This window comes from Paenibacillus chibensis (assembly GCF_004001045.1).
GTDB classification, from domain to species: domain Bacteria; phylum Bacillota; class Bacilli; order Paenibacillales; family Paenibacillaceae; genus Paenibacillus_AQ; species Paenibacillus_AQ chibensis.
This window is the reverse complement of sequence record NZ_BIMK01000033.1, coordinates 1-42,690: the sequence shown is the minus strand read 5'-3', so window position 1 is coordinate 42,690 and position 42,690 is coordinate 1. Positions and strand designations below refer to the sequence as shown.

Sequence of the window (42,690 nt, the reverse complement as noted above, 5' to 3'; positions counted from 1 at the left end):
AATGGAGTCAGACCGCGCTTAACTGTAGTTTTTCTTGCGAGATCAGGATGCGGAGGCTTCGAAACTTATACTTTCTGATCTCTTAACAAAAAAGCCGCTCCGAGAGCGGCTTCATTCCCATCATCCCATACGTATTGCATGACCTGTTCCCTTCCTACTTAAACCAGCCCCGCTTCAGGAACCACATCACCATTCCGCCGCCGAGCACGAACATCAGCAGGAGCACCGCCGGATAACCCCATGGCCAGGCAAGCTCCGGCATGCGGGCGAAGTTCATCCCGTAGATGCCTGCGATCAGCGTCAGCGGCATGAACACGGTCGTGATCACGGTGAGCGTCTTCATGATCGAATTCATCCGGTTGGAATTGAGCGAAATATAGCTGTCGCGCAGGTCCGCCGTCATTTCGCGGTCGGCCTCGATCATGTCGGTCAGCTTCAGCAGATGGTCGTAAATATCGCCAAAATATACCTTATGCTCATTATTGCTTTGGACATGCTGGGAGTTCACGATCCGATACATCAGGTCGCGCATCGGCACCACCGTGCGCCGCAGCTTTAGCAGGCGTCCCCGCAGGTCGAACACCTGGTTCATCAGGTCTTCGATGGATTCGGTGCTGCCGCGGTTCTCCAGCTCTGCCAGCTCGTCTTCGATGCTGAACACGCTCGGAAAATACTTATCTACCAGCTTATCCATGACGTTATAGGCGCAGGAGACCGGTCCGCGCGACCAGATTTTGCGGTCATGGGCATGCTGGATGATCTCCGCCCAGGCCTCGTCCACCTCCTGCAGCACGGAGCTGTGAAAGGACACGATCAGGTTCTGGCCAAGAAACAGATCGACCTCTTCGACCCGCAGCGTTTCCGGGTCCAGCGCATGCAGCACGAAAAACTGCAGGTCTTCGTAGTAGTCCAGCTTCGGACGCTGCAGCACATGCAGGCAGTCCTCCACCGCGAGCGGATGGAAATGAAAATATGTAGTCAAAAGCGCCGATTCCTGCGGCGTCGGTGCATTAAAGTCCACCCAGATCCAGGCATAATCCTCCGGCTGGAGCTTCTCCAGCGGAATTCCGGTCACGACCTCATGCGAGCGGGTAATAGCCAGCGTGCGTATCATTGATTATTGCGAACCCCTTTCAGCCCAAAAAAATGCTTTGAATCCTCCGGTGCTGCAGCGGCGGGACGCAAATGTGCCTATTTCGAACCGGTCCGCTGCCGCCATGCTACAGCCTATATTGTACAGTATCTGCTGCCCTTACAGGAAATGATGCGCTTACGGGCATACAAAAAAGCCAACCTCATCGATTGGCCCCCACTCTAATCCTATTGTTTTGTCTAAAATAATATTTTATAAATAATGCCTGCCAAGATGGCGGAGATCGGAATGGTAATGAACCATGTAATCACGATCCGTCCGGCCAGCGACCATTTCACTTCGGAGAAACGCTTCGCGCTGCCTACCCCGAGAATGGCGGATGTTACCGCATGGGTTGTGCTGACGGGCAGGTGCAGCAGAGTCGCGCCGAAAATGACGGAAGCGGAGGTAAAGTCGGCCGCAAACCCGTTGATCGGTTCGATTTTGAAAATTTTCGTGCCCATGGTCTTGATGATCTTCCAGCCGCCGATGGATGTGCCGAGCGCCATGGAGGTCGCTGCCGCAATTTTAACCCAAAGCGGTACTTCGAGATGATCCAAGTGTCCGGAGGTTACGAGGGCAAAAGTGATAATCCCCATCGCTTTTTGCGCATCGTTCGTGCCGTGCGTAAAAGACTGCGCCGCAGCGGTAAGGATCTGCATGGTGCGGAAGCCCTTATTCACGGTATGCGGACTCTTTTTCGCGAAAATCCACTTGAGAATCGTCATGATAATATAACCGATGACAAAGGCAATCAACGGAGATAAGAGAAGACCCTCGACGATTTCGATAAAGCCGCTCCATTTGATGTGGCTTGAACCGGCTCCAACAAAGACAGCACCCGCGAGTGCACCGATAAGCGCATGCGAGGAGGAAGAAGGAATGCCGAGCCACCAGGTTGCCAGGTTCCAGATGATCGCAGCCAGCAATGTGGCTATGACCACCTCTAGCCCGTTATCAAGCGTTGTCGGATCCGTTACGCTGCCGCCGATTTTCTTCGCAACCCCTGTAAAAAGGATCGCACCGACGAAGTTCATCACCGCTGCCAGGATGATCGCCGTACGCGGCTTCAGCGCGCGCGTCGATACCGAGGTTGCAATCGCGTTGGCCGTGTCATGAAACCCGTTAATAAAGTCAAACGCCAGCGCCAGGAAAATTACAATGCCTATAACGACTAATGATGATGATGTATCCATGTTTTGTAGGCCCCTTACGAGTTGCTCATAATGATCGATTCCAGCATATTGGCCACGTCTTCGCAAGCGTCGGTGGTAGTTTCCAGCCGTTCGTAAATCTCTTTGCGCTTGATCAGCTCAATCGGGTCCGTCACTTTCGCGAACAACTCTTTGATGCAGATGCGAAGCAGCTCGTCCCCTTGGTTCTCCAGATCGTTCAGACGGATCGTATACTCACGGATCGCAAGCAGTTTTTTCTGGGACAGCAAATGAATCGCCTTCTGAATCTCATAAGCCGACTGCCGCAAAATTTCCGCAAACTGTACGATATAATCGTCAGGGTCCGGCAGATGATACATATCAAAACGTGAAGCGCAAGCTTCCAGCCCGTCCATTACATCATCCAAAGTGGTTGTCAAATCCATAATGTCATCGCGTTCGATCGGCGTTATAAACGTTTTGTTGAGTTCCGTAATAATGGTGTGTGTATACTCGTCACACTGCGACTCAAACTTCTTCATTTCATTGGCAAAAAGAAGCACATCTTCGAGATTGGCTACACGCTGTGCGAAATAATCGGCAGCTTGTACAATCGTATCGGCCATATTCTCCAAGGTCTGGAAAAATACGTCCTTTTTCTTCAATTTCATACGATAACCCCTTTACTTAAAATTGCCGTGAACGCGCCAAAACAGAAAAGATGACAACCCTAACTATTTTATCAATCCGCGGCGCTGTTTGTAAAGATAACCGCCTTTGTATTTTAACGGAATGTAAAGGCCCGGACAGGGTTTCATACGATAAATTACCCATTCTTGCGCAAAATTATCCAAGGGCTGGAATAACGGATTCCAGGATTTTCAAATCGGACGAGACGTAAAGCCTTATGGCTGATGGAGTTGGATATGGCTGTCGAAGGTTGGCGCATTCGGAACGATATTGAAATATGTGGTACCCGGGTATAAAGGCACTTCCTTCCCGTCCTTCACGAAGCGGATCACATCCCCCTTGGCGCGTACCCAGCGGCCCTGAATTACCTTGCCCCGCTGAAGCAGAATCGCCTCTCCGCCCTTTTCGAGATCAACAGCCAGGCGGCCGACATCATCCAGCGTCTCATGGTCCGCTCCCAGCACCACCACATTCGTTGCCGTCAGCTGCTCTCCCGTATTCAAGTCGATATGCGGTTTGCCATTGATCGAACGCAGGTACATCTTGCCTGCCGCATTATACGCATACGTTACCTTGTAGCTTTTCAGAAGAAAGGTAATATCCACCCCGGATGCATCGTCGCCCTCTGGAAGGTCCTCCTCGGCCCGGAACGTGTACGCCGGGATATCCACTTCCTTTTTGTACCCGCGCTTGTCTGCGCCCTGCCGGAGCTTGTCTGCGTCCGAATAGAGGTTATGCGGAGCCTTGCGCGTTTTGTCTCTCCAAAAGTATGCCCCTGCGTTGCCGATTTCATCGAGATCTTCCTTATGCTGCTTTTGCAGGATCGCATACGCGTCATTGCTGCCGCCCGCATGCACGAGAACCCCGCCGTAGCTTTCGCCGATATCGATCAGGTACGGACGGATGCTGCGGATCGGGCCGATTTTCTCATCGGTTCCCCTGCTCTGAAAAATGCCGATCAAACGCGTGATGCCGCCCTCGGCCAGCACCTCATACACGATGTCCGCCTGGGTCAGCCCGGACTGCGGGCGCGCGGCCGGCGCGTTGTTGATCATGATGGACAGCGGACGCACCGCTGCAGCATGATCCATTGGCAGCCCCGTTAAGGGTGCCGTGAAAGCAGCCGTTTCCGGCTCGCCCGATGAAATCGGATCTTCTTGCGCCGGATCCTCCGAAGGCGTCTGTTCCTCCACGGCCGGGGCCTTGGGCGCATCCGCTTTCTGCTGACCGCAGGCAGCGAGCAGCGATCCGCATAGCAATAGACAAATCAAACCGCTTCCCAGCTTGTACCCCCTGTTTGCTCCAGTTACATCCTGTTTTCCCATATGACAAATGTCCCCCTTTGCTTCTCTCCCGGTTCGCTTCATAGCGATTCGTTGTCTTCTCCCGTCGTCCCTTCAGTCTTCCTTTTCCTCCCATTTAAGCATAAATAGCCGGTTTTGTCTTTGATAACCTAAGCGACATTCCCCGGATTGCGTTTATAGCTTCGATTTCGCTTATTTCATCCCAAAAAGAGACCTTCATAAATTAATTTTAAATTTTATTTAAAATTGTGATTTAAATCACATGATATGTGAAATTATTCACATATAATAAAGACATGAAAGAGATGATCATCTTCCAACAAAAACATAGAAGCGAAACACCAAGACAAACGACTCAGAAGCTTCTGTTCATACCATTAAAACAATTGAGGAGTGGATTGTAATGTTCAACAACTGGCTGAGAAACAACAAAGTGGCAATGTGGTTACTGACGGTGGTCCGGATCTACCTTGGATATACCTGGATCAAAGGCGGCATCGAGAAATTAACAGGCGGGTTCGATGCGGGAGGCTTCCTGCAGGGCGCCATCGCCAAAGCAAGTGGTGATCACCCCGCCGTGCAAGGCTGGTGGGCGGCCTTCCTGGAACATGGCGCACTGCCTGGAGTGAAATTGTTCAACGTCGTCATCCCGCTGGGTGAAACGCTGGTAGGCCTGGGACTTATCCTGGGTACCTTCACCACCTTCGCGGCACTGATGGCCATGGTGATGAACTTCGCGTTCCTCTTCTCGGGCACCGTAAGCACCAACGCACAAATGCTTCTGCTTGAAATCTTCATCGTGGTCGCTGCCGCTAACGCCGGACGCATCGGACTGGATCATTGGGTAATGCCTTACCTGCGGGGCCTCTTCCGCAACAAAGGTCATGTGCACGCTCCCGCTCCTGCTCCGCAAGGCGGAATGACGAAACACAAAGGCGCCGCTTAAACGAACCCATGATGCAAATCCACCACAAAGAGCCGGGCTGGAACTTCCAGCCCGGCTCGCTTACGTTCATGATCAGTGCCCTCTTACGAGCCGAACATCCAGCAGTTCAGGCTGAGGCTACCGTACTGGTAAGCCTGAAAGAGGCGCTCGGCCCGGCGGTCATCATCCGCTGCACCCATGGCGTAAAACAGGGGAACGAAATGCTCCGTACCGTAGGAAGGCACCGCCTGGCGGGCATACGGAGCTTTTTTGTCGTAATCGAACAACTCGTTTAACTTCCAGCTTCCCAGCTGGCCTGCGATCCATTCATCGAACTCCACCGCCCACGGGTCGGCTTCTTCCGACTGGCCGATCATGCGCAGATTATGCACAAGACCGCCGCTGCCGATCACCAGCACATTCTGCTGGCGCAGCTCCTTCAGCATGGCGCCGATCGTGTATTGCTCCGCAGGTGAACGTCTGGAGTCCACGGACAGCTCCACGACCGGAATATCGGCATTCGGATACATTTTTTGCAAAATGACCCATACCCCGTGATCCAGCCCCCGGCCAAGAACCGGCTGATACGGCAGATTGCCTGCGTCAAACAGCTGCCCAATCTGCTGGGTAAGCGATGCAGAGCCCGGAGCCGGATACCGCAGTTCATACATGGCTTCGGGAAACCCGTAAAAGTCATGCATCGTGCCGTGGGACTCATCCACGCTGACGGACTGGTCGGGACTATCCCAATGCGCCGAGAAAACGGCGATGGCTTCCGGCTTCGGAAGCTCTTGTCCCAGCTGCTCCAGAAAGCGTGTGTATCCGTTGTCTTCCAGGGCGAGCATAGGTGAACCGTGCGCTACAAATAAAGATGGTAATGTCATCGATGTCAACCTCCACACGCCAGTATAAGTTGCTACTTATATTTTACCGTGTATGAAGAGATAATTCCAATCTCTGTATCACTGCTGGCTTGAATGATTTCTTGTAATGTATAGAGTGTCTGCGGTTTTGCGTTAGATCATCCAGTGCTGCCAATCCTGCTGCAGGTTCTTCTGCTCGTTTAACCATTCCTTCGTCCGATGAATCAGCTGCCCGCAGTGGGCTCCCGAAGAATAGGTATGATTCCCCTGGAAAATAATTTCTTTATCGCAGCGGCCCTCCGGCCGCATCCAGAATACCTTTTGATACAGAAAAGCGTAATCCACCGGAATCGTGTCGTCCGACGTGCCGTGCACAACCAGCACATTGCCTGTGAACTTAATGGCCTCCTGAAACGGCTGGTAGGTGCCCAGCGAATCAAAAAAGGCGGGCGCGAATTCGAAGCCGAGATAATCGGAGCTGCCAGTCTTGACCGCATGGTCGTACACCTCCCGGCCGGTAATCTTCAAGATATCGCTGAGCGGATATCCGACCGCCGACCACAGCACCAGATGCTTCACCCTGCGGTCGCGCACCGCGGTCAGGATGGCTACCGCCCCGCCCAGGCTGTGTCCGATCAACGTCACCTGGGACGGATCGACATTGCCGCAATCCAGCGCATAATCCAGCACGCTCCGGGTCTGCGCGATCATCGACTCCAGCCCTTCCTTCCCGTAAGAGCCGCTGCTCTCGCCGCAGCCGGCATAATCGAAGCGCAGCACCATGTAGCCTTCCGCAGCCAGCTCCCGCGCGGTTTTCACGAATAAACGGTCCACGCCCACCCGGCTTCCGACGAAACCGTGGCAAATGACGACAAGCGGGGCCCGCTCCCCGCAGCGTCCGTTAGAGCCCTCAGGCTGCACCGGATAATGAAGGCTCGCGGTCAGCTCCTCCTGACCATGGCGAATAAGTATCTGTCTTTCCATGACGCTTCTCCTCCTCTAAATAAATCATTGAACGTTCGGCCGGCATATCTGCGTTCTGCCGATGTTCAAGCTTGTTTTTTATTTATATTTAATAATTCCGATAAGTTTAATAAGAATTAGGTTTGATGATCATATTATCACCGCCTTCTTGGCCTTGTCAATCGTTATCCGAAAGGGTTTTTTGTGAAATCCGTGCGGCTTGGTATGGAACGTGTCCGCATCGCGGAAACTACGGGGAGAACTGTCATTTGGGAAAGGGTTATGAACATGTGGCAACAATGGATCTCGCATATTCGCGAGCATCCCCTGTCCTGGGTGCTCGTTGCTTGTGTCATACTGGCCGTGATTTACGTGGCCCTGAATTACGAGAATCTTTTTTACCGGGAATAAGCCGGGCCAAGGATCCGAATGGAACGCATCCCCTTGTGTTCGGCAGTTTCTGTTCCTATACTTGTTGTATACGGAGGAACGGATATGACACCAAGACAAATGATTCAAGAGAACAACCGTCTGCGGGAGCAGATGACTCCGGATAACCGGGATTTTTATGAAACGATCGTGGTCTATGTGCGCGACAGCCGCGTAGACCGGCAGCAGGGCGAACAGCGGCTGCTGGAACTGGCGCGGGACGTGCTGGAAGCGCAGCGCAAAGGAACATCGGCTGCGGGACTCTTCGGCGGGGATGCGGAAGCTTACGCCCGCACGGTTGTCGAAACGCTGCCGGCGGTGAAGCCCGTCGAGGGAACCGCCTACTACATCATGATTGCCTGGATCGGGCTTACGGTCTTGTTTCTGGTGGAGGCCGTGATCGGCTTCGGGGCGCAGCTTGCCGGCTACAGCGGCAGTTCGCTGAACCGCCTCAGCCTGCTGGCGATCATTCTGGTTGCGGTCGGCTCCATCCTCGTCATGGAGGTTCTGACGAAGTCGCTCGCCAAAGAGCAGGAGAACCGCAAGCAGGGAATCAATCTGAAAGCCATCGGCGTCTATGTGATCATTGCGGTCGTCGTGATGGCGCTCGGCTTCTCGCTTGGCCGAATGCTGCCGGTATTCACCGTGCCGCCATGGCTCAGCCTTGTCCTGTGCGTCATCGGCTTCCTGGGCATCCGCTTCATTTTTATGCGCAAATCCAAATAGCATCGCCATAAAGAACAAAACATCTTTGCCTGTAACAGCTAGGGTTTCGCTGCAGGCAGAGATGTTTTTTGTGTTTTAAAGCAAATAAACCCGCATAAAGACAAAAATATCTCCAAGTTTCTTTCAAATGTTTACATCCTCGAAACAAGCGGACGCCATCCCGAAACAAGACGCGGGTAATATGAAGGTATGAAAGGTTAACGAAATTCATTTGGAGGTGCTTATTCATGAAATTCAATAAATCCGCAATCACAGCCGCTGCCCTGATCGCAGCCATTTCCCTGCAGGCAGGCGCCGGAGCGATTCACGCCGCCGGAACATCCGCCGCCACGAAAACCGTCACCGCTTCCGTTTCCGCTTCAGCCAAAGCGGCGCATCAGAACGCCATCTACAATCAGATGATGAAGCTGCTCAAATCCCCGTCCAAGCAGGCGGAGGCGCTCAGCTACATGGAGAAAAACATCTATCAGGTCACGCCTTGGCAAGCAAGTCTGATGGCACTGAAGCTCGAAAACGCCGAAAAAGCGAACCTGGATGCCTGGAACGACAAGTTCTTCAAGGAAGGTGTTCAGTCCAAACTGATGAAGCTCATGAAGTCCGGCGATGATTTGACATCGCTCATCAATAAGACCAGCGACAAGAACCTGAAAGCCTTGTTTAAAGGCGCACGCGACAGCGGCTACCGCCTGGAAACCTCGGAAGGCATGTTCTATCTGGTCGTGGATTATCCACGGTTCCAGAAGGTCCGCTCCTACGTGACCGCCGACATCAAGAGCTATATCGATATCATGACGGTGGAGACCAAGGCTCCGTTCGCCAATGATGCGGCCCTGTCCATCGGATGGACGGAAGTGACCAAGCGCGCGCTGGCGCAGGAAGCCTTCGTGAAGAGCTTCCCGCATTCGAACCGAACCGCCCAAGTGAAAAATTTGTATACCCAGTATTTGAGCATTTCGATGTCCGGACTCAATAACACGCCTCTATTCGACTACGATACCCACAAAGTGGACGCCAAGGCCAAAGCCGCCCTGCAGGCCGCGGTGAGCAAAGGCGATGTGACGAAGAGCGGTTATTTGAAAAAGATCAAAGGCTTCCTGGACGTGCTGGACAAAAACAACGATGTCCTGACGCCTGAAGTCGATAAGTATCGAAAAGCCGCAACCGGATTGAAATAACGGAATTCTGCGCTCAAGATCGGCAAAATTCCGAGCCTCGAAAAGGCTGGCTGTACGATGTATAGAATCAACAGAGTGAAAGAAAGAAGACTTCCGAGACGGGGGTCTTCTTTTTTTTAGTTCTTATTTCCCTCCATCGGAGTATATAAATCTATTATCACACTCCGTAAATAATTTTCTATATTTCCGGATATTAAGAAAATTATTTTCTAAAAGCGTTTACAAAGTAATTATATTTTGTTAGCCTAAAGGCATTAAAAGGAAATTCATTCTGGGAAAAGGAGTGAAGAAACATGCAGCAATACGACGTGATCGTGATGGGCGGAGGCATCTCCGGCTCCATGGCAGCCATGGCTGCGGCCACGACCGGGGCACGGACGCTGATCATTGAGTCCCATGGTTTTTTGGGAGGCACGCTTACAGCTAACGGGGTCGGTCCGATGATGACCTTCCATGCCGGCGACAAGCTCGCCATTCAGGGATTCACCAATCAATTGATCGAACGGCTGAAGAAGCTGGGGAAATCCCCGGGGCATATATTCGACACCGTGGGCTTTACATACTCGGTCACCCCGTTTGACGCCGAGGCGATGAAGCATGAGCTGGAGCTGATGGTAACCGAAGCCGGGGCCGACATCCTCTATCATACGATGCTGGCCGGAGTTCTTACGGAGAACGGCCGCATCACCGGCATTCAAGTATGCAACAAATCGGGCATCGGCGAGCTCCGGGCCGCCGTCTTCATCGATGCTACAGGCGACGGCGACCTGTCCGCAGGCGCAGGCGTCGAATACACGAAGGGGCGCGAGTCCGACGGGGCAACCCAGCCGATGACCCTGAAGATGAAAATGTACAATGTCGACATCTCCAAGGTCAAGGCGTATATTCACAGCCATCCGGAGGATTTTCCGTTATATAACGGAGATACCTCCATCATCGAGAAGGCTCCGCGCCTTTCGGTCGGCGGCTTTGACAGTCTCTTCCGCAAGGCGAAGGAACGCGGCGAGATTTCCATTCCGCGCGAGAACATTCTATTCTTCGAAACGAACAACCCGGGCGAGGTCATCTTGAACACCACCCGCATCCTCGGCCATGATGCCACCGACGCGCTCAGCCTGAGCCGGGCCGAAATGGAAGGCCGCAAGCAGTGCCGGGAGCTCGAGCTGTTCGTGCGCAAATACATTCCGGGCTTCGAGAACGCGGTCGTCGAGTCCACGGGACCGAACATCGGCGTCCGCGGCTCGCGTCAGATCAAAGGCGTGTACACGCTAACGGCGGACGATATTTTGGAGCAGCGCCTGTTCGACGATACCATCGCCCACTCCGGTTACCCGATCGATATCCACAGCCCGGACGGCGAAGGCACGAAGCATCAGAAGCTGGAATGGGGCGGCATGTACAGCATTCCCTTTTCCTGCATGATCACAGACTCCGTGAGAAACCTGATCGTCATCGGCCGCTGCATCTCGGCCACCTTCGAGGCGCAGGCCGCGATGAGAACGACGCCGACGACAGGCGCCATCGGACACGGCGGCGGGGTTGCGGCAGCGCTCGCGGCGCTGGAGGGACAGGATGTGCAGGACATTGACATCAAGAAGGTGCAGACGATTTTGAAGGAGCAAGGCGCTTATCTGGAAGTTTAGATTGGCATATCACCCATTGGAGAGGGGAAATTCTTGTGACAACGTCCATGTGGTTCCAAGCAATCGGCATTCTGCTCGTCTTTCTCGTATTCGTAGGACTTATGATGGCACGCAAGCTGCCTACCATTCTGGCCCTGCCCTGTATGGCGATCCTCTTCGCCATCATCGCCGGCGTACCTTGGATGTCAAACAATCCGGACGTGACCTCGATCGCCAAGACCATCCTGGCCGGCGGCTCCATGAAGCTGTCCGGCGCGATCGCGGGCCTCGTATTCGGCGCCTGGTTCGGCCAGATTCTGAACAAGGTCGGCATCACCAAATCCATCATCCGCAAGGCGGCCGAGCTGGCCGGGGACAAACCCGTACTTATCGCGATTCTTTTCTTCATTACCGCTTCCATTATCTTCTCTGCCGCCGGCGGACTGGGCATGGTCATCCTCGTCGGTACGATTGTCATTCCGATCATGTTGACGGCGGGCATCTCGCAATTCGTCGCCTCCATCGTCGTCCTGCTGGCCGTCGGGGTCGGCTCCCTCTTCAACGTGTCTAACTGGGCGGTATACGTGGATGTGCTGGGCCTCTCGGTCGATAAAATCGCCAACTACACGCTGGTGGTAGCCCTGCCTCTGATCCTCGTCTCGCTCATCATGATCGTTTTCTACATCAAAAAAGACGGCAAGGGCCGCAAAGCCTGGGCCATGCCTGCCGCTACGCCGGGCGATAACAAGAAGGTACCTGCGATTGCGCTGATCAGTCCGCTCGTGCCGGTCATACTCGTCTTCGTCTTCAAGATCGATATCGTGCCGGCCGTCATCATCGGCGCCATCGTCACGATCCTGCTCACCTGGCCGAAGCGTCCGATCCATATCCTTTCCAGCGCCATGATTGAGGGTATTCAGGACGTGGCCGGAGCCATGGCGCTGATGATCGGCATCGGCATCCTGCTGAGCTCCGTCATGTCGCCGCAGGTGTCGGCTGTCATCTCGCCGCTGATTGAATCGGTGCTGCCGGGCAACCCGGTAATGTACATCCTGTTCTTCACGATCCTGTCGCCGCTTGCAATCTACCGCGGGCCGCTGAACGTATGGGGCCTTGGAAGCGGCATCGCCGCCCTCTTCGTCTCCGCCGGCATGACGCCGGTTGCGGCCATGCTCGCCCTGCGCGCGGTCAGCAACGTGCAGTCCGTCTCCGACCCGACCAACTCGCATAACGTCTGGGTAGCGGATTTCACGAAAAGCGACATTAACGAGATCCTGAAAAAGACGCTGCCGTGGACGATGGCATCCGTGCTGATCTCGTTGATTTTCGGAGCGTTCATGGTGTTTTAAAGTAGGCAGAGAAGGGTCTGGATCGAGATAGGAATTTAGGTTAAAGATTAGGGTTCGAGGTTAGATTCGTGGTTAGGTTCGAGGTTAGGTTCGAGGTTAGGTTCAAGGTTGTTCAATGGGTACAGAGATGAGATATTGAAAATGTGCTTTGGTGATATGAATTTGGGTTTTTGGATGTTTGGTTTTTGGATGTTTGGTTTTTGGATGTTTGATTTTAGGCCCTTTTTTGGATATTGTTTTGGTTTTGCATTATTGCTTCAGCGGAGGAGACGGAATTGTTCTGTAGAAGCGCAGCGTTCGCCTTTGCCCCCGAATTCCAACTCTGTATACACTTATTCAAGGAATTCGGGGGCAACAGCGATCAGAAGAATAATCCGTATCCGGAGCGATGCATGAGCGTCCAATGAGTATCCGGAGCGATGCCTCAGCGTCCAATGAATATCCGAAGCGATGCTCAACGATATAAGAACACAAACCGGGCGAAGCACCCTCACCGGTCCTTTGCCCGTCATCTCAGGAGGACACTATGGGGAGACAAAAGGTAAGAGTGGGCATCGACGTCGGCGGCACGTTTACCGACGCGGCCCTCATCGATAACGAAACATTTGAAGTCATCGAGAAAATGAAAATTCCGACCACTCACCATGATCCGGACGGCGTGGCGAAGGGGATCGTTCAAATTTTGAATCAAATCCTAAGCAGCAAAGGCGTCCGGCCGGAGGACGTTACCTTCATCGCCCACGGCACCACGCAGGCAACCAATGCCCTGCTGGAGGGCGATGTCGCCAAGGTAGGCATCATCGGCATGGGCTCCGGTCTCGATGGGCTGAGCGCCCGCTCCGAATCCAATCCGGGCGACATCGAGCTTGCTCCAGGCAAATATCTTCACACCTATCATACGTATCTGGACTCGAAGAATCTGACGGATGAGCAGATCGAGGCCGCGATCGATGAGCTGGCTGGACAAGGCGCCGAGGTTATCGTCGCCTCCGAGGCTTACAGCGTCGATGATCCCGCCAACGAGCTGCGCGTGGTGGAGCTTGCGAACCGCAAAGGCATCTACGCCACCGGCGGCCATGAGATCAGCCAGCTCTATGGGCTGAAGACACGGACGCGGACGGCGGTCGTCAACGCCTCCCTCATTCCGAAAATGATGGAAACGGCAAACATGACCGAGAAATCCGTCAAAAACGCGAGCATCCAGTCGCAGCTCATGATTATGCGCTGCGACGGCGGCGTCATGAGCATCGACGAGGTGCGCAAGCGGCCGATCCTGACGATGCTGTCGGGCCTGGCTGCAGGCGTCGCCGGGGCGCTGATGTACGAGAAAATATCCGACGGCATTTTCTTTGAAGTCGGCGGCACCAGCGTCGACATTTCCGTCATTAAGAACGGCAAGGTCATGATCAAAAATGCCGAGGTCGGCGGTCACCGCACCTACCTGCAGTCGCTCGACGTGCGCACGCTCGGCATCGCCGGCGGCAGCATGATCAAGGTCGCCGGCGGACGCATCACGGATGTCGGCCCGAGGAGCGCGCATATTGCCGGCAAGGAGTACGAAGCCTTTACGAAGTCGGAAAATATTACCAACCCGAAAGTGAAATTCGTCAGTCCCCGCGAGGGCGACCCGGCCGAATACGCGATCCTCGAATGCGAAGACGGACGGGAATATTCCTACACCCTCGCCGGCGCGGCGAACATTCTGGGCTACGTGCCGGAAGGCGACTATGCCAAGGGCAACCAGGAAGCGGCTCTTAAGGCCTGGAAAGCGCTGGCTGATCATGTCGGCGTCAGCGTGGAAGAGGCCGCGAGACAAGTCATGAACATCGCGATCGACAAGACGATGAAGACCGTGAACGAAATGATCGACGATTACGAGCTGGACCGCTCCTTCGTTACGCTCGTGGGCGGCGGCGGCAGCGGTGCCGTGCTCGTGCCTGCGATGGCGGAGCGCGAAGGCTTCAAATCCCAAATCGCCAATAACGCGCCGTACGTGTCCACCATCGGCGTCGCGCTGGCGATGGTCAAGGAGCAGTTGGAGCGCACTGTCGTCAACCCGACCGACGAGGATATCAAGCGCATCCGTGCCGATATCGTGGAGCGGATCGTCAAGTCCGGCGCTTCCGAGGATACCGTGGAAGTGACGATCGAGATCGACAATCAGAAGAACATCCTCCGCGCGGTCGCCACCGGCTCCACGGAGCTGCGTTCGAAGGATTTGGCCCAGGAGGCGATGTCGGCCCAAGACATGCAGGCGATCGCCGCCAGCTCGATCGATTTGCCGGTGGAGAACACGATGCTGGCTGCGCAAACCGGACGCTGGAGCCTGTTTGCCGGCGAAAGCGTGAAAAAATCATTTTTCGGGCTGCTGAAAAAGAAATCCAGCAGCGTCAGCGTGCTCGACCGCGAAGGCGTCGTCCGCTTCAAGAAGAGCAACGTGCATTACGCCAAGCTGAGCAAAGCTGCGACCGATGCGCTGAGCGATTTTCTCGACGACAACACGATCTACTCCGACGCGAATGCGACGCTGCCGAAGGTATTCGTCTTTTACAAGGAGAAAATGCTTGACTTAACGGGCATGCAGACCAAAGAGCAGCTGCTGTCCATTCTCGACATCGAGACCGAGATGCTGTCCGCCCAGGACGAAATGCTGGTCGTCGCTTATCAGTAAGCCGCGCGATTCCATTCGCGTTCGTCAATCATCCCATAAGGAGGCGCTGCAGATGCCGGTTCCGTACCCGTCCCCCTCTCTTCTGCCTGCGATATCCGATGAACTTTTGGCATGCATGGAGCTGAGGCAGGATCCGCTTTTTCATAAAATTCCGAAAGCCAGAATCCCGTATTACGTCCAGGAATCGCTTCGTGCGGGACGACAGGCCGCGGTACCGTATAAAGGCAGCAGCATCCGCCGGATGTGCGAAGACGCCGGCCTTCATTATGAGGTGACGCAAGCTTCCGGCGACTATCGCAGCGTTTCTTTCCGCGCGCAGATCGATTTTGCCAAGAAACCGCCGCAGATCATCCTGTACGCGTCTTCCCTGAAGGGAATGCAGAAAGTGTGCCGGGATCTCCTCGGAGAGCTGCCCGGGGGTCAAGAAGCGGACATGAAGCTGCTGATCGATATTCATTTGGCGCATGAATTCTACCACTGGCTCGAGTACCGGGATAACGCTTTTACGAATGAGCAGCTCGAACGGATCGATGTTTTCCGGCTGGGACCGTATACGAAAAGATCAAGCGTGGTGCAGTGCAGCGAGATTGCCGCACATGCTTTTTGCCGGGAAGTGACGGGTCTGCCCTGCCTGCCGAATCTGCTGGACTATGCTTATCTGATCGGCGAGAAACAGATGCAGGCCGAAGCGTTCGAGCAGCAGCTCGCCGCTTGCAAATGTTGGATATGATGCACTCTTAATACCTCACTCGGTATGATATAATGGGGAAATCTAGCGGAGATTATCGGATTCGTATTTCCAGCGTTAGATCAGGAGGAGGTAGCATGTCTTCACAGGTTCCGGCTGTCATCGCCAAAATCGTATCGCAAACCCAAAAATTGACTTATGGTGAAAACCAGATCGCCAATTTTGTCATACACAATCCGGACTTCATCACGCGCAACACGATCACGTCCATTGCCAATGAAATCGGCGTATCGGAAACGAGCATTAACCGGTTTTGCAAAAAAGTGGGCTTCAAGGGCTTTAACGATTTTAAAATCGCTTTTGCCCAAGATGCCTTTTACCGGGATATGCAGGCCAAGAAAAAAGAACGCCGGGAGATCAACCCGATCGATGCGCTTGCGCTCGATTACAATGAACTGATCGTTAATACGTCGGCGCTCGTCACCGAGGAGCAGCTCCACCGCGTGGTGGACATTCTGAAGGGCGCACGACGGATCTATGTCATCGGCCTGTTCGATTCCTATCTCGCGGCCATCGCCCTGAAGAATCGCCTGTCGATCATCGGCATTATGGCCGAAGCGCTGAATGACAGCCGGGCCATGAAAATCGCCGCCGCGCAGTGCGGCAAGGAAGACGTCGTTGTGGCCTTCTCCCGCTCCGGCTCGACGAAGGAGATCGTCGATACCGTCGCGATCGCGCAGGTCCATCAGGCCAAGACGATTGCGATCACATGTTATGATTCTTCGCCGATCACGGAAAATGCGGACGTGAACATCATCGTGCCGGACAAAATATCAGTGAACAACAGTGCGCTGATGTCGAATCATATCACCTTCCTGTTCGTCGTGGATCTGATTATGAGCATCTTCATTTCCTCGGACAAAGCTTATTTGAAAAAGAAGCTCGACAGTGAAGCCGTCCTGGCAAGCGACCAGGCGATGACGAATTATTATTTATAATGCGAAAACGTAAAGCGCCCTTCCGGAAACGGAGGGGCGCTTCTTGTTATGCTGCCTGGGGTGTGTTTAGGCATGACTCTCATCAAATCAAGATGTTATACAGATTCGAATCCTTGTTCAGCTCGGTGTACTGCAAGCCCTTGCGGTTCATGCGCTCGATCAGCGGAAGGTAATCCTCTTTGCTGTTCAGCTCAATGCCGACCAGCGCCGGGCCGTTCTCCTTGTTATGCTTCTTCGTATATTCGAAGTTCGTGATATCGTCGCCGGGGCCGAGCACGTCCTGCAGAAATTCGCGCAATGCGCCGGAGCGCTGCGGGAAGTTGATCATGAAGTAATGCTTGATGCCCTCGTACATCAGGGAGCGCTCCTTGATCTCCTGCATCCGGTCGATGTCGTTGTTGCCGCCGCTGATGATGCAGACGACGTTTTTGCCCTGAATCTGCTCGCTGTACAGATCCAGCGCAGCGACTGGCAGTGCGCCCGCCGGCTCGACTACGATCGCATTTTCGTTGTACAGGTCGAGAATCGTTGTGCAGGCTTTGCCCTCCGGCACCTTCACGATGTCGTCAAGCTTGCTGGAACAGATGGAATACGGCATGTCCCCGACTCTTTTCACGGCGGCGCCGTCCACGAATTTATCGATCTCCTGCAGCGTAACGACTTGTTTGCGCAGCAGCGCCTCGCTCATGGATGCCGCCCCCAGAGGCTCAACGCCGATTACCTGGGTGGAAGGACTCACGGTTTTGATATACGTGCTCACGCCTGCCGCCAGACCGCCGCCGCCGATCGTCACGAATACGTAATCCGCGGGCGCGTTCAGGCTCTCCATGACTTCCATCGCGATCGTACCGTTGCCCGCGATGATTTTCGGGGCATCGAACGGATGGATAAAGGTCATGCCCTGCTCCTTGCAGGCCTTCATCGCTTCCTCGGATGCATCGTCGAACGTATCGCCGATCAGGACGACCTCCACATTGCTGCCTCCAAAACGCTTTACCTGCTTTACTTTCTGGTTAGGCGTCGTGCTTGGCATGTAGATTTTGCCCAGAATGCCGAGCGCGTTGCAGGAAAAAGCTACACCTTGGGCATGGTTGCCGGCGCTGGCGCAGACGATGCCGTTAGCCAGCTCTTCGGCAGACAAGCTGCGGATCATGTTATACGCACCCCGGATTTTAAAAGAGCGCACCACCTGCAGATCTTCCCTTTTCAAATAGACGTTGCATTTATACTTTGCGGACAACACCGCATCATGCTGAAGCGGCGTGCGTACGATGACCTCGCGCAGCACATGATGCGCACGCACGATATCCTCCATGGACACCACGTGATCCACGTTCTCATTTGCCGTTACAGCCGTATTCGGGGCAGTCGTTTCATTCAAATGATCCTTCATGTTTTCTCCTCACTCCATCAACCCTCTATCTGTTGTTCAGGGCTTTATTCAATACTTCACTGAAATATATATTACAGAGTACCGTACCTTTTTTGCGCAGGTTTTTCAAGGGTTTATCCCATATTCCCCGGCTTTCTTCCCAAAAAAGCATGCATCCGGAACCCCCGGCAGACAAGAAAACAACTTTCAACGTGCTTTCATCGAAGACAGGCGCTTATAGAAGCTGCTGTTCCTAACGACTTCAGGACTCTTTTGCTTCGGAGTTCATCTTTTCTGATATCCAAAAAACCTCCCGCCCCGATAAAGGGCAGGAGGTCTGGAGTAAACTTGTCAATTAAAAACGGTTGTCGAGCCAATCGGAAGCGGCATACATCTCTCTTTTGCTCAGCTGATGCCCTTGATTGTCCCAATGCAGCGTCACTTCGGCACCGGCCCCTTCAAGCAGGGACTGCAGCTCTTCCGTTTCGGATACCGTGCAGAGCGGATCGTTCTTGCCTGCGCCGATGAAGACCGGAACGCCGGTCAACTCCGGCAGCGCCTTGCCGCGCAGAGGTACCATCGGGTGGAACAAGGCAGCGCCCCACAGCGCATGCTCGTAATGGAACAGGAGGCTTGCCGCGATATTCGCGCCGTTCGAGAAACCGACGGCGATCATGCGATCACGCTGGAGACCATACTCCCGTGCGGCTTCATCCAGAAAATCATTCAGCTCCTTCGTGCGCAGCACGAGGTCCTCTTCATCAAATACGCCTTCCGCCAGCCGGCGGAAAAAGCGCGGCATGCCGTTTTCCAACACGTTGCCGCGAACCCCCAGCACCGAGGATTCCGGCGACAGCATATCGACAAGCGGCAGCAGGTCATGCTCATTGCCGCCTGTGCCATGCAGCAAGACCAGTACCGGTGCGGCCGGATCGGATCCCTGTTTAAAAATATGCTTCATGCTTAAGTTGCTCATTTAATTTCCCTCCACTTCACGTACTTCAATCTTCGGCAGGACCTGCTCGATCAATTCCCGCTGCGGTTCGTACCATTCCGGCAGCATCAGATGCGTGCCCAGCTCGCCCTCGGCCTCATCGCGCGCAAAGCCCGGAGGATCGGTCGCGATTTCGAACAGGATTCCGCCCGGTTCACGGAAGTATATCGCATTGAAATACTGGCGGTCAATAACCGGGGTCGGATGAAAGCCGGCTTCTGCCAGCAGCTCGCGCCACTGTTCATGCTCCTCGTAATCTTTGGCGCGCCACGCAATATGGTGCACCGTACCCGCGCCCGGATTGCCCCAGGAAGCATCCGCGGCGTTCACGTCGATGATTTGGCCGATATCGCCGAAGCCCCGGAAGCGAACGAGTCCGTCCTCTTCGCCGGCACGCTGCAGTCCAAGCACCTTTTCGAGTACGATCATCGTATTCGCCGAAGATACGCTGCTCAGCATCGCGCCGCCGAAGCCCTTGATCGCATGCTCCACCGGGACGCCGTTAAACGACCAGCGGCTTGGCGTTCCCTCTTCGCGTTCGACAAGCTCGATCTGCAGCCCGGACGGATCATGGAATTTCAAGAAGGTTTCTCCGAAACGCGACGTAGTTTCATGACCGATGCCGAAGGCATCCAGCCGGCTCACCCAAAACTCCATACTGCCCTTCGGAATCGCGTATACGGTAATGCTGACCTGTCCGCCGCCGATCACGCCCGTTCTGGCTTGTTCCTGCGGGAAAAAAGTAATGATCGTGCCCGGGCTGCCACTTTCGTTGCCGAAATACAGATGGTACACTTCCGGCGCATCAAAGTTAATCGTTTTTTTGACCAGGCGCAGTCCCAAAACACCGGCGTGAAAATCGACGTTTTGCTGGGCATCGTTAACGAATGCGGTAATATGGTGAATGCCTGCTGTTTTTAGCATATCCATCTTGCCTCCTTGAACAATAATTATCTCCAATTCAAGATTATTAATTATATAATAGTTCAATTGAAGATAAATTGCAAGCAGCTTACGAATAGAAAGTGAAAAGTCGATCCACTTACTTTCAAAGAAGTGGACGGTTCAAGCCTAAAAAGCCCCGCAGCTTCCAACCATCTTGGAAGCACGGGGCTTAATATCAGTCTGGAAGGTTAGACGAGGGCTTTAGCAGCAATATCCGTACGGTTTTGCTTCCCGCTGAACGTAATGCCCTCCGCCTGTTCATAGGCTTTGGTTCTGGCTTCCGCAATGTCCGCTCCCAAGCCTACAACGCCGAGCACGCGGCCGCCGTTCGTCACGAATTCCCCGTCGCTGCTTAGGGCCGTGCCGGCATGGAACACGATGGCATCCTTTTCGCTCGCGGCCTGCTCCAGACCTGCGATCGGCAGACCTTTCGGGTAAGAAGCAGGATAGCCTCCGGAAGCAAGCACCACGCAAACGGCGGCTTCAGGGCTCCACTCGATGTCCACTTCTCCCAAGGTTCCATTCACCGCCGCGAGGAAAATATCCAATAGATCGCTCTTCAGTCGCGGCAGCACCACCTGCGTTTCGGGATCGCCGAAGCGGGCGTTGAATTCGATCGTCGTCGGCGTGCCGTCCGGCTGGATCATGAGGCCCGCAAACAGCACGCCGCGGAACGGACGGCCTTCGGCTACCATCGCCTTGGCGGTCGGCTTAATAATGTGCTCAATCGCATGCTCGATAATCGCCGGATCGATATGCGGCAGCGGGGAGTACGTCCCCATCCCGCCCGTGTTCGGGCCGCGGTCGCCGTCGAATACCTGCTTATGGTCCTGGGCGGCCGGCATGGCGCGAACCGTCTCCCCGTCGACAAAGGAGAGGATCGACATTTCCTGCCCTTCCAAAAACTGCTCGATTACGACTTGTGCACCCGATTCTCCGAACACCTTGGTGACCATGATATCCTTCAGCGCCTGACGTGCTTCTTCCATCGAATGCGCCACAGTCACGCCTTTTCCTGCCGCAAGCCCGTCCGCCTTAATGACAATCGGGGCGGACTGCGTGTTCAGGTAAGCCAGAGCCGCTTCATAGCTGTCGAACTTCTCGTACGCTGCCGTCGGAATGTTGTATTTGCGGAGCAGGTCCTTCATGAAGGTTTTGCTGCCTTCGATTTCCGCCGCATTCTTCCGCGGACCGAACACTGGAATCTCCTTCGCCTCGAATGCGTCGACAATTCCGTCCGCGAGCGGATCATCCGGACCTACAACGACCAAGCCGACTTTTTTCTCGGCCGCAAAAGCCGTCAGCTTGTCGAATTCGTTCACGGCAATCGGCACGCATTCCGCGATCTGTCCGATGCCGGCATTTCCCGGCGCGCAGTAAATGCGGCCTGCCTTCTTGCTTTTATTCAGCGCCCACACGATGGCGTGCTCGCGGCCTCCGCCGCCAATGACCAAAATATCCATGTCCGCCTCCTCTTCCAATCCCTATTAACGTTCAGGCTCCACCCGGCTGCTTCAAGCCGCAGCAGGCGGAGCCTGATCTTCAATTTCATATGTCTTATCTGGTAAGCCGTTCCCGGCTTCTATCTCTATTTATTCCTTTGCATCCAGCAAGCTCTTGATGATAAATGGCCGATGATTCGTTTTAGTGTTTGAAATGTCTCACACCGGTGAATACCATCGCAATACCGTACTCATTCGCAACCTTGATGGATTCTTCGTCCTTGATGGAGCCGCCTGGCTGAATCACTGCCGTGATGCCTGCTTTGGCCGCCAGCTCCAGCGTATCGCCCATCGGGAAGAAGGCATCGGATGCCAGCACGGCACCTTTGGCTTTCTCTCCGGCTTGTTCAATGGCAATCTTGGCGGAACCGACACGGTTCATTTGCCCGGCGCCAACGCCGACGGTCATATTGTCCGCCGCCAGCACGATCGCATTGGATTTCACATGCTTAACGACTTTCCATCCGAACAGAAGCTGCTTAAGTTCCTCCGGTGTCGGTTGACGGTCGGTCACAACCTTCAGATCCGCCTCATCCACGGCATGCACGTCGCTTTCCTGTACCACCATGCCGCCGTCGATGGATGTTACGACAAAACTGCTCTTGCGCTCTTTGGAGGAGCCGAACTCGCCCATTTTGAGCAAACGGATATTTTTCTTTTTCGTCAGGATGCCGAGCGCTTCCTCCGTAAAGTCCGGAGCCAATACGATTTCCAGGAAAATCTCGCTCAGCAGCTTCGCGGTGTCGCTGTCGATGATGCGGTTCGCAGCCACGATCCCGCCGAAAATGGAGGTTGGGTCCGCGCTGTAGGCTTTTTCGTAAGCTTCAAGGATACTTTCACCAACACCTACGCCGCAAGGATTCATATGCTTCACAGCCACGCAGGCCGGTTCGTCAAACTCTTTCACGATTTGCAGCGCCGCATTGGCATCATTGATGTTGTTGTACGACAATTCCTTGCCGTGAAGCTGCTCGGCTGTCGTCAGGGTTCCCGCCGGAGCCAGCGGTTTGCGGTAAAATGCCGCTTTTTGATGCGGGTTTTCCCCGTAGCGGAGATCCTGAATTTTTTCGTAGGTCACGGTGTAGCGCTCCGGAAGGGGCTCGCCGGTTACGTTCGACAAATAATCGGAGATCAGGGCGTCGTATGCGCCGGTATGGCGGAAGACTTTGGCTGCAAGCTGTTTGCGCGTTTCGAGGGTGGTGTCCCCTTCAGCGCGGATTTGCTCGATCACGGTACCGTAATCATCGGAATCCACGACCACGGTCACAAATGCATGGTTTTTGGCAGCCGAGCGGAGCATGGTCGGACCGCCGATGTCGATATTTTCGATGGCGTCCTCATACGTTACATCCGCCTTGGCGATCGTTTCCTGGAACGGATACAGGTTCACGACCACGAGGTCGATGTAATCCAGGCCCAGTTCCTTCATCTGCTGCTGATGCTCTTCGCTGTCGCGAACCGCAAGCAGGCCGCTGTGTACCGCGGGATGAAGCGTTTTGACGCGTCCGTCCAAAATTTCCGGAAACCCCGTCACGTCGGAAATGCCGATGACAGGCACGCCTTCCTTCGCCAGCAGGCTTTTCGTTCCGCCTGTCGAAATAATTTCCACGCCAAGTGCAGACAGCTCACGGCAAAAATCTACGATGCCCTTCTTATCCGAAACGCTCACAAGCGCTCTTTTAATACCCACAATATGCTCCTCCTTTGTAGTTGAAGATGGGAAGACACTTCAAATCCACTTACGAACCCCCAGATTTAGATCGCTATGTAATGCGAAGGTGAATATATGGGGACGGATGAGAATGATGACGTGTTCCTCCCTGTTCCTCGCGCAAAAACGCTAACTTTCGATGAACCCTTATTATTTCCCGAGAAATATCGAATGCACGTACCCATTTTGAAACCGCTCGGTGACAAAATATTAAAATAATGATTCAAGAATGCGCCGAACTTGTCGTCTGCGTCCTCATTTTTGCCCGTGTGCGCCCGCAACGGTCACGTGACGGCCATCCAAAGTCACCCAGCCGCGGGCAAACCAGGAAACCACCTCAGGATACAGCTCTCTTTCGACTTCATGGACAGCGTTCGCGAATGATTCAGCGTTCGCTCCCGAGGTTACTTCCAGCGCTCGCTGAGCAATGATCGGCCCCGTATCCATGCCTTCATCGACAAAATGAACCGTAACGCCGCTGAGCTTCACCCCATATGCCAGCGCCTGTCCGATCGCGTCTTTCCCCGGAAACGCAGGCAGCAGCGACGGGTGAATATTGATCAGGCGGCCTGCGTACTGCTGAACAATAACCGGAGTCAGCAGCCGCATATAACCCGCGAGCACGATCAGATCCACTTGAAGCTCCTCGAGGCGCCGGACGATCTCGCGCTCATAAGCCTCGCGGGACTCATAATCCTTCGGCTTGAATATAAAAGCAGGGATGCCGAGCCGTTCCGCCCGTTGAACGACAGGCGCGGCAGGCTTATCGCAGACGAGCAGGGCGATTTCCGCCCCGCCCAGCGTACCTGCAGTCGCGGCTTCCGCCAAGGCCTGAAAATTGCTGCCTTCGCCTGAAGCAAACACGGCAATACGGTATGCGCTCATTAAACGTCAGCTCCCGTAAAAGTGACCACCGACTCGCCAGGGGTTACTTTTCCGATCCGATAAGCCTCTTCGCCCTGTTCCTTTAACAGTGCCAGCGCTTTGTCCGCATCTTCAGAAGCGACCACGAGCACGAGACCGATCCCCATATTGAAGGTCGTGAACATATCGCGGTTCATAATCGAGCCTTTGCGCTGCATCAGCTCGAAGATCGGCAAGATTGGCCAAGAGCCGTAATCGATGTCGACATTCACGTCGTCAGGAAGCATCCGCGGAATGTTTTCGATGAATCCGCCCCCGGTAATATGGGCCATGCCTTTGACCTGCAGCTTCTCCAGCAGCGCGAGCAGCGGTTTGACGTAGATTTTGGTCGGCTCAAGGAGCGTATCTCCCAGGGTGCCTCCAAGCTCTGGAACCGAATCCTGCAGCTGCAAGCCTGCCTGCTCCAGCAGAAGCTTGCGCACGAGCGAAAAGCCGTTGCTGTGCACGCCGCTGGAAGCCAGTCCAATGACGGTGTCGCCGGGAGCGATGGTGGAGCCGTTGATGATTTTGCTCTTATCGACAACGCCAACAGTAAAGCCGGCAATGTCGTATTCGCCTTCGGCATACATGCCGGGCATTTCCGCCGTTTCGCCGCCGATCAACGCGCAGCCGGATTGATGGCAGCCTTCTGCGATCCCAGCCACGATGGCCTCGATCTTTTCAGGCACAACCTTGTCACAGGCCAGATAATCCAGGAAAAATAGCGGCTCTGCGCCTTGCACGACAATATCATTCACGCACATCGCAACCGCATCGATCCCGATGGTATCATGGCGATCCATGGCGAAGGCAATTTTCAGCTTCGTGCCAACCCCGTCCGTTCCGGACACGAGCACCGGTTCCTCATATTTATCCTTGTTCAGTCCGAACAGCGCGCCGAAGCCGCCAAGATCGGTCATGACTTCGGGACGGAACGTCCGTTTTACGTGCTTCTTCATGCGTTCTACCGCTTCATTCCCGGCCGCGATATCGACACCGGCATTTTTGTAGGCCTCAGACACTTCCCACGACACTTCCCTTCAGCATTGTTTTCATTTGCCCTTGCGCAGCATATCTGCAACCTGATAAATCATTCATCTGTTTAAATAAAACAGCTTACCGTCTTACCTGTTTAGCAGCTGCAGCCGAATTTCTCTTCACCGTTAAAATCCAGCCGCGTCGGATAATCATTATCGAAGCAGGCCAGGCACAGGCCGCCTTTGTAATCCTCCGCATGATCCCCTGCAATGGACGCGATCAAGCCTTCCGGACTTAAGAATGCCAGCGAATCCGCGTTGATCTCCTTGCAGATTTCCTCGATGGATCGCGACGAAGCAATCAGCTCGCGCCGGTCCGGCGTATCGATGCCATAAAAGCATGGATTTTTGAACGGAGGCGAAGTAATCCGCACATGCACCTCGGTCGCTCCCGCTTCGCGAAGCAAATTGACGATCCGGCGCGAGGTCGTTCCGCGAACGATGGAATCATCGATCATGACCACGCGCTGGCCTTCCACCACGCGCCGCACGGCGCTCAGCTTCATCTTGACACCCTGCTCGCGCAGCTCCTGGCTTGGCTGGATAAAGGTCCGGCCGGTGTATTTATTCTTGATGAGCCCGAGCTCATAAGGAATGCCGGTCTGTTCGGCATAACCGATCGCCGCGGAAATACTGGAATCCGGGACGCCGGTGACGATATCCGCATCGATAAACGATTCAAGTGCCATCCGGCTGCCCATCCGCTTGCGCGCGGCATGCTGATTGGAGCCGTTCATGTCGCTGTCCGGACGGGCAAAATAAATATACTCCATCGCGCACAGCGCTTTGCGGTGCTTCTTCTCTTCGAAACGATCCTCACGCAGACCGTCACGGTCCAGCACCAACAGCTCACCCGGCTCGATATCACGCACATGCTCGGCGCCAATCGTTTCGAACGCGCAGGTTTCGGAAGCAAAAATATAAGCGTCTCCGAGCCTTGCCATGCTGAGCGGACGCAGACCATGCGGATCAGATGCTACCAGCAGCTTGTCGTTGGTCATGATCAGGAACGCATATCCGCCGACGATGCGGTTGAACGCATCTTTCGCCGCCTCGATCAAATCTTTGGAGGAGCGGGCGATCAGATGCGCGATGACTTCGGTATCGCTTGTCGTCTGAAAAATCGAGCCGCTCTCCTCCAGCTCGCGCCGGATTTGCGGCGCGTTCACGATATTCCCGTTGGTGGCAACCGCAAGGTCACCGGCACGGTACTTGAACACCAGCGGCTGGGCATTGGTCAGCTTGCTGTCCCCGCTCGTGGAATAACGCACATGGCCGATGGAGATCGAGCCGCTAAGAGACGACAGCATATCCTTGTCGAATACTTCCTTCACCAGCCCCATGCCGCGGTGGTAATGGAACTCGTCCCCGTCGCTCACGCAGATGCCTGCGCTCTCTTCCCCGCGGTGCTGTAAGGCATGCAGCCCGTAGTAAGAGAGGGACGAAGCATCCGGATGTCCGTACACGCCGAATACGCCGCATTCTTCCTTCAATTTGTCGAAGAGGCCCTCCTTGCCGGCCCCTTCGTTATAATAGTCTCCGGTCCACAGCGTTTGAGGTGCTATTTCATGAGACATGGAATCGCATCCTCCCACACCTGACGCAGTCCTTCGACCGATTCGTTCAAAGCCGGCGCGTCGTTAATCTCGACCACCAGGCTTTCTCCGCCCACAGAGCCGATCCGGGTAACCGGAACGCCCTGCTCGGTCAGATAAGCTTGCAGCCGATCCGCTTGTTCCTTCGCCGCGGAGAGCAGAATGCGCGATTGCGATTCACTGAAGAGCGCCAGATCATGGCGGAGCTCCGAGCTGAGCGTAACATGGGCGCCCAGCGAGCCGCTGATGCAGGACTCGGCCAAGGCCACCGCCAGGCCGCCTTCCGACAGGTCATGCGCGGATTGTACCAAGCCGCTTTGGATGGCGCCAAGAACGCCTGCAAGCAGCTTTTTCTCGGTATCCAAATCCAGCTGTGGCGGACGTCCTTCCGTTACGCCATGAACGGCATATTGGAACTCGCTGCCGCCAAGCTCGGCTTTCGTGTGTCCGAGCAGGAAGATCGCGTCGCCTTCCTGTTTGAAGCCTTGCGTCGTAATGTGGTCCGTATCATGCAGCAGGCCGACCATGCCGACAACCGGTGTCGGATAGATCGCACCGCTCGCATTTTCATTGTACAAGCTGACATTGCCGCCGATGACCGGCGTATCCAGCTCACGGCAAGCTTCCGCCATGCCGTCCACAGCCCGTTCCATCTGCCAGAAAATATCCGGCTTCTCCGGACTGCCGAAGTTCAGGTTGTCCGTAATCGCCAGCGGCTCGGCGCCGGTGCACACGATGTTACGCGCCGCTTCGCTGACAGCGATCTTGCCGCCAACCTCCGGATCGAGATATACATAACGTCCGTTGCAGTCCGTCGTCATCGCAAGGCCTTTGCGCGTGCCGTGAATGGTGATCACGGCCGCGTCCGAACCCGGACGTACCGCCGTACTGGTGCGGACCATATGGTCGTATTGATTGTACACCCATGCTTTGCTTGCCACGGTAGGGGAAGCGAGCACTGTTTTCAAAGCGCCACCCAAATCCTTCACTTCTTCGTAGCGCTCGGTGTCCACGTTTTCGTTCTCCACGTAATAAGCCGGAACGCTCGAAGGCTTCTCGTACACAGGGCATTCGTCCACAAGCGCCTGTACCGGCATGTCGCCAACCAGATCGCCATGATGGAACAGCTTCAGGCGGCCATCGTCGGTTACTTTGCCGACTTTGGCGCAGATGACGCCCCAGCGTTCGAAGATTTCCATCGCCTGGGCTTCATCCTTCGGCTCCACGACGAACAGCATGCGCTCCTGCGATTCGGACAGCATCATTTCATATGGCGTCATGCCTTCTTCACGCTGCGGAACCTGGTCGAGGTACAACTCGAGGCCGTTGCCTGCTTTGCTTGCCATCTCGGCGCTGGAGCAGGTCAGACCCGCTGCGCCCATGTCCTGAATGCCCAGCACGATGCCGGAATCGATCAGCTCGAGGCAGGATTCCATGACGAGCTTCTCCATGAACGGATCGCCGACCTGCACGGCGGTCTTCTTCGCTTCGGACTCTTCGCTCAGCTCGACGGATGCAAAGGTCGCGCCGTGAATGCCGTCGCGTCCGGTCGGAGGACCGACGTAGAATACCGGATTGCCGACGCCTTTCGCGACGCCGCGCTGGATTTTATCATGATCGATGAGGCCGACGCACATGGCATTTACCAGCGGATTGCCGTCATAGCTGTTGTCGAACATCACTTCACCCGCGACGGTCGGAATGCCGATGCAGTTGCCGTAACCCGCAATCCCCGATACGACATGCTCGAACAGATATTTCACGCGGTCGCTCTCCAGCTTGCCGAAGCGAAGCGAGTTGAGCAGGGCTACCGGTCTTGCGCCCATGGAGAAAATATCGCGGATAATGCCGCCGACCCCAGTCGCGGCGCCTTGATAAGGCTCGACCGCCGAAGGGTGGTTATGGCTCTCGATTTTGAACACGACGGCCTGATTGTCGCCGATATCGACGATACCCGCGCCTTCGCCGGGACCCATCAGAACGCGCGGTCCGCTGGTCGGGAAGCGGCGCAGCAGCGGCTTCGAGTTTTTGTACGCGCAGTGCTCGGACCACATCACGCTGAAGACGCCGATTTCTGTATAGTTAGGCTGACGTCCCAAGAATGAACAGATCAGCTCATATTCGCTATCGGACACACCAAACTGCTGATAAATTTTCTGCTCCGCAATCTGCTCTGCGGTCGGTTCCTTAGCGGACACTTGCTGTGCCATGGGTATCCCTCCAAGCCTTCAGGATTGATGTAAACATGCGTTTTCCGTCTGCCGAGCCCAGGAGCTCGCTGACAGCCCGCTCCGGATGCGGCATCATGCCGACGACATTGCCCTGTTCATTCGAGATCCCGGCAATATCGGCCAGCGATCCGTTCGGGTTGTCCTTGTATGTGAAAATAATCTGATTGTTCTGCTGAAGCTGCTTCAGCGTTGCTTCGTCACAGTAGTAGTTGCCTTCGCCATGCGCGATCGGAATGATGATTTCTTCGTTCTCGGCAAAATCATGGGTGAACGGTGTTTGGTTATTCACGACGTTAAGCACTGTATCATGGCAGCGGAACTTCATGGACGTATTGCGCAAGAGCGCTCCGGGCAGCAGGCCCGCTTCCGTCAAAATCTGAAATCCGTTGCAGATGCCGAGGATGTACTTGCCTTGCTCCGCGGCCTTGGCCACTTCGTTCATGACTGGCGCAAACCGGGAAATCGCCCCGCAGCGCAAATAGTCGCCGTATGAAAATCCGCCTGGAACCAGAATGCAGTCATATGCGGAAAGATCGGTAGCGGTATGCCACACGTAATCGACAGGCTCTCCAACTTCTTCCACCGCTTTGTAGCAGTCGATATCACAGTTGGAGCCGGGAAAGACGAGAACTGCAAATTTCATGGATGTTAGCCCTCCAATTCGTAACGGTAATCCTCAACCACCGTGTTTGCCAAAAGCTTTTCGCACATCGCTTTGAGCTGGCGCTCGGCCTCTTCACGGTTATCCGTGTTTAGGCTCAGCTCCATGTATTTCCCGATGCGGACACTTTCCACTTCCTGAAAACCCATCGAATGCAGTGCCCCCTGCACCGCAACGCCTTGCGGATCGAGAACGCCTTGCTTGATTGTGACATAGACCGTAGCTTTCAACATATTCCTCTGGTTCCTCCTCAGGTTAGATAGAATGAGCATAAAATATAGTTTGGATAAGTTCTAAAACACATGCTATGAGGACGTAGCTATAAAAAAGATTTTGTGAGCCTGTCATCACTGCGCATGCGGATTATTCTTACGATCGCTGTTGTCCTCGAATCTCTTTTAATTTTATCCTCAAAGGTTGAGATCCGATGACAAAGGCGAACGCTACGCTTCTTCAGAATAAATCCGCCTGCTCCGTTGAAGTAGATTACTTCTACAGTTCATTTCTGCTTAACCTGTTCTTTCTTTATAGCTTTTTTAGTTTCAGTCCCCTATGCTGCTTTTGACACTTACTAGGCACATTGGAATATTCCATTCTGAATCGCTGAAACTGATTTACAAATCTCAGTAACCTTACGACATCCCTTAAGCCTGCTCGGTCAATCGGCGATAAATATCCATGTACCGCCGGGTCGTTTCCTCCACCACTTCATCGGGCAGCGGATCCGGCTGGCTGTTCTTGTCCCAGGTCGTGGAGGCCAGGTACGTGCGTACCGGCTCCTTATCCATGCTGTCGATCTCGATGTCCAGCGCGTAATTCTCCTTGGCCCAGAACCGGGAAGCGTCCGGCGTGAAGATTTCATCAATGAGAATCACTTTGCCGTCCAGGATGCCGAATTCGAACTTGCAATCTGCCAGTATGATGCCGCGCTCCGCACAGTAATCACGGGCGAAGCCGTACAGCTTCAGGCTCTTTTCCTGCAGCTCCAGCGCGAGCTCCCCGCCGATCAGCTGCATCATCCGCTCCATCGAAATGTCTTCGTCATGTCCGACGTCGTTTTTCGCGGCGGGCGTGAAGATCGGCTCCGGAAATGCCTCGTTCTTGCGCATGCCCTCCGGAAGCTTGATCCCGTTGATCTCGCCGGAGGCCTGATACTGCCTCCAGCCGCCACCGGTGATATAACCCCGGACCACGCATTCCATGTCGATGCGCTCGGCTTTGCGGACGACCATGATCCGGTCTTTGAGCAGCGCTTTATCCTTCGCGATATCCCCGAGTAGCTCCACATCGGTGTGAACGACGTGGTTGGCCATCAGGTCCGCTGTTTGTTCAAACCAGAACGCGCTGAGCCGGTTCAGCACATTCCCTTTTTCCGGAACGGCCGGGTCCAGCACATAATCAAAAGCAGAAATCCGGTCTGTGACAACGACCAGCATATGTTCTCCCAAATCATACAGCTCACGTACCTTGCCTTTGTAAAGCAGCGGCGCGGCAACAAGTTCCACAGCAGTGGATACGGCCGGTGATGTCATGTGAATCCTCCCCATTTTTCTTCGTCCTCAGTCCCAAATCACTCTATCCATCCGAAAGCGATCCTTAGTTAGATCAGGCCCAGCTTTTTGAAAATGGTATCGACATGCTTCAGGTGCCAGGTTGGATTGAAGGCATCTTCAATGTCTTCCGCGCTGAGCACGCTCGTAATTTCCGGCGTCGATTCCACGATATCGCGGAATTGGCGCTGTTCTTCCCAAGCCTGCATCGCGCGCGGCTGCACGGTATCATACGCTTGCTCGCGGCTGAAGCCCTTGTCGATCAGTTTGGTCAACAAACGTCCGGAGAACGGTACGCCGTAAGTGCGGCTCATGTTGCGTTTCATGTTTTCCGGGAAAACGGTCAGGTTTTTGACGATGTTGCCGAAACGGTTCAGCATGTAGTTCAGCAGCATGGTCGCATCCGGCAGAATAATCCGTTCCACGGAGGAATGCGAGATGTCGCGTTCATGCCAGAGCGCCACGTCCTCATATGCGGTTACCATATGTCCGCGGATCACGCGCGAAAGACCGGAGATGTTCTCGCAGCCGATCGGATTGCGTTTATGCGGCATCGCCGACGAGCCCTTCTGACCCTTGGCAAAAGCTTCTTCCACCTCGCGCACTTCGCTCTTTTGCAGGGCGCGGATTTCCGTCGCGAATTTGTCGAGGGAGGTCGCGATCAGCGCAAGCGTCGCCATATACTCGGCATGGCGGTCACGCTGCAGCGTTTGCGTCGAGATCGGCGCCGGGCTGGTGCCGAGCTTTTTGCATACGAATTCCTCCACGAACGGATCGATATTCGCATAGGTACCGACGGCACCGGAGATTTTACCGAATTCCACGCCTTTGGCCGCGTGGCGGAAACGCTCCAGATTCCGCTTCATTTCCTCATACCACAAAGCCATTTTGAGTCCGAACGTCGTCGGCTCGGCATGCACGCCATGCGTGCGGCCCATCATTGGCGTATCTTTGTAAGCAATCGCCTTGTCCTTCAAAATATCAATGAAACGGATCAAATCCGCTTCAATAATTTCATTGGCTTGACGAAGCAGGTATCCAAGAGCCGTGTCCACGACGTCAGTTGAAGTCAGGCCGTAATGCACCCATTTGCGCTCCGCCCCCAAGCTTTCGGATACGGTGCGCGTAAAGGCGATGACGTCATGACGCGTTTCCTGCTCGATTTCATAGATGCGGTCAATGTTGAATGTAGCGTTCTCACGAAGCAGCTTGGTGTCTTCCTTCGGAATGACTCCCAGCTCCGCCCATGCCTCGCATGCGCAAAGTTCCACTTCTAGCCAAGCCTTAAACTTGTTTTCCTCGGTCCAGATGGCCCGCATTTCCGGTCTGCTGTAACGTTCGATCATGGGTTATCCTTGCCTCCAAATTTGAGTTTGTTCGATCCAGTCCAGCGCATGCTGAACATCCTTGCATAACAGATTGATATGGCCCATTTTGCGGCCGGTCTTGCTTTCATTCTTTCCATATAAATGGAGCTTAGGCACAATGCCGTATTCATCAAGGGCGTGATCCCTCATGCCCGTACGCTTCACAACTTCTTCCAAATGCTGTCCCAGCACGTTCACCATCACAACGGGACTCAGCAGCGTCGTATCCCCGAGCGGAAGATTGCAAATCGCCCGCAGATGCTGTTCAAACTGCGACGTTGCGCAGGCCTCCATCGTGTAATGTCCGGAATTATGCGGCCGTGGAGCCACTTCGTTAACGTACAGCTCTCCGTTCTTAGCCACGAACATTTCCACGGCCAGCAGGCCGGCCACATCCAGGCTTTCCGCCAGCTTTTCCGCCAGCTTCCGCGCTTCACGCTGTATACGATCATCTATTCTTGCCGGCACGATCGACAAATGAAGAATCCCGTCCACATGGACGTTTTCCGACACGTGGAAGCTCTTCACTTCCCCTTGGGGACTGCGCGCGGCAATCACGGAAACTTCGGCTGCAAAAGCAATGAACTTCTCGAGCACCAGCTCTCTACCGGAAGCGGCAAGCTCCTGATAGGCCTTCTCCAGCTCATCCGCTGAACGAATAACCGCTTGTCCTTTGCCGTCATAACCGCCGGTTGCCGTCTTCAGCACGCACGGAAGGCCGAGCTCCTCAGCCGCTTGCAGCAGGCTGTGTAAATCCGTGATTTCGCGGTATGGAGCTACCGGCACCCCGGCGGCTTCAATCGCCCGCTTCTCCCGCAGTCGATGCTGCGTCGTGTAGAGCAGCGCGCTTCCCTGCGGCACGTACGATTCCGCTTCGAGCAGAGCGGCTACGCCCGCGTCTACATTTTCGAATTCATACGTAATGACATCCGAGGCCAGCGCCAGATTCCGTGCCGCGGCTTCGTCGCCGTAAGAGGCTTCGATCTGCGGAGCAACCTGTCCGCACGGCGCCGATGGCGTCGGGTCCAGCGTAATGAAGCGGTAACCCATGGCCGTTCCGGAGAGCGCCATCATCCGTCCGAGCTGTCCTCCGCCCAATACGCCGATTGTTGAGCCCGGAAGGAGTGTTTTCACCTGGTTTTGCTGTCTGCTTGCCTGTTCCTTCATCATAATGTCTCACTGCTTTCCAACACTTCATTGCGGATATGATCCCGCCGTGCCTGGACCCGGTTTTGAATGACCGAATCCGTCGCCCCGAGAATTTGTGCGGCCAGCAGGCCCGCGTTCGTGGCTCCCGCCTGGCCGATGGCCACCGTAGCCACAGGAATGCCGCCCGGCATCTGCACGATCGAAAGCAGGGAATCCAGCCCGTTCAGCGCCTTCGTCTGCACCGGCACGCCGATCACCGGCAGCACCGTCTTGGCGGCCACCATTCCCGGCAAATGCGCGGCTCCACCCGCACCCGCGATGATGACTTTAATGCCCCGCTCTGCCGCTTCTTCCGCAAAGGTAAACATCAAATCCGGCGTGCGATGCGCGGAGACGACCTTTTTCTCGTATGGAATATTCAGTTCATCGAGCACCTTGCAAGCGTGCTGCATCGTTTCCCAATCCGATTTGCTGCCCATGATGACAGCGACCGATGCTGACATGTTCTCTACCTGCTTTCCTGTTGGTTTTTTAAGAGCTATTTTTCTATTCAAGCCGAAAATAAGACCAAAAAGCCCGGTCCCAAGAAACTAAATTCAGGATACCGGACCATGTCAGGAATACATTTGACGCGCCACTCGAGCGATAAAGGCAGACGCCAAGGCGAAAGAGGCAGCTTGGCCTCCCTTGCGGCATTCCCTCGTAGTCCGGAAATTTACGGTCTCCGGGTAGAAACTTCCGGGCCTTATCCCCGGCATTATACGAGCCATTTTCAATTATAAAATAATGTCGATCGGCGTTCTCTCAAAGAAGTCAGACCGCTCAACGATGTTGATGATCAGGGTCTTCCCGTCTGAAGGCCTCACATCTACCAGTTTAACAATCCCCTACATCACATGTCAACTCAAACACGAACATTTAACACACCTATAATATTAATGTTCGTTTTTTAAGCTTATCCAGCCTAAAAAGCAAGCCAGTATACCTGGAAACCCCGGCACACTGGCTTACATTTTTAATTTTAGATTACTTAATCACAAGAACAGGAATGCGGGAATGCTGCACTACGTTGTGGCTGACACTGCCGAGAACGAATTCACGGATTCCACCGAGGCCGCGGCTGCCGATCACGATAACATCCGAGCCGTTATCCTTGGCGTATTTCAAAATAGTTTCCGCAGGCGCTCCCTGGATCATTTCGACGTTAAAGTTCACACCTTCATCCGCGAGACGCTTCTTCGCTTCGTCCACTGTCTGTTCCGCCAGATCATAAAAATCCTTGTTCACCGAAGCCGGAATCGGAGCCAGTCCTTCACCGATAAAAACACGCGGAAAGTCAAACGCATGCAGAACCTGAATGGACGAACCCGGAGTCGCTTTGGACAACTCGATCGCGCGGTCAAGAGCTTTGTTGGAAGCTTTGGAACCATCATAAGCCAGAAGAATTTTGGAGAATAACATGTGAACCCACCTCTTCTTTCTCTGTTTTGTTGAATTGCCTTGTATGAGACGATTTAACCTTGAATCTGCCCCATCAAACAACCGGCGATGGGACCGCTTTAAGATGTATAATCGATAAAGCCTGCTCTAAAGCCAAACTAGCTTAAAAAATAGGCATACAGAACGGCATTCACAAACAACAGCAGAGGGATGCCTATCCGAAAGCTCAAATGCCGCGTCTTGTGGCGCTTGCGGTACATTGCAATCCACACGCCCAGCGAACCGCCCAGCGCCGCCAGCAAAAACAGCGTCTTCTCAGGAACGCGCTCGCGCCTGTTCCTTGCCCTCTTCTTATCCTCCGACATCACCAGGTAGCCCACTGCATTGATGAAAATAAACCATACCCAAAGGGCTGTTCTCACCGGGGAACCACCTCCGTTCTTACTGCCTACCTTCATTATAAGTCCGCATACTTCCGGAAACAATGTCAAAACTCAGAATATTTCAGTTTCTAAGTCAATAGGCGATATCTGTTCATTCCCGCTCTAATTTCCGTTCTTTTGTTCCATCGCGGCCTTCAGCAGCTCTCCGAGATTGGAAACCGCCGTGGATTCATCGCTGGAATACTGCTGAACCAGCTTGCGCGCTTCTTTCTTGTTCACATGCTTGCTGTCCTTGTTCAGCGTTTCGGTAATGCCGCATGGCAGGCACTGCACATACATGCCGGCTTTGCCTTCCTTAATCTCCATCTTTTTATGGCATTGCGGACAGCGGCGGTTTGACAGCCTCTTCTCGTCCGACCGGCGGTAGCCGCAATCGTCGCTTGGGCATATGAGCATTTTGCCGCGCTTGCCCTTCTTCTCGAGCAGCTTGGTGCCGCACTGCGGACAATGGCTGTTCGACACGTTATGAGGCTTGTAGTCCGCTGCACTGTTCTTCACCCCGGCTACCAGGTCCTTGGACATGCCGCGTATGCCTTGCAAAAACGGCTCAGGCTTGCCCTGCCCTCGGGCGATTTTCTCAAGCTCTGCCTCCCAGCGGGCGGTGAGCTCCGGCGTGCGCAGCTCCGGCGCCACCAGCTCGATCAGCTGCTTGCCTTTTCCCGTCGGATGCAAAAGATTCCCTTGCCGTTCAATGGTATCGGAATTGATCAGCTTCTCAATGATATCCGCGCGGGTGGCAGGCGTTCCGAGTCCATGCTTTTCCATCTGCGAAAGGAGGCTGGCCTCGGTGTAACGTTTCGGCGGCAGCGTTCTTCCGCTTTGAGCATGCACCCGCTGCACTTTGACGGAGTCGCCCTCGTGTAGCTCTGGCAGCAGGGACGAGCTGTCGTCTGTGTCTCCCTCGTTATCTTCGTCAGATAAATCATCCACGTCGGCACCGTACACTTCCCGCCAGCCTGCATCCTTGATCGTGGTCCCCTTGACATGCAGCTGCTCGCCCTCCACCTGAACGATGACGCTCACGTTGTCATAACGAGCCGGAGGATAGAACAAGCTAATGAAGCGGCGGACGATCAAGTCATAAAGCTTGCGCTCTTCCGTATTCAGCTGGTTCAGCAGCACCGTTTCTTCCGTCGGAATGATCGCATGGTGGTCGCTGACCTTCGAATCGTCAACAATACGCTTGGAGACGGGAAGATTTTTGCGCAGCAGCGGCCGCGCAAGGGTTGCGTATGGTCCGATAGCCACACTCTCCAGACGCTCTTTGAGCGTATGCACCATATCCGAGGTGAGGTAACGGCTGTCCGTACGCGGATAGGTCACCAGCTTGTACTGCTCATACAGACGCTGCAGCACATTGGAGGTCTGCTTCGCGGAAAAGCCGTATTTCCGGTTCGCATCCCGCTGAAGCTCAGTCAGATCATATGCCAGCGGATGCGGCTCAACCTTCTCCGATTTTTTGACCTGGCTGACTTTACCGTACTGGCCCTCCAGCTTTTTCTTCAGCGACTCGGCCGTCTGCCGCTCGAATATGCGCGCATCTCCGTTTTTCCCGCGCCAAGTGGCCGAGAAGTTCCCCAAATCCGCTTTGAGCGTGTCATATTCCTGCGAGCGGAAATTCACGATTTCGTTCTCCCGGTCCATGATCATTCCAAGCGTCGGCGTTTGTACGCGTCCTGCGGACAGCTGTGCTCCGAATTTAACGGTCAGCGCCCGCGTCACGTTCAGACCGATCATCCAGTCCGCTTCGGCCCGGCAGCGAGCAGATTCATACAGACGGTCGAACTGATTGCCCGGACGGAGCGACGCGAAGCCTTCCTTGATCGCTTTATCGGTCTGGGACGAAATCCACAGGCGCTGGAACGGCTTGTTCCAGTGGGCCATTTTCATGATCCAGCGGGCCAAAAGCTCGCCTTCCCGCGCCGCATCGGTGGCAATGATCAGCTTGTTGACGTCTTGGCGTTTGGACAGCGAATGCACGACTCTGAACTGCTGCCCGGTTTCCCGGAGCATCTTCAGCTTCATCGTTTGCGGCAAAATCGGCAGATCCTCCAAATTCCATGTCGCGTACTTATGATCGTAATCCTCCGGCTCGGCCAGGCCGACCAAATGTCCCAGTGCCCAGGTCACAATATATTGAGGGCCTTCAAAATATCCCTTATGCTTTTCCCTGCTTCCCATAACCCGCGCAATTTCGCGAGCCACGGATGGTTTTTCGGCTAATACGAGTGATTTCATAACGCTCCCCTTTCTATTGCCTCTATTATACCATCCCAAGACCTGAGGCATGAAATGTTCCGGCTGAGTTCATGAAAAATCCCCCATGCCGCGCGGATCGTACTCATACGGGGCAAGAGGGAATGTTTGAACGGAAACGCTTATGCTTGTGTTGGCTTACCGATGCGCACCTTATAATGAGGAATCCGTGGTTACTGCTCCTGTTTCGGAATTTCGTTCAGGCTGGGCGGCCGTTTGGAAGCCTTCTCCGGATGCACCGTCGTGATTTCTTCTTTTCTGCTGGCAAGGTTTTGCTGGTTGTTAATCTTCAGCGGTTTATGATGCGGCATGGTTATCCCTCCTTTTTTGTTATAAATCCCCTAATCAGAGACTTCTTATCCATTTGATAGTTCTTAATTCCTAATTAATGTTTAATTATGTAATCTATCTTTTAAATATGTGCAAAACAATAGATTATTTTGTCTATTTTTGCTAAATTAAAACTGAAGAACCCACGAATGCTCCTTGGGAAATGTCATAAATTGTAACTTTAGAACCAGTCGATTTGAGTAATTTCGTTGTCATCCCATACATAACAGTAGGCATTTCGTCGCATTTCTTCATCAGATCAGTCATAGGAGGCAAGGTTATGAAAAAAGCAACAAAGGAACGGCATTTCTCTTTGAAGTACAAAATGGCTTTATTCCTGATCCCGATCGTTATCGTCATTTTCATGGCGATTCTCCAGTTGAATATCACGACATTGAAAACGGGCTTGTCCCGCGATCTGGAGCATGAAATGGAAGGTGTCGGCAATATGACGGTCATGCAGCTGGATCTCGGGAAAATCACTTCCCTGGTGAATCAGCCGGGCAAAGATAGCCCCGAATTCGAGCAAGTCCAAGAACAATTGGATTTCATTAAAAAGGTGCAGGGAACTTTGGATTCCGCCTACATCTGGAGAATGAAGGACGGAAAGCCCTACTCCGTTGTTTATACCTCGGATCTGAATCATGCGGAAGTGGATTTCAGCAAGCCCGTAGACGGGCTATCGCCGGTCAATGTCAATGCGGGGCTTAAAGCTTATGAATCCGGCACTCGGCAAATCACTCCGATGTATAAGGACACTCTCGGTCAATGGCGAACGATTATGCTGCCAATCCGCAGTGAGGGGAAAGTGATCGCGGTACTCGGTATCGACTATTCCTACGAGTATATTACCGATGTGATCAATGCATCCCGAACGAAGCAAATTATCATCACGTTGGTCGGAATTGCGATTACAGGCATGATCATTTACCTGACGGTCCATCGTCTTCTGCTTCCGCTGCGCAGAGTGGTAAGCATGGCGAATTCGATCGCGGACGGCGATCTGAGAACCCAGGATTTCACGGCAACATCAAAGGATGAGATCGGGCAGCTGTACAACGCGATCAGCAAAATGAACGGTAATCTCCGCAGCCTTATCCACAATATCCAGGAACAATCGAAGCTCATGATAAGCTCCTCGGAGCAGCTGAGCATCGGCGCGTCGGAAACGGAAAGCTACTCGCTGTCTGTCACGAAGGATATTAACGAGGTCGCCGGTCAGACGGCCACCACGTCCAAAATCGCGGATGACACGGTCATCGTCCTGGAAGAAACGGCGCTTGGCATTCAGCGGATCGCCGAATCTACCTCGACAGCATCGGAAGAATCGAACCAAATGTCTGAGGACGCGGAATCCGGCCATCATGTGCTTTTGCAATTGACGAGCCAGATGGAAGCCATTAACCAATCGGTGGGCAACATCTCCGAGGTGCTGCAAAATCTGAATCTTCGCATCTCGGAAATCGGCAATTTCACCGATCTGATCACGGAAGTGTCACAGCAAACGAACCTGCTCTCGCTCAATGCGTCGATCGAGGCAGCACGCGCTGGCGAGCATGGGACCGGCTTCGCCGTAGTCGCGAGCGAAATCCGCAAGCTGGCGGAGAGCACCGGCAAATCCGCTGCAGGCATCAGCGAGCTGGTGGCACGCATCCAAAGCAGTACCCAAGATAGTGTTGCAGCAGCCGAGCATGGACAGCAGGAAGCCACTCGCGGCATGTCCTTGGCAGCCGAAGCCGGACAAGCATTCTCCCGCATTCTGGGCTCTACCAGCAACGTGGCGATGCAGATGCAGGAAATTTCCGCTTCCCTGCAGCAGATTTCCGCCTCCTCCGAAGAGGCTACCGCCTCCGTAACGGAGTTGAAATACGCGGCTGGAAGCATCGCCTCCACCTCCGGCCAAGTTTCCGATGCCGCAGGCAAGCAGCTGGATTTTATTCAGGAAATCAGCAAGTCCACGCAAGCTTTGAGTTCGGTGAGCCACAAGCTGCAGGAATTGATTATGGTGTTTAAAGTGTGACCGGAATTGCATAAGCAACAAAAAAAGCGTCGGAGCGGTAAGCTCCGGCGCTTTTTTACTGAACATGATGAACGTCTTGCGCTAAACCTGCACTGCCGCTTCCCCCGTCACGAGACTTGCTTCAAAATACACGCCGCCATCCGGCGCTTGGCCTTTGAAATAAATCATTCCATCTCGGATATCCGAACGATAGATCTCCATTTCTTGGCCGGCTAGCGCCTCATGCTGATACGTAATTTTAAATGACTCAATCTGAAGCTCGTCGAGCTCATCCCTAAGGAGCGCATCCATACATAGATCGGCATAGCGGGAATTGTTGAGATGACCGTTCGCGTCGATGCCGCTGTAGCGGACAACGGTATGGTACGCCGGATGCAATTGCACATCTTCGGGGATTCTGATTTTGTCCGGCGCTTCTCCCGCAGAGTCGTCGGCTTTGATGGGTACCTCAAACGTAAATGCGGAAGGACGCAGCACCTTTCTTTTCTGGATATCCACAAGCGCCCAAATGCTGCAGGCTTCCGCAACGATCTCGCCGCGCTTGTCCGTCATCCGGAAATCGCGCTGCCACAAGGCACCTTTCGGTCCTTTGTTCCAGGTAGTCATCGAGATATTCTCCAGTGCTTTCGGGATCCGCTTGAAACGAATCTCCATCGTAATCAGCATCCATCCCATGTTCAAAGCAATCATCTGGTCTCTTGTCGCACCAAGGCGCTCCAGATCGGCATCTGCCGTGCGCTGCATCAGAGCCAGCAGGACCGAGAGCCGCGCTTCCGATTTATAATCAATGTCGTTGGAATGAATGAGATAGTTTTCTGTCCATTTGATTTCCATATGTGCGTTCACTCTCCTGTAACTAAATCATACCCTTCCCGAGCATCAAATGCCAGATCATGCCTTGAAGCGGAGTACATATACAATAATCGGCTTAACCCTACATCCATTAGTGAAAACGCTATCAAATTATGGTAATCTGAATCCAATCTTTATAATCTAATAAGCCTCGAAAGGTGAAGAAAACATGAATCTATGGCCTCTTCAAAAAGCATGGTACCGATCATTCCAGTCCGCGCGAAGGATATACATCAAAACCCTGCATTTCCCCGCGCCGGAAATCCTCTCCGGCGAAAGCAGCATCGGCCGATTGCCGCAGCTGCTCAAAAAGTATCAGGTGCATCACGTGCTGATCGTAACCGATCAAGGCATAAGCAGGCTCGGTCTGATGGACGATCTATTGTGCGCGCTGAAAGAGCAAGGTATTCATTATTCGGTGTATGATCAGGTTCTTCCCAATCCGACGGTAGAAAATATCGAAGAGGCTCTACAGCTTTATGGTCAACAGCGATGCGAAGGCGTTATCGGCTTTGGCGGCGGTTCACCGATGGATTGCGCTAAACTGGTCGCCGCACGTGCAGCAAATCCGAGCCAATCGATTAAACATATGCGCGGCGAACTTAGAATCAAAAACAAACCGGCTCCGATTTTTGCTGTCCCGACCACCGCAGGCACTGGCTCCGAAGTCACTATCGCCGCAGTCGTAAAGGATGCCGCAACCCATGAAAAATATGCAATTACCGATTTAAAGCTCATGCCGCTCGGAGCGGTACTCGATCCGGCTCTTTCGTCGGGGTTACCTGCCCATATTACAGCAGCTACGGGTATGGACGCACTGACGCATGCCGTGGAGGCTTATATCGGGCGAAACGGAACGGAATTTACCAATGAAAAAGCACGGAGAGCAGTCCGGCTAATTTTCGAACATCTGCCAACCGCTTATTGTAACGGATCTAATATGCAAGCAAGGACGAACATGCTGCAGGCAGCCAATGACGCAGGAGCCGCTTTTACCAGAGCCTATGTCGGTTATGTCCATGCCATCGCCCATCAACTGGGCGGAGTGTATGATGTTCCGCACGGTTTGGCTAACGCGATATTGCTGCCCTATGTACTTGAATATTACGGAAATGCTGCGGTACCCAAGCTTGCCGAGCTGGCCATTGCAGGAGGAATCGGAACAGCCAAGGAACCCAATGCTGCACTCGCAGCCCATTTTATCGAACATGTCAGACATTTGAACAAAAATATGAATATACCCAGCAAAGTAAAGGAACTTCGTGAGCAAGATATTCCTCTCATCGCACAGCGTGCCATGCAGGAAGGCAATCCGGTATATCCGGTGCCGAAAATCATGAGCATCCATGAATGCAAAAACCTACTAAAGAAGCTTCTTCAATAAGTTATCCTCATGTTTATAACTGACTCGGGCACGGTCCGGTCAGTTATTTTTGTAATAAAACTGTGTATGATGGGGATGAATTTGTGAATTTGTGGAGAACTTTTTGTAAGATCCTCTAAAATTACAATTTTCGATTGATTTCTCTGTGCACAAGTCCTTTTTTTCGAAGAGACAAGAGACGAGGTTGTGGATGAAATAATATAAGGACAAATCTATCCACAGAAGGGAATAAAAAAACCACCATCGATTATTCATCAAT

General features: G+C 53.9%; 37 protein-coding genes and 1 riboswitch. Of the genes, 11 read left to right on the top strand and 26 right to left on the bottom strand.

All coding sequences use genetic code 11. The annotated features are described in order from the left end of the window. Positions 1–154: 154 nt before the first annotated feature. The 4 genes from corA to PCH05_RS21640 all read right to left on the bottom strand — a co-directional run bounded on the left by corA (position 155) and on the right by PCH05_RS21640 (position 4,301). Entirely contained in the window at positions 155–1,114 is a 960-nt protein-coding gene (corA, locus tag PCH05_RS21655; protein ID WP_127605796.1) for a magnesium/cobalt transporter CorA, read from the bottom strand. Between the two features lie 218 nt (positions 1,115–1,332). Next, positions 1,333–2,328 (bottom strand): inorganic phosphate transporter, encoded by a 996-nt coding sequence (locus tag PCH05_RS21650; RefSeq protein WP_127605794.1) that lies wholly within the window; start codon positions 2,326–2,328, stop codon positions 1,333–1,335. Between the two features lie 14 nt (positions 2,329–2,342). After that, entirely contained in the window at positions 2,343–2,957 is a 615-nt protein-coding gene (locus PCH05_RS21645) for a DUF47 domain-containing protein (RefSeq protein ID WP_127605792.1), read from the bottom strand. A 234-nt stretch (positions 2,958–3,191) separates the two neighbouring features. Then, entirely contained in the window at positions 3,192–4,301 is a 1,110-nt protein-coding gene (locus PCH05_RS21640; RefSeq protein ID WP_127605790.1) for a DUF3048 domain-containing protein, read from the bottom strand. Between the two features lie 382 nt (positions 4,302–4,683). Here PCH05_RS21640 and PCH05_RS21635 point away from each other — a divergent pair, with 382 nt between their 5' ends. Then, positions 4,684–5,226, top strand: a complete 543-nt coding sequence (locus tag PCH05_RS21635) for a DoxX family protein (RefSeq protein ID WP_127605788.1) — start codon at positions 4,684–4,686, stop codon at positions 5,224–5,226. 83 nt (positions 5,227–5,309) lie between these two features. Here PCH05_RS21635 and PCH05_RS21630 read toward each other — a convergent pair whose 3' ends face one another. Both PCH05_RS21630 and PCH05_RS21625 read right to left on the bottom strand, forming a co-directional pair. Beyond that, complete coding sequence (locus PCH05_RS21630) at positions 5,310–6,089, bottom strand: DODA-type extradiol aromatic ring-opening family dioxygenase (RefSeq protein WP_127605785.1); 780 nt, start codon at positions 6,087–6,089, stop codon at positions 5,310–5,312. A gap of 132 nt (positions 6,090–6,221) precedes the next feature. Beyond that, positions 6,222–7,052: an alpha/beta hydrolase family protein gene (locus PCH05_RS21625; protein ID WP_127605783.1), complete on the bottom strand. Its 831-nt coding sequence runs from the start codon at positions 7,050–7,052 to the stop codon at positions 6,222–6,224. 267 nt (positions 7,053–7,319) lie between these two features. Here PCH05_RS21625 and PCH05_RS27950 point away from each other — a divergent pair, with 267 nt between their 5' ends. From PCH05_RS27950 to PCH05_RS21590, 8 genes are all read left to right on the top strand, one after another. Next, the gene (locus PCH05_RS27950) at positions 7,320–7,442 is read left to right on the top strand and encodes a hypothetical protein (RefSeq protein WP_281278788.1); all 123 of its coding nucleotides are present in this window, start codon (positions 7,320–7,322) and stop codon (positions 7,440–7,442) included. Between the two features lie 84 nt (positions 7,443–7,526). Then, positions 7,527–8,186 (top strand): DUF1129 family protein, encoded by a 660-nt coding sequence (locus tag PCH05_RS21620; RefSeq protein WP_164766750.1) that lies wholly within the window; start codon positions 7,527–7,529, stop codon positions 8,184–8,186. 227 nt (positions 8,187–8,413) lie between these two features. After that, positions 8,414–9,361: a hypothetical protein gene (locus PCH05_RS21615; RefSeq protein ID WP_127605779.1), complete on the top strand. Its 948-nt coding sequence runs from the start codon at positions 8,414–8,416 to the stop codon at positions 9,359–9,361. A gap of 293 nt (positions 9,362–9,654) precedes the next feature. Next, on the top strand, positions 9,655–11,004 hold the full coding sequence (locus PCH05_RS21610; protein ID WP_127605777.1) for an FAD-dependent oxidoreductase: 1,350 nt from the start codon (positions 9,655–9,657) through the stop codon (positions 11,002–11,004). Between the two features lie 35 nt (positions 11,005–11,039). Next, positions 11,040–12,332 (top strand): citrate transporter, encoded by a 1,293-nt coding sequence (locus PCH05_RS21605; RefSeq protein WP_218030542.1) that lies wholly within the window; start codon positions 11,040–11,042, stop codon positions 12,330–12,332. Between the two features lie 526 nt (positions 12,333–12,858). Beyond that, positions 12,859–15,003 carry a hydantoinase/oxoprolinase family protein gene (locus PCH05_RS21600; RefSeq protein WP_127605775.1) on the top strand — a complete coding sequence of 715 codons (2,145 nt, stop codon included), beginning with the start codon at positions 12,859–12,861 and terminating at the stop codon, positions 15,001–15,003. 52 nt (positions 15,004–15,055) lie between these two features. Then, on the top strand, positions 15,056–15,733 hold the full coding sequence (locus tag PCH05_RS21595; RefSeq protein ID WP_127605773.1) for a hypothetical protein: 678 nt from the start codon (positions 15,056–15,058) through the stop codon (positions 15,731–15,733). Between the two features lie 95 nt (positions 15,734–15,828). Continuing rightward, positions 15,829–16,689, top strand: a complete 861-nt coding sequence (locus PCH05_RS21590) for a MurR/RpiR family transcriptional regulator (protein ID WP_127605771.1) — start codon at positions 15,829–15,831, stop codon at positions 16,687–16,689. Between the two features lie 82 nt (positions 16,690–16,771). On the opposite strand, the gene ilvA is transcribed toward PCH05_RS21590, so the two are convergent. The 19 genes from ilvA to PCH05_RS27410 all read right to left on the bottom strand — a co-directional run bounded on the left by ilvA (position 16,772) and on the right by PCH05_RS27410 (position 38,156). After that, positions 16,772–18,082, bottom strand: a complete 1,311-nt coding sequence (ilvA, locus tag PCH05_RS21585; RefSeq protein WP_174806290.1) for a threonine ammonia-lyase IlvA — start codon at positions 18,080–18,082, stop codon at positions 16,772–16,774. A 334-nt stretch (positions 18,083–18,416) separates the two neighbouring features. Then, on the bottom strand, positions 18,417–19,022 hold the full coding sequence (locus PCH05_RS21580) for an alpha/beta hydrolase (protein ID WP_127605800.1): 606 nt from the start codon (positions 19,020–19,022) through the stop codon (positions 18,417–18,419). 15 nt (positions 19,023–19,037) lie between these two features. Next, the gene (locus PCH05_RS21575; RefSeq protein WP_127605769.1) at positions 19,038–19,979 is read right to left on the bottom strand and encodes a ring-cleaving dioxygenase; all 942 of its coding nucleotides are present in this window, start codon (positions 19,977–19,979) and stop codon (positions 19,038–19,040) included. A 209-nt stretch (positions 19,980–20,188) separates the two neighbouring features. After that, the gene (gene purD, locus PCH05_RS21570) at positions 20,189–21,463 is read right to left on the bottom strand and encodes a phosphoribosylamine--glycine ligase (RefSeq protein ID WP_127605767.1); all 1,275 of its coding nucleotides are present in this window, start codon (positions 21,461–21,463) and stop codon (positions 20,189–20,191) included. A gap of 181 nt (positions 21,464–21,644) precedes the next feature. Next, positions 21,645–23,192, bottom strand: a complete 1,548-nt coding sequence (purH, locus tag PCH05_RS21565; protein ID WP_127605765.1) for a bifunctional phosphoribosylaminoimidazolecarboxamide formyltransferase/IMP cyclohydrolase — start codon at positions 23,190–23,192, stop codon at positions 21,645–21,647. Positions 23,193–23,468: 276 nt separating this feature from the next. Next, positions 23,469–24,098, bottom strand: coding sequence for a phosphoribosylglycinamide formyltransferase (gene purN / locus PCH05_RS21560; RefSeq protein ID WP_127605763.1), 630 nt, complete (start codon positions 24,096–24,098; stop codon positions 23,469–23,471). Then, positions 24,098–25,138 carry a phosphoribosylformylglycinamidine cyclo-ligase gene (gene purM / locus PCH05_RS21555; protein ID WP_127605798.1) on the bottom strand — a complete coding sequence of 347 codons (1,041 nt, stop codon included), beginning with the start codon at positions 25,136–25,138 and terminating at the stop codon, positions 24,098–24,100. The genes purN and purM overlap by 1 nt, the downstream gene beginning before the upstream one ends. A gap of 110 nt (positions 25,139–25,248) precedes the next feature. After that, entirely contained in the window at positions 25,249–26,730 is a 1,482-nt protein-coding gene (gene purF, locus PCH05_RS21550) for an amidophosphoribosyltransferase (protein ID WP_127605761.1), read from the bottom strand. Further along, positions 26,715–28,958 carry a phosphoribosylformylglycinamidine synthase subunit PurL gene (gene purL / locus PCH05_RS21545; RefSeq protein ID WP_127605759.1) on the bottom strand — a complete coding sequence of 748 codons (2,244 nt, stop codon included), beginning with the start codon at positions 28,956–28,958 and terminating at the stop codon, positions 26,715–26,717. Before purL ends, purF begins: the two co-directional genes overlap by 16 nt. Further along, the gene (purQ, locus tag PCH05_RS21540; protein WP_127605757.1) at positions 28,936–29,622 is read right to left on the bottom strand and encodes a phosphoribosylformylglycinamidine synthase subunit PurQ; all 687 of its coding nucleotides are present in this window, start codon (positions 29,620–29,622) and stop codon (positions 28,936–28,938) included. The genes purL and purQ overlap by 23 nt, the downstream gene beginning before the upstream one ends. A 5-nt stretch (positions 29,623–29,627) precedes the next feature. Continuing rightward, a complete protein-coding gene (gene purS / locus PCH05_RS21535; protein WP_127605755.1) occupies positions 29,628–29,873 on the bottom strand; it encodes a phosphoribosylformylglycinamidine synthase subunit PurS in 246 nt (81 codons plus the stop codon). Between the two features lie 411 nt (positions 29,874–30,284). Next, entirely contained in the window at positions 30,285–31,172 is an 888-nt protein-coding gene (locus PCH05_RS21530; protein WP_127605753.1) for a phosphoribosylaminoimidazolesuccinocarboxamide synthase, read from the bottom strand. Between the two features lie 68 nt (positions 31,173–31,240). After that, a complete protein-coding gene (gene purB, locus PCH05_RS21525; RefSeq protein ID WP_127605751.1) occupies positions 31,241–32,536 on the bottom strand; it encodes an adenylosuccinate lyase in 1,296 nt (431 codons plus the stop codon). 3 nt (positions 32,537–32,539) lie between these two features. Beyond that, the gene (gene purK, locus PCH05_RS21520) at positions 32,540–33,727 is read right to left on the bottom strand and encodes a 5-(carboxyamino)imidazole ribonucleotide synthase (RefSeq protein ID WP_127605748.1); all 1,188 of its coding nucleotides are present in this window, start codon (positions 33,725–33,727) and stop codon (positions 32,540–32,542) included. Further along, entirely contained in the window at positions 33,724–34,209 is a 486-nt protein-coding gene (gene purE, locus PCH05_RS21515; protein ID WP_127605746.1) for a 5-(carboxyamino)imidazole ribonucleotide mutase, read from the bottom strand. Before purE ends, purK begins: the two co-directional genes overlap by 4 nt. A 180-nt stretch (positions 34,210–34,389) precedes the next feature. Beyond that, a riboswitch (purine riboswitch) is annotated at positions 34,390–34,491 on the bottom strand. A gap of 241 nt (positions 34,492–34,732) precedes the next feature. Beyond that, a complete protein-coding gene (locus PCH05_RS21510) occupies positions 34,733–35,167 on the bottom strand; it encodes a universal stress protein (protein WP_127605744.1) in 435 nt (144 codons plus the stop codon). Between the two features lie 137 nt (positions 35,168–35,304). Next, positions 35,305–35,568 carry a DUF1294 domain-containing protein gene (locus PCH05_RS21505; RefSeq protein ID WP_127605742.1) on the bottom strand — a complete coding sequence of 88 codons (264 nt, stop codon included), beginning with the start codon at positions 35,566–35,568 and terminating at the stop codon, positions 35,305–35,307. 123 nt (positions 35,569–35,691) lie between these two features. Continuing rightward, on the bottom strand, positions 35,692–37,827 hold the full coding sequence (locus tag PCH05_RS21500; RefSeq protein WP_127605740.1) for a DNA topoisomerase III: 2,136 nt from the start codon (positions 37,825–37,827) through the stop codon (positions 35,692–35,694). Positions 37,828–38,018: 191 nt separating this feature from the next. Continuing rightward, a complete protein-coding gene (locus PCH05_RS27410; RefSeq protein ID WP_164766749.1) occupies positions 38,019–38,156 on the bottom strand; it encodes a hypothetical protein in 138 nt (45 codons plus the stop codon). Between the two features lie 299 nt (positions 38,157–38,455). On the opposite strand from PCH05_RS27410, the gene PCH05_RS21495 reads away from it, so the two are divergent. Beyond that, positions 38,456–40,195, top strand: coding sequence for a methyl-accepting chemotaxis protein (locus PCH05_RS21495; RefSeq protein WP_127605738.1), 1,740 nt, complete (start codon positions 38,456–38,458; stop codon positions 40,193–40,195). Between the two features lie 81 nt (positions 40,196–40,276). On the opposite strand, the gene PCH05_RS21490 is transcribed toward PCH05_RS21495, so the two are convergent. Further along, entirely contained in the window at positions 40,277–41,029 is a 753-nt protein-coding gene (locus PCH05_RS21490; protein WP_127605736.1) for an acyl-[acyl-carrier-protein] thioesterase, read from the bottom strand. A gap of 187 nt (positions 41,030–41,216) precedes the next feature. On the opposite strand from PCH05_RS21490, the gene PCH05_RS21485 reads away from it, so the two are divergent. Continuing rightward, on the top strand, positions 41,217–42,431 hold the full coding sequence (locus PCH05_RS21485; RefSeq protein ID WP_127605734.1) for an iron-containing alcohol dehydrogenase: 1,215 nt from the start codon (positions 41,217–41,219) through the stop codon (positions 42,429–42,431). Positions 42,432–42,690: the final 259 nt, after the last annotated feature.

What these genes read in the sequence shown, in the direction of transcription:
- PCH05_RS21645 (WP_127605792.1), bottom strand. Translation starts at nt 2,957, where the DNA reads ATGAAATTGAAGAAAAAGGACGTATTTTTCCAGACCTTGGAGAATATG.
- purD (WP_127605767.1), bottom strand. Translation starts at nt 21,463, where the DNA reads ATGGATATTTTGGTCATTGGCGGCGGAGGCCGCGAGCACGCCATCGTG.
- corA (WP_127605796.1), bottom strand. Translation starts at nt 1,114, where the DNA reads ATGATACGCACGCTGGCTATTACCCGCTCGCATGAGGTCGTGACCGGA.
- PCH05_RS21595 (WP_127605773.1), top strand. Translation starts at nt 15,056, where the DNA reads ATGCCGGTTCCGTACCCGTCCCCCTCTCTTCTGCCTGCGATATCCGAT.
- PCH05_RS21610 (WP_127605777.1), top strand. Translation starts at nt 9,655, where the DNA reads ATGCAGCAATACGACGTGATCGTGATGGGCGGAGGCATCTCCGGCTCC.
- PCH05_RS21500 (WP_127605740.1), bottom strand. Translation starts at nt 37,827, where the DNA reads ATGAAATCACTCGTATTAGCCGAAAAACCATCCGTGGCTCGCGAAATT.
- PCH05_RS21510 (WP_127605744.1), bottom strand. Translation starts at nt 35,167, where the DNA reads ATGTTATTCTCCAAAATTCTTCTGGCTTATGATGGTTCCAAAGCTTCC.
- purN (WP_127605763.1), bottom strand. Translation starts at nt 24,098, where the DNA reads ATGAGCGCATACCGTATTGCCGTGTTTGCTTCAGGCGAAGGCAGCAAT.
- purK (WP_127605748.1), bottom strand. Translation starts at nt 33,727, where the DNA reads ATGATGAAGGAACAGGCAAGCAGACAGCAAAACCAGGTGAAAACACTC.
- PCH05_RS21490 (WP_127605736.1), bottom strand. Translation starts at nt 41,029, where the DNA reads ATGGAAATCAAATGGACAGAAAACTATCTCATTCATTCCAACGACATT.
- PCH05_RS21600 (WP_127605775.1), top strand. Translation starts at nt 12,859, where the DNA reads ATGGGGAGACAAAAGGTAAGAGTGGGCATCGACGTCGGCGGCACGTTT.
- PCH05_RS21485 (WP_127605734.1), top strand. Translation starts at nt 41,217, where the DNA reads ATGAATCTATGGCCTCTTCAAAAAGCATGGTACCGATCATTCCAGTCC.
- PCH05_RS21495 (WP_127605738.1), top strand. Translation starts at nt 38,456, where the DNA reads ATGAAAAAAGCAACAAAGGAACGGCATTTCTCTTTGAAGTACAAAATG.
- purL (WP_127605759.1), bottom strand. Translation starts at nt 28,958, where the DNA reads ATGGCACAGCAAGTGTCCGCTAAGGAACCGACCGCAGAGCAGATTGCG.
- PCH05_RS21580 (WP_127605800.1), bottom strand. Translation starts at nt 19,022, where the DNA reads ATGAAGCATATTTTTAAACAGGGATCCGATCCGGCCGCACCGGTACTG.
- PCH05_RS21650 (WP_127605794.1), bottom strand. Translation starts at nt 2,328, where the DNA reads ATGGATACATCATCATCATTAGTCGTTATAGGCATTGTAATTTTCCTG.
- PCH05_RS21620 (WP_164766750.1), top strand. Translation starts at nt 7,527, where the DNA reads ATGACACCAAGACAAATGATTCAAGAGAACAACCGTCTGCGGGAGCAG.
- purF (WP_127605761.1), bottom strand. Translation starts at nt 26,730, where the DNA reads ATGTCTCATGAAATAGCACCTCAAACGCTGTGGACCGGAGACTATTAT.
- PCH05_RS21630 (WP_127605785.1), bottom strand. Translation starts at nt 6,089, where the DNA reads ATGACATTACCATCTTTATTTGTAGCGCACGGTTCACCTATGCTCGCC.
- purE (WP_127605746.1), bottom strand. Translation starts at nt 34,209, where the DNA reads ATGTCAGCATCGGTCGCTGTCATCATGGGCAGCAAATCGGATTGGGAA.
- PCH05_RS21590 (WP_127605771.1), top strand. Translation starts at nt 15,829, where the DNA reads ATGTCTTCACAGGTTCCGGCTGTCATCGCCAAAATCGTATCGCAAACC.
- PCH05_RS21575 (WP_127605769.1), bottom strand. Translation starts at nt 19,979, where the DNA reads ATGCTAAAAACAGCAGGCATTCACCATATTACCGCATTCGTTAACGAT.
- purQ (WP_127605757.1), bottom strand. Translation starts at nt 29,622, where the DNA reads ATGAAATTTGCAGTTCTCGTCTTTCCCGGCTCCAACTGTGATATCGAC.
- purB (WP_127605751.1), bottom strand. Translation starts at nt 32,536, where the DNA reads ATGATCGAACGTTACAGCAGACCGGAAATGCGGGCCATCTGGACCGAG.
- PCH05_RS21625 (WP_127605783.1), bottom strand. Translation starts at nt 7,052, where the DNA reads ATGGAAAGACAGATACTTATTCGCCATGGTCAGGAGGAGCTGACCGCG.
- PCH05_RS21615 (WP_127605779.1), top strand. Translation starts at nt 8,414, where the DNA reads ATGAAATTCAATAAATCCGCAATCACAGCCGCTGCCCTGATCGCAGCC.
- PCH05_RS21640 (WP_127605790.1), bottom strand. Translation starts at nt 4,301, where the DNA reads ATGGGAAAACAGGATGTAACTGGAGCAAACAGGGGGTACAAGCTGGGA.
- PCH05_RS21530 (WP_127605753.1), bottom strand. Translation starts at nt 31,172, where the DNA reads ATGACATCACCGGCCGTATCCACTGCTGTGGAACTTGTTGCCGCGCCG.
- purS (WP_127605755.1), bottom strand. Translation starts at nt 29,873, where the DNA reads ATGTTGAAAGCTACGGTCTATGTCACAATCAAGCAAGGCGTTCTCGAT.
- PCH05_RS21635 (WP_127605788.1), top strand. Translation starts at nt 4,684, where the DNA reads ATGTTCAACAACTGGCTGAGAAACAACAAAGTGGCAATGTGGTTACTG.
- PCH05_RS27950 (WP_281278788.1), top strand. Translation starts at nt 7,320, where the DNA reads ATGTGGCAACAATGGATCTCGCATATTCGCGAGCATCCCCTGTCCTGG.
- ilvA (WP_174806290.1), bottom strand. Translation starts at nt 18,082, where the DNA reads ATGAAGGATCATTTGAATGAAACGACTGCCCCGAATACGGCTGTAACG.
- PCH05_RS27410 (WP_164766749.1), bottom strand. Translation starts at nt 38,156, where the DNA reads ATGCCGCATCATAAACCGCTGAAGATTAACAACCAGCAAAACCTTGCC.